Genomic DNA, 44,983 nt, shown 5'->3' on the forward strand with positions numbered 1-44,983 from the left:
TTGAGGGTCTTGGCGCCCAGGCCGCTGATCACGGTGATGCAGTCGCCGGGGCGGGCGGAGTAGGACCGCTCGTTGACGAAGATCCGGCCTTCCCTTCTGTGCTCCTCGTGGCCCCGGCCTTCCTCGCGCCGGCCTTCGTTGCCCTTGCCTTCGTTGCCCTTGCCCTGGCTTTCATTGTTGTTGTTGTTGCTGTTGTTGTTGCCCTGCCCGGAGTTGCCGCCGAAGGGTGCCTGTGGGGCGGTGGCCGGGGCGACGGCGGCCGGGGCCGCCTGGGGCGCCGGCGAGGAGGCCGCCGAGGCGTAGGTGATGCCGGTGACGGCGAGTGCCGCGGCAGCTCCGGCAGAGGCGGTCACCATGGTGGAACGAGCGAGCTTCATGTCGCTTCTCCCGTCTTGTATCTCGGAGATGTCGGCTCGTCAGCCGACTGCGATCAAACGTACTCACAGCTGTCATATCGGTCATATCGAAAATCCGAGACGGGGAGCCGATCGGGGTATATGTGGCGCCGTCCGTCTCTCGGTCGGGATGTGAAGTACCCAGAGAAGAAAGGGCGATTAAATGACAATTAGGCCGTCCGGATGATCTACTGACGCCCGCTCACCCCATGGCCACCGCGTGTCGCTGCGAAATCCCCGCGCCGATCCGTGTTAGAGGATTGGCTGTTCCGAAGGCGGGCTGGCGGGGGATCGCACAGTGGCGGTGAGTCAGGTGTCCCGGGGGCCGGTGCCGCCGCAGTGAATCCCTGCAGTGCCACACGCCCTGACCTGGGTCTTTTCCGGTCGGCTGGACGGAAGCGCGATCGGTGTCGTTCAGCCGACCGGTGGTGGCGGCGTGCCGATGAGGTGGGCGGCGCGCGGTGCTTCGCGGCGTACGGGCGGAAGCGCGCCGGTGTCCGGTGCTGAGGTTTCGGCAGGTCGGTGTTTCCCCGCAGCATTCACTGTCCGGCGAATCGGGATCCGCCTGCCCGGGTTACGGGCGCCGCCGGCCCGTGCAGGACGGATGAGCAATAGTCCCCGAGTTCCGCGTTCGTCTCCCGGTTCCCGGCACGGATGAAGGTGCCTGGACCTGGGGCTATTTACCTCGTCCGGATGGCCACAGGCTGTTCTGAGCCATCCTCGTCCGTAGTGCGTAACCCCCATCTCTGTCGGGATTCCTTCAGTCTGGGTGAAGTCGTGGAGGCGTGGGTTGGCTCTGGCCGTAGTGCGCGATCTGCGCGAGCACCGGGCGCCGGTGAGCGCGGAGGAGCTCGCCGAGTTCGGGACCGATGTGCTGGCGGGGTTCGTGCTCGCGCTGGCCTTGGCCGGTCTGGTCGACAGCACGATCCGCAACGAGACCAACCACCTGGAGCTGATCCGGGACTGGCTTGGCCGTCCGCCGTGGGAGATGGAGCCGGCCGACGCAGACGTCTATTTCGGCAGGGTGCTTCGCGACGCGAAGCCGTCGACGCGGACTGGGCGGGCGGGTGTGCCGGCGGTGTTCTTCCAGTTCCTTGAGTGCCAGTTCCTTGAGCTGCGGCACAAGGTCGAGCTGCACAACCTGACCGGCCGTGTGGTGGAGTGCCGGCTGGATGAGATGAACCGGCCGCGGGCCTCGGCGGAACCACAACTGCGGATCCCGGCCGGCGAAGCGGAGATCAAGGTGCTGTTCGCCGGATGACGTGAGGAGCTGGTGACCTGCCGCAAGTTCGGCCCAGCCGCCCGCAATTACGCGGTGGCCCGGCTGGCGGCGGATCTGGGGCAGCTGATCAACGAGGCCCGGATGCTCGACTTGGACGACGTCCGGTGGGAGCTGGGCCAGTTCGGCAAGCTCAATGTCCGGCACGGCAAGGGATCCCGGCGGCGCGGGCCGAAGCCGCGGCTGGTGCCGCTGATCAACATCGCCGACCGCAACCTGCGGTGGTTCATCGAGGATGTGTGGGGCCACTTCGACGGCTACCACACCCGGCCCGGTGCCTTGCTGTTCCCCTCCGAGCGCAAGAACCGGGACGGCAGCTTGAAGGCGTCCTGCACCAACCACTACCGGCGCGGGCTGATCAAGCTGTTGGACGTGCTGGAGTTCCGCTCGTCCAACCACACCCACCGGCCGGTGATCGAGGCGTTGGCGCTGGTGGCCCGGTACGCGGCGGCGGGCAACACCACGGACTACCCGCTGGGCGAGACCGTGCCGGTGCACAAGGCGATGGCCGGGGACTGGGCCGAGGTCGTCCACCGCACGGACAAGCGCGGCCGGCGCCGGGTGGTGCGGATGGTCTACGAGGTCGTCGCCTTCCAGGCCCTCCGCGACCAGCTCAAGTGCAAGGAGATCTGGGTGGTCGGCGCAGTCAAATGGCGCAACCTCGATGAGGATCTGCCCCAGGACTTCGCCGAGCGGCGCGAGGGGAACTACCGCGAGCTGCGCAAGCCGCTGGACGCGGCCGACTTCGTCGACGAGCTGCGGGAGCAGATGACCACCGAGCTGACGCTGTTGAACGATGGGATGCCGCGCTTGAGCTGGCCGGACGTCGCCGAGCGGAAGTCCGGGGCGATCCGGCTGAGGCCCAGCCCGAGCCGAAGAACCTGCGCAGGATCAAGGGCGAGGAGAAGCGCCGGTGGTGCATCGTGCCGCTCATCGACATGCTCAAAGAAGCCGATCGCCCGCGGCACCGAGCTGTAGGGCCAGGGCTCGACCGCGGTCGCCTCCGACTCCACGCACGTGCGCGCCTACGACCAGAACCTGTTCACCGAGTGGCACTCCCGCTACGGCTGCCTCGGGGTGCTCATCTACTGGCACGTGGAGAAGAAGTCGCTCGCCATGCACTCCCAGCTGATCAACTGCACCGTCTCCGAGGCCGCCGCGATGGTCGAGGGCGCCACGCGGCACGGCACCACCATGGACGTGGAGGCCAACTACACCGATGCGTATGGCCAGTCGGAAATCGACTTCGGCCATCCCGAGGCTGCTGAACTTCGACCTGCTGCCCAGGATCAAGCGGATCAACAAGGTGAAGCTGTACCGGCCGTCGGCCGTCGCCCCGGAGGCCTACCGCGCCTCGCTGCGGCGCTGACCCGTCCGATCCGCTGGGAACTCATCACCCAGCAGTACGACCAGATGATCAAGTATGCGACCGCGATCCGTACGCGTACCGCGTCGACCGAGGCGATCCTGCCGCGCTTCACCCGCAACGCCTCCCATCCCACCTACACGGCGATGCTGGAGGTCGGCCGCGCGCAGAAGACCATGTTTGTGGCCCGTTACCTGCGGCTGCGGGATTTTCAGCGGGAGATCGAGGACGGCCTGCACGTGATGGAGTCCTCCAACGGCGCCAACTCCGTGATCGCCTACGGCAAGGGCGGGGAGGTCGCCTTGAACCGGCGCGACGAGCAGGAGATGTTCGTCCTGTGCCCGCGCATCCTGCAATCCGCCCTGGTCTACGTGAACACCCTGATACTCCAGGACATCCTCGGCGAACTGGAACGGGCGGACCTCCTCACCCCGCCGACAGGCGCGGCCTGACCCCGCTGTTCTGGTCCCACGTCCGGCCTTACGGTGACGCGAACCTCGACATGGACACCCGTCTCAACCCCACCGCGGCGACCGTTCCGCGGCCCCGCGCCGCGGACAGCGAGCCCGCCCGATCCGCCGCGGAGAACGCATGAACCTGCTCCGATACATGCCCGGTCCGGGCCCCGCCGACATCTGGCCCGGCGTGACTCCGACACGTGGCTGCCCCAGGCCCTCGCCTGGACAACGGTCCTGGTCCTCGATCCCCGGAGGGGTGTCGGAAGTCTGTCGGCGCTGGCCGTGATCTGTAGGCGGTGTGTCGGTGGAGCTTGCGACCGTGGTCGGGATGGTGCTCCCCACGAGCACACGTTCCCTCAGAGCAAGGAGCCTGCCCTCATGCTTCCCGCATCCCAGAGCCGACCGTGGGACGTTCACCGGCTGCCGTCTGCCGAGGGCAGGACCGTTTTGGTGACCGGAGGTAACGCCGGGATCGGCTACTTCGTCGCGGAGCAGCTCGCCGCCACCGGAGCCGTCATCGTCCTCGGCAGCCGGGACGCCGCGAAGGCCGACACCGCCATGGCCTCTATCCATGCGCGTGTCCCCGGTGCTCGCGTACGGCACCTTCAACTGGACCTCGCCGACCTGTCGTCCCTGCAGACCGCCGTGGATGCGCTGGATCTCGACCATCTCGACGCGGTGGTCCACAACGCCGGGGTCGCGCTCGACGATCCGCCGCGTCGAGAGACCGGGGACGGCCACGAGCTGATGTTCGGCACGAACCACCTCGGCCACTTCGCGCTCACCCGGTGGCTGGCCCCCCTGCTGTCCGCGGCGCCGGAAGGTCGCATCGTGACGGTGGGAAGCTTCGCCGCACGGTCCGAGCGACTGGACTTGGGTGATCTGCAGTCGAGACAGGACTACCGGCCCAAGCGCACCTACGGCCGGTCGAAGCTGGCGCAGATGTGCTTCGGTTTCGAGCTCGATCGCCGCCTGCGCGCCGCCGGCAGCACGGTACTCAGTGTGGTGGCCCACCCCGGCGGCGCACTGGACGCCCTCACCCCGTCGTGCCCGCCGGTACACGTGACAACCCTCGCGAAGCGACTGCGGGCCATGCCTGCGGGGCTCGTGGTGCAGGGCAAGGACGCTGGAGCATGGCCCGCAGTCCGTGCCGTCCTCGACTCGGAGGTGGCAGGAGGACAGTTGTGGGGACCGAGGGTCTTCGGCCTGCGTGGCTCACCACGGCGAGAGCCCGTCCCCTCCCATATGGCCGACCGGGCCGTCGCGGCCCGCCTGTGGGACGCCAGCTGTGAGCTGGCCGACACCGATCCGCACCTCGGCTTCCGCCTCCGGTAGACGCGGAACGGCACTGGCCGGGTCGCCCGGGAGAATCTCACCCCCGGGCGACCCGACCAGCCAGCAGTTCTGCTCCGCAGCGGGTCTGCCGGGGCACGGCCCGCGGCTCCGGCAGAAGCACCGCTGCGGTGCCGCGAACTCCCCGCGGCGCCCGGCCATCCGTGACTGCCTTTCATGCCTGGCCCGTTGAACTCTTCCAGGTCAAGCCACCGGCCGACGCGCCCCTCCACCCGGCCGACCTCGGGGTCCTCAGCCCCTACCGGGCCGAGAACGTGCTCCGCTTCGGCGAGTACACCAACGACACCCTCCACATAGCCCCACCCGCCTGCAACCCAGCCCTGCACACCGGCGCGGAGCGGTGAGCAGAGGGAGGGCCGCCACTGAGCCGTAGAATCACGCTGGCCCGTCGCGGTCAGGTGCTTGGCCGAGGAGGGAAACATGACAGTGGTGGTCACGTCCGCGGGAAAGATCCGCGGGACGAGCCGGGACCAGATCACGTGCTTCCAGGGGATCCCGTTCGCCGCCCCGCCCGAGGGCCCGCTGAGGTTCCAGCCCCCCGCGCCGCCCTCACGGTGGGACGGTGTCCGTGACGCCATCGCGTTCGGGGCCGCGCCCCCGCAACTCGCCCCGGCGCCCGGGGCACCGGCGATGTGGCGGCCCGGGGACGGGCTGGACTGCCTGACCGTGAACGTGTGGACCCCCGACCCCGGTGCAGCCGGCTTGCCGGTCATGGTGTGGATCTACGGAGGCATGTGGAAGTACGGCTCGGCGAGCATGCCGCAGTACGACGCCTCCGCGCTCGCGGGTTCGGGTGTCGTCGTGGTGACCTTCAACTACCGGGTCGGCTTCGAGGGCTTCGGCCACCTGCCGGGCGTCGCGGACAACCGCGGGCTGCGCGACCAGATTGCCGCCCTTCAGTGGGTCCAGGACAACATCGCCGCGTTCGGCGGTGACAGCGCGAATGTGACCGTGTTCGGCCAGTCGGCCGGAGCCGCGTCCGCCGTCCTGCTGTCTTCCGCCCCCGCGGCGCGTGGCCTGCTCCGGCGCGCGATCGCCCAGAGCATCCCGGCAGGGGCCCGCACCCGCACCGAGGCCCATGCGGTCACCGCGGCGATCGCGCAAGCCGCGGACGTCCCCGCGACCCAGGACGCGCTGGCCTCACTGCCGCCCGAGGCGCTCCTGGCGGTCCAGGACGCGCCACTGCGCAGCCCAGAGGACGGCTTCACCGCGTTCGGCCCCGTCGTCGACGACGACCTGGTGACCGGACAGCCCTGGACCGCCTTCGAGGCGGGCGCGGTCAGTGACGTCGACCTGGTCTGCGGGTTCACCCACGAGGAATACCGAGGCCAGGGCCCGGTCCCCGCGGCGAAGGACATAGACCTGCGGCAGGTCACCGAAGCCGTCGGCCTCGGCAAAGACGCAGCCGCCGCCTACCGCGAGAACTACCCGGGGCTCCCCGACAACGCCCTGTTCACAGTGGTGCTGTCCGACGCGCTGGTGCGGATGCCGACCACCCGCGTCGCCCAGGCCCACGCACGCGCCGGCGGCCGGACCTGGCTCTACGACTTCACCTGGCAAGGCCCCTCCCTCGGGGCGGCCCACGGCGTCGACGTCCCGTTCACCTTCGGCAACCCCAACAGCCGTTACGCGGCACGGTTCCTGGGCTCACCACCGTCCGCCGACTTCGCCGACCTGTCCGAGCGCCTGCGCACGGCCTGGACCTCCTTCGCACGGACCGGCGACCCCGGCTGGCCGCGCTTCACCCCCGACCAGCCCACCACAAGGCTCTGGAACCTCCCGCCCGCCGACATCGCCTACCCGCTCGAAGCATCCCGCCAGATCTGGGAACGCACCGACCCCGCATAACAACCCCGGCCGCACGACACCGGCCCGCCGTCGCCAGCCGTTCCGCCGGCCAAGAAGCATCACTCTTCGTAATCGCCTAACGGGCAGGCCTCCGCCCCGAACAGGTCCCTGGCCTTGGGAAGGCATGGTTCGGCGGGCCGTTGCGTCAGTGCGCTGCGGCGGTCAGCCCGGCGCGGTGGATATGGGTGTGCTCGGCCACGCGCCGGCCGAGGTGGCGGGCGGTGTTCAGGTCCGCGTCGTGGACGGCGGGGGTGTCGTTGAAGCTCTGCGCACCGGCGCCGAGGTAGAAGCCGAGGCGGTTGTCGTCCTGGGGGCTGGACGCGGTGGTGTTCCAGCCGGGCAGGAGGCCCAGGCTCACCCAGAGCATTCCGTGCTGGGCCGCCAGCAGCGCCAGGTACTGCAGGGTGTGCATCTTGTCGCCGCTCATGGAGCCGGAGTTGGTGAATCCCGCCGCGAGCTTGTCGCTCCAGGCGCGGGTGCTCCACCGCTTGCTGGTGGCCTCGGCGAAGGCGTGGAAGGCCCCCGATGCGGAGCCCATGTAGGTGGGGGTACCGAAGATGATGGCGTCCGCGGCATCCATCAGCTCCCAGTCGGCGCCGCTGAGGGAGGCGACGTCCAACCGCTGGACGTGCGTTGCGGCGATGGAGCGCGCGCCGTCGGCCACGGCCGCGGCGATCTGAGCGGTGTGGCCGTAGCCGGAATGCGACGCGATGACGATCGAGATGTCGGACACGGGTGTTCCTTTTCTGCCGCGGTGGCGGCGTGTTCAGTGGTGGCGCCGGCAGGCGATGAGCTGCCCGCTGCGGCGACAGGTCGTGCTGATCCAGGCGTCGGGTGCCGGGGGACCGGGAACGGTGCGGCACATGCCCGGGTGTCGCGGGCAGGCGCCGGCCGCCCTCCGCTTGGATCGGTGTTCCGGTTTTGAGCGTAACACCGATAGGGCGGTGATACGCAATATGAGATATCGTTGTTCCATGAACGAGGAACGACGCGCCGCTCGACGCCACGTGCTGCAAGTGGCCGCCAAGCTGTTGGAGGAGGATGGCAGCGAAGCGGTCTCCACGCGCGCCGTCGCCGCAGCCGCGGGCACAACGGCCCCCGCGCTCTACCGGATGTTCGACGACAAGGACGGACTCCTGGCCGAGTTGGCCGCCTACGGATTCGAGATGTACCTGGCCGAGAAACGGGAGGCCTTGGCGCTGACCCCCGACGACCCGGTGGCCGATCTCTACCGCGGCTGGGACCTGCACGTCGACTTCGGAGTACAGCACCCCGCGTTCTACATGCTCATGTACGGCACGGTGCGGCCCGGGCTGCGGCCCCCGGCCGCGGACGAGGCCCACGCCCTGCTGGTGAGGCTGCTGGGCCGGGTGGCCGAGGCCGGACGCCTCCGGATTCCGGTGGAGCAGGCAACCCGCGTCATCCACGCGGCGACGACGGGGGCCACGCTGGCGCTGATCGGCGAAGAGCCCGCGCAGCGGGACATGACCACTTCGGCACGACTGCGAGACACCGTCATCGCCTCAGTCACCACGGACTCGCCCGCCCCATCCGGCTCGGACCTGGCCTCGCGCGCACTCGCCCTTGATGCCGCACTCGAAACCGCGCTGACCGCCGAGCCCCCGGCCGCCGGATCTGGGGTGTTGCTGCGCGACACGGAGACGGCTCTGCTGCGTGAATGGCTGCGGCAGTTGGCCGGCTGAACCGGCCGCCCGCCCCGCAGGTTCGCGGACCGGCTGACCGCCATCGTCTAGGTCGTGCAGGAGGCGCTGCGCTTCCCCCGTGCCTTCGACGGGCCGCGCCACTTCCTGCAGGCGACGGCCACGATGGCGGCCTGCACACCCTCATAGCCGGCGACACGCACATCAACCCGCTCGGCAACATCCCTCACGCACTGGACAGCGCCCAGTCCCGAGTCAAGATGCCGCCCCCTGCCCTCCAACACTCCGCACATTCAGCCGGTCCCTCCGGCGATTCCTCCCGACCCGCGGTTCCCCCAGCTCACGCCCAGCCAGGGGCAGAACTTCCAGACCTTGCTCGACTCGCTACGCAAGGGCGACGTCTCCGTCGGCAGACCTCCCGCACGCCCGCCGACCCGAAGGAGTACCTGCTGTGGCCGCCACCTCGCCCCTCGCCATGGTGTGTGCCACGCCAGGTTTGCCGGATCTCAGGCTGGAGTCGGCCCCGGTCCGGAGTAACGAGTCCTGTCGTGCGTGCCCGCGTTCGGACTTGACGTGGTGGGTGGTCATCCCGTCCATCCGGTGTGGTGGAGCCAGTCCTCGAAGGTCATCAAGTCGGGGTGCAGGCGGCGCAGGAGGTTGATGTCCCGGTCTCGGGTGTAGAGATCACGGTCGGCGAAGAACTGGAACATCGCTGCGTAGTCGTGGCTGAAGTCGGGGACGGTGGCGCGCAGGTCGTCATGCGGCATCGGGATGTAGGTGCTGGGGGTGCCCGTGACCTGAGCGAAGGTGGCGGCGATCTCGTCGCCGGTGAGGCTGTCGCCGATCACCGCGAGGTCACGGGCACCCCAGGACTGCCAGTTGTCGAACATGTGGCAGGCGAACCAGGCGATGTCGTCGAGGGCGACGAGCGGGTAGTGGGCGGCGCCGAGGGGGAGCCTGAAGGTCAGGCCGCCTCGGCCGTCCGGTCGGGGGGTGAGTCGGTCCCGCAGGTTTTCGAAGTACGGCGCCGTGGTCAGCACCGAGACGTGGTCCGTGTACCAGCCGTCGGTCTCCTTTCGGAGCATTTCCTCCGACCGCATCAGATCGATGTGGGCGGCGACGGCGGCTTTGCTGTCGAAGTGCGGGACGGGACGGCCGGTCAGGGACACCGCGCTGTCCAACGAGGACCAGATGAAACGCTCCACGCCGGCCCGCTCCGCGGCGGCCAGCAAGTGCAGCCCTTGCCGATACTCACCCACGGCGCTGCCCGTCGCGAAGAAGTCGGTGTTGGCGAACACGCGGTCGGCCTGCCCGATCAGGACCTCGAGGGCCGCCGAGTCGGAGCGGACCAGTCGCACGCGGTGGGGTGCGGTGGCGGCGAGTTCGGTGGCGTGGGCGGACTCCGGGTGGCGCGTGGGGACGGTGATGGTGGCGTCGGTGGTGGTCAGTAGGTGTTGGATCACGTGGCTGCCCATGGCTCCGGTGCCGCCGACGACGAGGACGTGGGTCATGGAGTTCTTCCTTGCTGTGTCAGAACGTGTTCGGCCACCTGGGCGTGGGTGGCGACCCAGACATCGCCGGACTCACGGATGTGGTCGAGGATCTGGCCGACCATGCCCGCGAGGAGCGGTCGGCCTGCGACGTGGGCGTGGATGGTCAGGCGGAAGACGCCTGGACCGGGGGCGGCGAGCATCTGGTTCAGTAGCTCATGGTGCAGGTCGCGGTAGGCGTACGGGTCGGCCGCGGCGTCGCGGACGTCGGAGTGGTCGCTGTGCATGAGGGAGACCAGAGGACCGTGTGCGGTGGACAGGACCTGCGGGAGGTCGTGGTCGCCGTGGTCGCCGGTCCAGCGGTAGCCGGCCTCGGCGAGCAGATCGACAGTGTGCCTCGAACCGGTGGCGCGTGGGCTCATCCACCCCGTCGGTCGAACGCCGGTGACTCGGCGAAGGATGTCGGTGCAGCGACGGATATTGGTCCGCTCGGCATCGACATCGAGCAGGGCGGGGACCACGTCCTGGGCCCAGGAGTGTGCGGCGATCTCGTGACCCGCCTCGTGCACGGCCTTGACGGTCTCGGGGTGCCGCTCGGCCACCAGTCCGTTGACGCCGACGGTGGCGGGCAGGTCACCGAGGACGTCGAGCAGCCGCCAGATGCCGGTGGTGACGCCGTAGTCCGCCCAGGAGGTGCTGTGCGTGTCGTCGATGCCGGACAGCGGCCACGCCGCGGCCATCGGCGCGTAGGCGGGCCAGTACCCGGGTGACCACAGCTCCAACGCGACGGTGACCAGCGCGACGATCTTCCGCCCGCCCGGCCATTCGGTCTCTGCTCTCACTCGGTTCCCCTGTTCGATAGCTTCTGCCGTGGACGCTAGTGAGGCGGTAGGTACCTCCAGGTTCCTGGCAGCGGGCTACCGTCGGGGCATGCGTGAGTACTCCGGCAGTGTCTTCCTCGCCGACTGCCCGGCTCGGCTGGCGATCGAGATCATCGCCGACAAGTGGGCGGTGGCCGTGCTGTTCGCGTTGAGTCGGGAATCGTGCAGACACGGCGAGCTGGTCGACCTGATCGGCGGAATATCGCGGAAAGTGCTGACCCAGACGCTGCGGCGGTTGCAGGGGTACGGCCTGGTCGACCGCCACGCCGAGGCCGGGAAGGTCGAGTACGTACTGACCGACTTGGGCCGGACGCTAGTGAAGCCGATCGCCGTGCTGACTGAGTGGGCTCACGAGCACGGCGCGGCCGTGGTGGGATTCCAAGAGTCCAAAACGGACTAAGCGTACGCGGCATCCCCTTCACGTCCGCCGCCGCCGTTCGAGCGCAGACGGTGCTTGGGGTGGGATGCGGGCGACGAGCTGTCCCGGTCCCGGCCCGCAGGCACCGGCACGGCGAGCACCGAGGCGTTCACCAAGCTGAAGACCGACAACGCTCGGCTCGGTCGCGAGAAACGCGACCTCGTCCACCAACTCGCCCGCGCCATCGCCGCCATCCAACGCCTCAGCGCCGACAACGACCACCTGCGCACGGCCTTGCGCGACGCCCGATCCGTCATCGCCATCCCCCCGGCGCCACGCTGAGCCCCCGTCTCGGCCAGTCACTTGAGCCGCACGGCCGACCCGCACCCAAGTCGGCGGAACTCCCCCGGCCGACCAGTGGGACGTCCCGGACACAGAAGTCGTCGCGAACACGATGCGGCCGGACGGGGTGGTGCCACCATCCCGCACTGTCGCGGGTAACACCAGCATCGACCTCCATCACCACCTCCAGACCGACACAACCGGTCATAAGCGGATGAGAGCCGGACCGGCTGAGCCGTAACACCGTGGTCCACGGGGCGCCATTGGGTGGGGAGGATCGCCCAGCCCGAGCTCGGCCGGCCAGGACCCGTACGTGTCGTCCGGGTTGTCGGCCAAGCTCGATCCTCATCTCACGGCCGTCCGGCGCTTTCCGCGGCTGAAGGCACGGTGGGTGCCTGTCGCGATCACTGATTCCTGTTCGCGCGTCAGGGGTGCTTCCCGGTGCGTCGTCGAGGATCCTTGCGGACCAGGCCGCCGGAGACCGGCGTGGTACCGAGGTCGCTGTCGCCGTCCTCGTGGCGCAGGACCCAGTCGTCGAGGTCGAGGGCCACTTCCAGCGGTTCTCTGGCCATGTAGGCGCGCAACCTACTCGCCTCATCGGCGGCTTCGACCCCTTCGGAGGAGAGCAGTTCCCGGAAGGTTTCTTCAGCCATCGCGAAGCGCGCCAGGGCGGTACGTGGAGGCACCTCCAGGACGTCGCCGATGAGCTGCCAGTCGGCACCACCCATCCGCTCCAGCACGGCAGCGGCCTCGAAGAACCGCTCTGCGGCTGAGAGCACCCGGGCGGCGGCAAGCACGTTTCCTGGCGAACGGTTGGTGCCGTCGGGGTTCAGCTCGTGCTTGCCGATCGGGACGGCTGCACGCGCAAGGTCGGCCAGTTCGCATGCCTCGTAGGCCATCACCAGTCTCGCTCGCGCCGCATCCGTGTACGGTCCAGTGGCTCCCGTGTCGTCTTCGCTCATGCCAGTCAGCCTTGGCTCTCGATGATGGGGATGATCAAGCGCGGCTTCGCTGCATGGTCAGCCGCGCAGGAAATACAGGACGGTCGTGGTCGCGGCGGTGGTCAGGATGACGCTTCGCAGCAGCCAGGCGGGGAGACGGCGGGCGAGATGAGCGCCCGCGAAGCCGCCGGCCACTGCGCCGATCAGCATGGCCGTGAGGAGGAGTGGAGCGCTCAGTGCGTCCGAGGCGACCAGGAACAGTGCGGTCGCGCTGAGATAGACGGCCGCGAACTGCGCGATCCGCATCGGGTTGCTGACCGCTGCGTCGAGGCCGAGGCCGATGGTCCACAGGGCCAGCATCATGATGCCTACGGCTCCGCCGAAGTATCCGCCGTACACGGCGAGGAAGAACTGTCCGATCAGGATGGTTCGGGAACTCATGCGGATCGAGCGTCCCAGCGCACTGCTCAGCAGCTGGGAGAGACGGCGTCCGCAGGCGAGGAGCACTGTGGCGAAGGCGAGCAGCCACGGCGCCGCGGCGTCGAACGACGATGCCGGCAGTGCCAGCAGGAGGCCGGCGCCGACTCCGCCGCCGATCGCACTGATCACGGTCAGCGCCTTTGTGGACGCCGCCCCGACCGGGGTGAGTTCGCGTCGGTACACCCACGCGCTGGTTACGGCGCCGGGCACGAGGGCGACCCGCGACAATGCGTTCGCCGTCACCGGCGACAGGCCGAACGCGACGAGTGCGGGCAGCGCCACGAACGTGCCCCCACCGCCCATGGCGTTCAGTACTCCGGCGGCGACACCGGCCAGCAGGACAAGCAGCAGATCGGACACACGCCGAGCATCGCCTCGTGACCGACGGGTTCACAATGTGTAATCGGCACACCCAGTCTAAGTCTGAGACATAGGCTGGCAAGGTGCGCTATGACTTGGACGACCTCCGGCTCTTTCTCCATATCGTGACGGAGGGGTCGATCACAGCAGGCGCCCACCGGATGCACCTGAGCCTGCCCTCGGCCAGCGCCAGGGTGCGCTCGCTGGAGCACCACGCCGGCGTGACGCTGCTGATCCGCGGTCGGCGGGGCGTGCGGCCCACGCCGGCGGGGACGACCCTGGCCCGCCACGCGCGCGACGTGCTCGACCGGACCGCGCGGCTCGAGAGCGCCGTCGCCAGCTACACCCGGTCCCCGACCGCTCCGCTGACCCTGCTGGGCGGCGGCTCCGCGATGCACCGCCTTGTGCCACAGGCCCTGGTCTCGTTCCTCCGGGCGCACCCGGACGTCGACGTCACGGTGTCCGAGAGCCGCACCCCTCAGACCGTGCGGATGCTCGCCGACGGCGAGGCGGACTTGGGAGTCGTCCTCGACGACGAGGCCCGCGACTGCGGCCTGCGCATGGAGCCGCTCGGCGACGACTCCCTCGTCGTGATCGGCCAGAGCGGAGGGATCCTCGCCGGACGGACCGCGCTGACCTACGGCGAAGCCTCCGAGCACCCTCTCGTCGGACTCAACGCCGGCTCCTCGCTGCGCCGCTGGATCGAGAAGCACCTCGGTCCACATGCTCCGGTGGTGCGTTACCGCACCACCGTCGCCAACCTCAACACCCTCCTCGCCCTCGTTGCCGCCGGCGTCGGGCTCGCCGTCGTACCGCGTCGCGCTGTCGACACCCACCAGGGGCTCGACGTGTGCGAACTGCAGGACCCCTGGGCCCGCCGCCACCATCTGCTGGCCTGGGGCGTCAAGAACCGCGCCTCGCCGGCCGTCGCGGCGCTCGCCGAGCACCTCCGCCATGCAGCACTGCCCGAACCCTTCCCCCGCACGGCACACCACGACCCCGCCGGTTTGCGGCCCTTCCACGACGGCTGACCGAACACCGGACACGCACCGGGGCACCGAGCACCCGGACCCGTGTGCCGAACCGGCGCGGCACATCAGCCCCGCTCGGGAACACCTCTGGAGGATCGGTCCATGTATCTGGACAAGGATGTCGCTGCGTTCCGGGTCTGCGGATCGCACGGAGGCGTTGGCGATACCGGCTCGGGTTGGTTCCACCTTAAGTGTTAGATCCAAGGGGCCGACGGCACCGCACGCTGCACATCAGGAACGATACTGGCCGCGCAAGATCGTCGGCGCCTGACGCTTGGGGAAAGAGTTCTCAACGCCCAGAGTCTCGCTCGGCGAACACGGGATATGGCGAACACGAGATATACGGAGGCACCCATGAAGGCGATCATCGTGATGGATCAGGCCGCGGAAGCAGCCGGGATCACGCTCGCGGAGCGGCCTGAGCCGACGCCGGCGATCAACGACGTCGTCGTTGAAGTCCACGCGTCGGGCTTCGTCCCCGCTGAGTGGGAGTGGCCCTCGACATGGGTCGATCGCTCCGGTCACGATCGCGCCCAGGCGATCATCGGCCACGAGTTCGCCGGAGTGGTCTCCTCCCTCGGTTACGGCACGACGGGACTCTCGCCGGGACAGCGGGTGTTCGGGATCACGGACTGGCACCGCGATGGAACGCTGGCCGAGTACGTGGCCGTGGAGGCACGCAACCTTGCGCCGCTGCCGGGGAACGTCGACTTCACGGTGGGTGCGAGTCTGCCGATCTCCGGCCTGACCGCGTGGCAGGGCCTGTTCCAGCACGGTCGTCTGCAGGCAGGGCAGAGCGTCCTCGCACACGGCGCCGCCGGCGCGGTCGGATCTGTGGTGACACAGCTCGCCCGGGAGTTCGGCGCCTATGTCATCGGTACCGGTCGGGCGGCGGACCGCCAGGCGGCGCTCGACTTCGGCGCTAACGAGTTCCTCGACCTCGAGCACGAGGATCTCAGCGACATCGGCGGGGTCGACCTGGTCTTCGATGTCATCGGCGGTGACGTCCAAAGGCGCTCGGCGAGCATCATCCGCTCTGGTGGGACGCTGGTGTCGGTGGTCGGACCTGTTGAGGCTCGTCCTGTCGACGGATTGGCCGTCGACTTCGTCGTCGAGTCCGTTCCGGGTCAGTTGGTGGAGATCGTCGACCGGGTAAGGGACGGGCGCCTTCGCACGCACATTGCAACAGTGGTGCCCCTCGACGACGCCGTCCCCGCGCTCAACCCGACCGAGCGGCGCAGGGGCAAGACCGTCATTCGCGTACGCCCCTGAGCGATCCGGAACAAGCCAACAGCGCCGTCATACTGACATCCCACTGGCGAGATGGACACCCGAACCGACGCCGACGACGTCAGTGGGATCGCTCAGTGCGCACCACAGCGACTTGGTCGCGCTTCCCGAGGCCGAACGGCGATCGCCTTGTATGAGGACATGACGTTGGTTACGCCTGCGCGTAGTCGCCGGGCTGGCGGTTGGCCTCCAACTGCACCGTGAGGCCGGTGGTAGTTGTAGCGGATGTTCCAGACGTCAAGGGCATCTCGGCGCTGATCCTCCGAGGCCCAGCGACGGGCGTAGGGGAACTCTTCGGCGATGATTCGGTTGTAGCGCTCCACCTTGCCGTTGTGGCGAGGCGTGTACGGCGTGATGCGCTGGTGTCGCGCCCCGAGCATGGCCCGGGCGAATGTGCCGGCGCGGTAGCAGGCGCCGTTGTCCGTGACGATGCGTTCGATACGGACGATGCCGTGGGCTGCGAACCAGGCCCTGGCGCGGTGCAGAAACGCGATGGCGGTGACGGCCTCCTCGTCGGGCAGCGCTTCGGTGTAGGCAAGCTGATTGGAGCCGTCGACGGCGGAGTGCAGGTAGACGTAGCCGCCGCGTGCGCCGTTGTTCTTGCGCCGCTCGACAGTCTTGGCCTGACGGCTTCCGCGCCCGTGGACCCGCCAGCCACCGCCATCTGGGATCCGGCCGACCTTCTTCACGTCGATGTGGACCATGTGTCCCGGACGGCGAGCGGTGATCTTCCGCGGTTCCCGGTTGAGGTCGCCGCTGGGATCGATGGACCGGCGCCGGTTCAGGCCGAGGGCGAGCAGATGCCGCGACACGGTGCGGCGACTGAGTGAGATCCCTTCGGTCTGGAGCTCGAATGCGATCCGGAAGGCGGACCACTTCTCGGCACGGCGGAGTGCCTCGATCCTGGCGACGACATCAGAGCTCGTGGCCGTTGGCTGGCGCCGAGGTGTGGAGGAGCGGTCTAGCAGCCCGAGTTCACTGTGCTGACGGTAGTGGTTGACCCATTTCGACGCGCAGGCACGGGAGATCCCCGTCTCGGCTGCCACGTGGGCGATCGGGCGGTGCTGACAACGCTGCACGAGCCGAAGTCGTCCCTCGGGGGACGGCGGAGCATTGCGGTGAAGCACAGGCGTTCCTAGCGCCAGGGATCGAGGGCCAGCTTGCCCCGGGTCTGGCCCGCTTCGAGTTGCTGAAGCACTGCCGGTCCTTCGGCCAGGGGATGCACGTGGGGGGTGCCGGGCGGGTAGACGCCGTGGGCGATGAGAGCCTCGATCTCGACGAGCAACGACTGGTACAGGGATGGGGCCACGACCGCCAGCGCGCCGATGTGCAGGCCCTTGATCTGAACCTGGTGGGTGAAGACCAGGTCGTGCGTGGTCAGAGTGGCGTCACCGGAAGCGGCTCCGAACACGACGATGCGTCCGGTGAAGGGCTTGGTAACCGACAGGCTGGCCTCGAACGTGGCCTGGCCCACCGATTCCAGGACCAGGTCGACCCCGCCTGTCAGGCGGGTGACCTCCTCAGCCAGATCGGGGCGTCGACTGTCCAGCACCTCGTCGGCGCCGAGGGCTTTGACGGTGCCGTGCTTCTCCGGCGAGGCCGTCGCAATCACCCGCGCACCGTAGTGGCGGGCGAGGCGAACAGCAGCCTGCCCGACCCCGCCGGCCGCGGCATGAACGAGCACCGCCTCACCCGTCGTGATCTCGCCCAACGGCTTCAGTGCCGCCAACGCGGTGGCCCAGTTCAGCACCAGACCGAGAGCCTGGGCATCGTTCCAGCCGGAAGGCACGGGAAGTACCCCCGCGGCCGGCATCGTCATGTACTGCGCGAAGGCGCCCGGGCCGGCTCCGACGACATGGGTGCCGAGCGGCAGCGGCTTCTCGACGTCCGCGCCGACCCCCACGATCTCACCGGCCGCCTCAAAGCCCGCCACGTAGGGTGCCTGCGGGCCTCCTCCGTAGGTGCCGTGGGTCTGCATGACATCGGCGAAGTTGACCCCAGCAGCGCCGACGCGGATCAGGTACTCACCGGGCCCCGGGGCAGGGCAGTGGTGATCCGTCGCAAGACTCAGGTCCTTCGGCCCACGGTGTGACCGCTGGACCAGTGCTCGAACGGTCTGCTTGGCGGCGTTCTGCTGCTCGTTGATCTCCATGAACCAAACGTAGGAACCTCACACTTACGTCAAGGTCAAGCGGCCGTCAGAGATCAGTAGGGCGGGCCTCTCTCAGGTAGGCGTCCAGTGCCGCCTGCTGATCGCTGAGAACGGCAATGCGAGCAGCGAGCCGATCGCGATAGCCCTGCACCTCGTGCAGGAACTCCGCGCACACCACCTCGGTGCTGGCATCGGATCCGTCAGTGAGGCTGGGCAGGACTTCCCTGATCAACCTCACGGGCAACCCGGACTCCAACAGCGACCGGATGACGCGCACCCGATCGATCGTGGACTGGCAGTAGTCACGGAACCCATTGCTGAAACGCCCAGGGACGATCAAGCCCTCGTCCTCGTAGTGCCGCAACGACCGCGCACTCACACCGCTGACTCTGGAAGCCTCGCTGATCTTCATACCTGCAGCCAACGTCCAGCCGCACCGCAATCTTCCGGCACTCGCTGCGACGAGTTGAAGACCTGCTTGATCATCAACACATGACCACCACGACGACGCGTTCAACCTCGTAGGCCCGACGATCGGGATGGGGCGACACGCCTGATAATCGCGCAAAAATATGCACTAAACATGGAATGTGGTGCAATGTTGCATATTTGATCTCTCCGTAGGAGGAAATGCCATGGCGGGCAAGCCCAGCATTGTCTTCGCCCACGGACTCTGGGCGGATGGGTCGTGCTTCAACAAGCTCATCCCCACGCTCCAGGCTGAAGGGCACGAGGTTTTCGCCTCACAGCACGGCCTCGACTCGCTCAAAAGCGATGTCGCGTGCGTCAACTTCACGCTCAACCACGTCCCCGGCCCGATCGTGCTAGTCGGTCACTCCTACGGTGGGACCCTGATCACCAAAGCGGGCACCCACGACCGCGTCGGCGCTCTGGTGTATATCGCCGCGCTCGCCCCAGACGAGGACGAGACGTCGCAGGAACAGCTGGACAAATTCCCCGGCACGCCCATCTTCGAGCACGTGGACGTTGCCGACGGCCGCGTGTGGCTCAAGCCCTCGGGTGTCCCGCACTTCTGCGGCGACCTCCCGGAAGCGGAGCAGAAGCTCGTCCTGGCGACGGGCGCTGTGCCAGCGGCGGACCTGTTCAACCAGCAGGTTCCCGGTACCGCCTGGCGGACGAAGCCAAGCTGGTTCATCGTCGCCAACAACGACCATACCGTGCACCCCGACCTGGAGCGGTCCGTTGCCGAGCGCATGGGCGCCAACGTCCGTCCCGTGGACAGCAGCCACGTTCCCATGCTCTCGCATCCCGACTTCGTCCTCGATGTGATCCGTGAGGCCGCGAAGTCCCTCGATGCCTAGGCCAAGCCGACAACGACCGGCCGCAGCGCAACACGCAAGGAGGCGCCCCCGGACCGACTGGGCCGCCTCCTTGCAGCGACATCACGCTTTCAAGCTCAGTAGTTGCCTCCTGCGCGAGGCGTTGCCCTCTGGTGAGAAAGGCGTGCGCTTCCCGCCGGAGATCCTCGGGGAGCCAGGCTGTCAGGCTGTGGGCCCGTTCGTCAGCGATGGGGTCGCCGGCGGTGGGCTCGTGTGCGAACAGCAGCAGACACAGGGCAGCCGCCGGTTCAATGGGCGCCAGTCCGTATTGTGTGCCATTGGTGGAGGATCTGGCCGGGATGGCGATTCCTTCGGCCTCCAGGTCGCCGTAGTAGACGATGCGATGGACCCTGGATCTTCCCGTGCTGGGGTGGTGCTGGAAGACCTGACCCCTCGGCACCCTCCATCACCCCTGTTCATCCCTACCGTGCCGGGATCGAGCCGGGATGGGATGAGCACTCCCGTGCCGGGCCGTGCACCGTCCGGTGCCCGGCAGCGGGGAGTTTGGGGGGCGAGCGGCGCCTCCTCGCGCTACCTTCACGGCTCCGAGGCTGCATGCGGAAGCCAATCTGCACCGGCCCGACGCTGTCGATCTACTAGCCGCGGAGGGGAAGGTGTCGGGCCTGGAGCTGCGAGACACCATCTCCGCCGCCAGTTAGAGCTCCTAACAGAGGCGTTGGACGTGTTTGTAGGTGATCAGGCAGGGGGCGAGGCCGAGGAAGGCTTCGTGGATGTCGTCTCGTCGCTCGCAGCGGATGCGTAAGCGGCGGAAGCCGTGGAGCCAGGAGGTGGTCCGCTCCACGACCCAGCGGGAGATGTCCAGGTCGGTGCCGCGTGGCCGGCCTCGTTCGGTGATCGCGGGGCGGATGCCGCGCTGCCGCAGCAGGCGACGGTACTTGTCGTGGTCGTAGCCGCGGTCCGCCAGGAGCATGTCGGGCCGGCGTCTGGGCCTGCCGACGACACCGGCGGCCGGGGGCACCTTGTTGGGCAGGGGCGGGAGTTGGGTGACGTCGTTGCGGTTCCCGCCGGTCAGTGAGACCGCGAGCGGGATGCCCTGCCCGTCGACAAGGACGTGGTGCTTGCTGCCCGGCCGTGCGCGGCCGACCGGGCTGGGACCGCTTTTGGGCCCCGGCGGGCAGCCTGCACGTGGGAAGAGTCGATCACCGCCCTCGACCAGTCCAGCTTCTTCGCCGACCGCAGCTTCCTCAGCAGCACCAGGTGCAGTTGGTCCCACACGCCGGCTTCGTTCCACTCGGCCAGGCGCCGCCAGCAGATCATCCCCGAACCGAAGCCCAGTTCCTGGGGCAGGTACTCCCACTGGATCCCGGTGTGCAGCACGCACAGGATCCCGCACAACGCCTGCCGGTCCGGCACTCGCGGTCGGCCCGAGACCAGCTTCGGCCCCGGCTTGGGCAGCAACGGCTCGATGACCAACCACAGTTCATCGGACACAATCCATGGCCGCGACTGACGCTTCCCCACGATCCGACCAACGAGCAGACAAGCCAATGGTTACTTGATCAACAACCTCTATTAGGGCCTCTTAGAAAGCCACCAGCAGCACCCGGTCGGCAAGCGGCAGACACCATGGCCGCCCCATGCGCGGCCCACCGCCACCCCGCTCCCGCACCACCTTCAACAACCGCTTGAACTGCCTATCCGCAGCCCCGTGAACGTCTCCACCCACAACGGATCAGTCCTCAACACCCCACGCATGCAAGGGAAATGCCCTGATCGCGGCCTTCTGTAGCACGCTTCAACGAAACAGGCCCTCGGGTCAGTTCATCGACGCATATTGACAATTACTCGCCCAACAGCTCGGTTTCGACAAGCACCGCCTCAACCTGCTGGCCAAGAAGTGGGGCATCGAGACCCGCCCGAACAGCGCCACCAGCAACCCCTTCGCGCTCCTGCCGGACGCGCCGGTCCTGTCCGAGTCGATGGCGGCCATCAGCAACGTCCGCAACTGCGTCGAACGCCATAGCTGCCTGGTCCGGCTGTCCGGCCAACGCAACCTCTGCGCAGCCGCCAGGAACCTCGGAACGCTACCGGCGACGCTCACACATCAGCTGCATGCCCTGGAAAGGGCCGCAGGCGTTCAGCTGATCGAACGGACCAGCCCCCTCTCAGTCACCCCCGCGGGCACCGCCCTCATCCACGAAGCAGAGCACCTGCGCAGCCTCGTGGACGCAGTGCAATCCTCCGTCACCTGACCGGCGGCCCGACCAGCATCACGACACGGTCCGCCTCGACGTCGAACCCGAGGACCGGACGGTGATGAAGGCCTTTGAAGGCAACCACAGCTGCTTGGCTCGGTCCCCAGCCCTGCTCATGTTCCCCACTCGGCAAGGTGGCTGGTGCCGGATAGTTGCTCCGCCTCTCCTCTCAGTGGTCCGCGGCATGGGACACGCCGTTGCGAGGGGGTGTTACCGGCGCCGGGCGGAAGCTGTCGTGCCGGGAGTGAGTCCCAGTTCGGCCTTGGCCTGTCGGGTGCGTTCGTCGGCGAGGACTTCCGTCCGGCCCGTCTCGACGGCAGCGAAAGCCTGCTCGGCAATCGCTTCCGGAGTGTTCTTGGGACCGGTGACATGGGCGGCCATGTCCGTGTCGATGTAGCCGCAGTGCACGCCGACAACGAGGACGCCGGTGTCGTGGAGTTCACCGCGGATCCCGTTGGTCAGGGCCCAAGCCGCGGCCTTGGAAGCGCTGTAAGAACCCATCGCTGGGTTGGTGAACCAGCTTGCGATGGACAGTACGTTGACGATGGCGCCAGGCGAGTTGTCTATGAGCAGCGGGGCGAAGGCACGGCACATGGCGAGCGTGCCGAAGTAGTTGACCTCCATCTCCGCGCGGGCGGCGTCCGGGGCGGGCGCGGCCAGCAGGGGGCTGTCGGTAAGGACACCGGCGTTGTTGACCAGCAAGGTCACGTCGGAGCACGTCTCGGCTGCCGCGGCCACCTGGGTGGGATCGGTGATGTCGAGGCGGACCGGGATCACGCCGGGCTCGAGAACTGAACGCGGGTCGCGGGCCCCGCCGTAGACGCGCTGTGCGCCGCGTTGCAGGAGCAGCCGGGCCATCACCTGTCCGAGCCCGCGGTTGGCGCCGGTCACCAGTGCCATTGCCCCCTGGATCTGCATGGTTTCCCCGTCTCAGCCAGCCGATTGGTCGACAGATTCCCGATCACGTAGTGGACCATTTGAGATGAACGGCGGTCTCGTGGAACCCCAGAGCGCGATAGAAGTCGGCCGCCCTCCGGGTCGGCACGGTCACCTCGACGTCCTTCGCCTCTCGGGCCTTTGCCTGCGCGGCCCGGATCAGCGCGGAACCCGTACCGCGGCCGCGCATGGGCTGGGCCACGGTGAGTTCGAGCAGTTCGAGGACCGTTCCCCCGGCGAACAGTGTGGGCATACGCACCGCGAGCAGGTACCCGACCACGCACGAGTCTTGCTCGGCGACCAGGAACTCGGCGCTGCCATCCGAGGCGGCCTCGATGATCCGGGGGAACGTGGCGTCGTCGAAGACCATTCGGTCGGGCCGATAGCTCGTCACGAACCCGCTCAGCAGACGGTAGATGTCATCGGCGTCCGAGGGCGTGGCGTCGCGGATAGTCGTCATGTCGGCTCGTCCGCCGGGAGGTCGGCGATCGACGCCGTCGTGGCCCCCGGGACGGCTGCCGTGAGTTCTGCCGCCTCGATCTCGATACTGCTGTCGGGCCGACCGCTGCCGCAGTGCACACGTCCCAGGTTGCTGACCGTCCCGTCGAACACCACCACCGCAGCCTGATCCGCGGACACGGGACACACCCCGCCCGGCTGCATCCCCGCCCGCGCCAGCCGCCCGGCATCGGCGGGAGACAGGTCGCCTCGGCGGATCCCGGCTGCGCGGGCGAGGGCGCCGTACCGTAGCCGTGCATGGCCGGGCAACGCTGCCAGCAGGAGACGGTCCTCGGGGGTGACGAATGCCAAGGTCTTGACGGTCTGGTCCAGCGGAACGCCCAGCGCGGCGCAGACCTCCACCGGGCTGGTCACGTCAGGGTGCTCGTGCAGCCGGAAGGACACGCCGAGCGAAGCGAGGATCTCCGGTGGACCAATGGGCGCGGTAGCGTTCACCTCGCCTAGATTACCGTGCACAGTACGGGAGTTGATCGCCGTTAGTGGAGAAGAAGTCGGCCACACCGCTCAACCGGGACCTACCCGCGGTTGAAAGCGCAACCCACGATTGCTAAAGATCAGCCGATCGGCCCACTGCTAACGCAACATGGAATCCGGAGTTTCAGCAGGACCCGCTGCTAGCGGAGCGACTCAACCTGCACATGCGCGTCCACGAATGGGGCGCGAGCGAGACCCGCACCTGCGGGACCGGCGCTTGCGCGGCTGTGGCTGCGGATCTGCTCCGCCAGGGGACCGATCCCACCGAACCAAGACGCACCGAACGCTACGCCGTCGGCGTGCCGGGCGGACGGCTCCACGTCGCCCTCCAGCCCGATGGCGACTTCGAACTCAGCGGGTCTGCACGGATCACAGCCACGGGTATGGCGCGTCTCCACGACGCTCCGTGAGAGCGACGAGTGACAGGCCGTCCGCTTTAGCGATCAGGACTTCAGGTCCCGGTCGGACCGGTGGGCCAGCTACAGATGCCGAAGCCGGGCGCAGCGGGCAGTGACCTGGGCACGCCAGCGCTCCTGGACGGTGTGTTCGTCGTCGAGCCACTGTATGGCGGGTCCGTCGGGTCGAGGGCGGTCGCCTATGGCGGCCGCGATGACGACGTAGTAGGCGAAGTCCCCGTTCATGGTCGCCTCGCGCAGGCCGGCGACCGTGACGGCGAGATCGTCGTGTTCGCCGCGTACGGCATGGTGGAAACTGAGGGCGGTCTCCAGGAGCGGGAAAAGCCAGGTCAGGCCGGAGACGTCGATCTGTGTGCGCAGCATAGAGGCACGGTTGGTGATGTCGCGATCGGTGCCGGCATCGCGTACAAGGCTGGCGACCTGGGCAATCGGAACGGCGGCCTCCGTGACCAGCCGTGCGGGATCCAGACCGTGCGTGGGCGCGCGCTACGTCCTCGCATGAGACGGCCACAGGTTCTGCCCTTCTCGTCGTCGTTTCTACGGAGCGGACCCGCGATGGCTTGCTTTGGCCGCGGCCGAGGGACGGCACGGCAGCCGAAACCCCCGGTCGTCTTCAATGACATGATGCGCATCTCGCTCGCCGCCGCAGCGACGCTGCCCGAGCTGTCCGCCGTCCCAGCGCGCCTCGTGAGCGCCCCATACGTCAGCGTCGCGCAGTTGGCCAACCCCCGACGACCTGAACACCGTGCTGACCGCCGACCAGCCCGAGACGCACCCTGATGTCGTCGCCGGTACGGCCACCCGACCGACGCCGCCGACGCTGCGGTGCTGTCCGGCGAACCCGCCGTCGTGCGCGTGGACGACGAGGGCGCCGCCGAGCTGGCCGCCGCCCCATGATGGGAGCATCCTGCCGACTCCTTGGCGGCGGCCGACGTTGAGGCCATCCGCCGCTCCGCCAAGGCCCTGGGCAAGGAGGCCGGCCCCCAGGATGTGCGGTGCTGGGCCGTGGCCGACCGCGACCGCGCCGAGGCCCTGACTCTCCGTCTGATGACCAATGGCAAAGCGAAAGCGGCAGGCGTACCCCGAAGCCGTCACCCAGGCCCACGCCGACTTCGCCGAACCCAGCACCGCTGAAGAACCGCAGCGGGCTCACCGCCAACCGCTGCCTGATTGATCCCCCGACGCCGGAGGCGGTGACCGGCAAGCCGGGCACTCTGAACCCGTCTTTGAACTTCTGACGATGTCGGTCTTGCGCCTCGTTGCTGGGCCCGCTGCGCATCACGCCCACCAGGCAGTGGCGTCTCAGTCTCAGCGGTGTGGCAGGTGGCCCTGCGGAGAGCTTTCCGGTGCCCCACGCGCGGTAGTGGCGCGTCTTTCGGGTGTGGGATGGCGGGCGGATTCTGCCCAGTACCGGGCGGGCCGGCGTTCCCCTTATCTCACACTTGCCGCATGAACCTCTGTGCCCACATTCCGGGGGACGCCTCACCGCCTGGGCGCGAGAACGCCCGGGCAGTTCGCTATTCCTGCTGGTCAGTGGCGTGTTCGTGAGTGTACTGGGCTGATGTGCCGTCAGGTGCGAGCGGCCGCCTTCGCCCGTGCCTGACGACGGCGCCGTGCCGCGGACCGCTGCCCCTCCTCCTCCTCTGAGCCGCCCGCACCGGGTGCGGCCTGCGGCACATCACCCGCAGGACCGGTCCCTGCTCCAGCAGCGGAACCCCCTTTTCCTCGGTCAGGGCCTGTTCGAGAGCGTCCAGGGTCTCCCCGGCGATCGCCAGGCCCGCCGATTCGTGATGAGCCCGCACGATCGTCGAATCCACACTGACCAGTTCCAGTCCGACCCGCCCACGTGCCGCTGCCTCGGCGATCAGGCCCTCCATGAGCGCCTGGAACACGCCAGCCTTCGACCAGGCGTTGAACCGCGAGTAGACCGTGGACCAGGGCCCGTAGCGCTCCGGAACATCACGCCAGCCACTGCCGGTGCGAAACCTCCACAGCACCCCGTTGAACTGGTCCCGCACCCGCCGGGGCAGCGGACCCGTCGCCGCCACCGGCAGACGGCCCTCGATCAACTCCCACTCGGCATCCGTCACATCAAAACGCGCCACACGCGAGTTTTAGCAGCCCCGACCGGCGCACGACCCAGCCTCAACAAGAACCGAACCCCGAACAGCCTCTAGTGCAGATCGTCGTTCTCGCCGATCTGGTGAGGCGTCCCCTGTGGTACTCCGGGGACGCCTCAGGCTGACGGGCGCTCCGTGCGGGCGACACATGAACGAAGGAGCTTGCCGCCGCAGATCCTGCACGTGTCCAGATTGACGCTGCACACCCGTTTCCCCTGGTGGGCGGCGGACGCTGGTTCATGGAGTCGCCTGAATCGTGGTCAGCGCACTGATCCGCGGGTGGTCGTGGTCAGGTCCAGTTCCAGTTCTGGGGCGCGTCCCCGTGTCGTCCGTCCGGGAGGGTCGGGGAGTAGTAGTCCCAGACCAGCACGGGGTCCCCGTTCTGTGACGGGTCGGTGCCGCCGTAGTTCTTGGCGTCCATGAAGTCGAAGCTGCCGCCGGAGTCGGCGCCGCTCTGCAGCCGCGCCCACCCGTCGTAGTCACCGAGGAGCTGGTACCAGACCTGGTTCGCTTCAGGCTGTCCGTTGTTGGTGATGCAGTGCCACAGCTGGACCAGGTGCCCCTTGTAGTCGTTGGGGATGTTGTCGTAGGTACCACCGCTGATGTCCATGTCCAGACACAGGCCGCTGCGCTGGTTGGTGATGGTGAACGCGGGTACGCCACTGGGGGTACTGACAGGGTGGAAGATCCACCCCTGCTGCGCCTGGCCGTTGCAGACCCACATCTGCACCTTGTCACCGTCTTTCGACGGATCCTGGTGCGGGTCGCCGGGCGCGTACGCGGCGTCCAGGCACATGTTGCTCGCGAAGGGTGTGTGAAGCTGCCAGTTCCCCGGGCTCGCGTGGGCCGTCCCCATGCCCACGTCGACCATGACCAGCGCTGCCATCGCCGCTACGGCACTGAGCTTGACGGTCTTCTTCATGGTTTCCCCCTGTATCGGACAGAGTACGGCGAGTGGTCGTTCGCCTGTGCCCGCATGCGGTGCTACGCGCGGTACTTCCGGCCGGATCGCCCCTGCGGTGCCCGGCCCGGCGTCGGACGGGCACGGCAGAACCTACGGTGAATGAAGGCGGTGCGAAGGACGCCGTTGCACAGTGAGGCGGTCCCTCCGGTGCCAGACCGCACAGCGAGCCCCTTTGTCCGCCTGTGGGAGCCCCGGATACGCTCCGCCCGAACGGATTCGGCAGTCTCTCGGGGGAGTGACATGCACGGTCATGATCCGCGAACGGACACGGCGGCAGCTGGACGGGCTCGGCGGGCCGACGACGTGCTGGACATGCAGCGCGCAGCCCGGAAGGGTGGCACCACGCTGCTGCTCCGCTGGCTGGCGGGCCGTACCGGGGCCGCCGTCCTCCTGGTCAACCGCTCGGGCGCTGCCGCCTCCCCGCCCCCTCTGCCCTTCGGCAGGGCCGAGCACGATCTCGTACTGCACGGGGTCCGGGAGGCCACCGCGCGAGGGCTCAGGTCCATGACCATCGACGAGCAGGACCTTACCTGCGTCGTCCTTCCCCTCGACGGCCCGCCAGGCGTCCGCGCGCCCTTTCTCGCGGCCGTGGTGCCACGGCCGGTGCCACCCGGCCTGCCGCTCCTGCTCGCGGATGCCGCATCCGGACTGAGCCTGTGCTGGCAGCTGGAGCACACCCGGCAGCAGCAACGCCGGCTCCGGGACGCAGACGCGCGGCTCCGGGAAGCCGTCGTGCACCTTCTGATGAACGGTCAGGTGACCACCGCACGCCAGGTCGCGGGGGCACTGCGGCCCGCGCTGCCCGACGTGATGCGGATGTACGTCATCGAGGGACCGCACACGCTACGCAGGGCGGTCGCGGACGGGTTGGCCAAGACGGTCGGCAACGCGTGGATTGTGCAGTGCCCCGTGTACGCCAACCACCTGATAATGCTCGCGCCGGCCGACTACGAGAGCCACGCCGGCACGCCTGCCGAGCCGGCCTGGCCCCGCTCCGTGGCGGAGACCTGCTGCATCGGAGTGAGTGACCCGGTGCCCTTACGCGACACCGCCAGCAGCTACGCCCAGGCCTTCCACGCCCTGGCCGCGGCACGTCACTGTGCTGAGCGACGCGCCTCGTTCGCGGCCCACCCCGACCTGACACTCACCATCGGGCCGGCCGCGGAGGCCTGGGCCGCGTCCTTCCTCGCGCCGCTGCGCGCCCACTGCGCACGGCGTCCGCAGGACCCGGACAGCGGGGAACTGCTGGCCACCGCCGCGTCATGGCTGAGTTTCTCCTCCCATGCGGCGACCCATCTGAAGATCCACCGCAACACCCTGACGGCGCGTCTCACACTCATACAGAAGCTGCTGGGCCTCGACCTGGACCGGCTCGCCGATCAGGCTGCACTGGCTCTCGCACTACGCGTGAACGCCGCAGGCATCCCGCCCCGCCCGGAGCATCGCACGTCGGACGCCGGGGGGACGGCACCCTCCTTGGACGAACTCCTCGCGTCGCCCCACGTCGTGGCGTGGGCACAACGACAGTTCCATCCTGTACGGACGCCGGGCGTCCCGGTCTCCATCGCGCAAACGCTCGCCACCTGGCTTAGTTTCGATGGACGTATCGGTCCGACGGCAGCTGCGCTGTCCGTCTCGGCATCCGCGGTACGCAAACGCCTGGCACGGAGCGAGGCACTGCTCCAGCGCTCCCTGCTGCGTTCCCCGAGCGCCGTCCACGACCAGTGGCTCGCACAACGCGCCCTCGACTTGGCCGAGCGGAGCACAGCCCCACGTACCGCTTTGCCGGCCTCTCCCGGCACATAACCCGGCCGGGGTCTCCAGGTGGAGAACAACTTCGCTCTCCGATGGCCTGTAAAGCTTCCTCGGCAGGTGGCGACGTGCTGATGCTCGACTTCCGCATCACGAGAAGCGACGCGACTTGCACCTGATCCACCGCTTCTGCCGGCGGAGGCCGTGCGGCCCGGTGGGCGCCGACGAACAGTTGCTCGCCCGGCAGCTGCTCTTCGTCCGCGCGCCTACGTGTCGAGGAGGGCGGCGACGAAGATGTCCTCGCTGGTGAGCCGCCGTCCTGAGAGGCCTTGTTCGTGGTGGTAACGCAGGAACGTGTCGACGGCCTTGCGGTTGGCGCCCCTGTCGTAGGGCCACCAGTCCTCGCCGAGCAGGCGGCGGTTGTCTTCGAACAGTTTACTGAACCAGGGCGTGACGACGCTCATGTGCTGTTTGGCGGCGTCGTCCAGGTACCTGCGCTCGGCCAGCTTTCTGGTTTCACGGAACGCGCGGTAGACCGCGCGAAGCAGATCGGTCCGGTGTGCATGGTGGCGGCGGACCGCGATGATGTGCATAGGGGGATGATCCTGGTACGCCGGTAGTGGTCGCTCTCCACAGTCCCGTAGTCGGGAAAGGGCCGGGCAATCGACGATGCCCCGTTCACTACGGTCTGGGGGACGTCGACCGAGATGACGAGGCATTGTCAAATCCTGTGGACTGACCGGGCGCCAAATGACCGGTTGATCAAGCCAGCGGCTTGCGGTAACGGACGTACTCGTTCTGCCGCCGGAACCCCACGCTTTCGTAAAGATCGTAGGACCGGTGAGGATTTGCCGTGCCCGTGAACAGCCGCGCAGTCGTTGCACCCTGCTCGCGAAGACTTCGCAGCCCGTCCAGCAGCAAGACCCGGCCGATTCCGAGGCGTCGCTGGTCGGTCCGGACACTCAGCTCTTCGACCTCGCCCACAGTGTGGTGGTGACGGCGGATGGAGCAGAGGGCGACGCCGACCATGTCCTGCCCGTTCCACGCAGCTCTCCAGCATGCCGGGTCAGCGGTATGGACGAAGTCCTGGAAAGCCCATTTCTGAGTGAAACCGGTGTCCGCATACGAATCGACGACCGTTCTCCAGGCTGCACGGTAGTGGCTTGTCCCGATCGGCCCCGTCCGTATCCCGGCCGGCAGTTCGCTGCCCGGCTCGGGCAACTGCTGGAGATCGCCCAGCTTCAGCTCGACCAGGCTGAAGACACGTCGGTAGCCGGCTGCGAGCAGTAGCGCCGTGGCGTCCTGTGCGGAGGCCGCGGCGTTCGCGCCAAGCACTGCCGTCCGGGCTGTTCCATGCTGTTTGACGAGCTGGCGGACCCGCTCTTCGGCCCAGCTCAGCATGGCTGAACCGATGCCCTGACGGCGATGTTCGGGCAAGAGGTAGCCGCGGTGCAGATACAGCCACGTATCGTCCCGCTCTTGCCGCCACCGGATCGTCGAGTAGCCGACGACGCTCCCGTCGTGCACCACCAGGATCTGGTTCTTGGACGGCTCCTCCAGCTCGGCTGAGGATTCGGCGATCTCGGCCGCTGTCGGGAGCCCTTCCACAACCGAATGGGCGTCGGTCCGGTCCCGTTCAGCACAGCCCAGCCGCACCGCGGCCATGGGGCCGTGGTCTTCATCGCCGCGATACGGCCGGAACACGAAGCCGACCGGAAGGACCTGTCCTGGCGCGTCATCCGACATGACCGGATGATCTCGAACTTCGAGGCAGGTCCGCCACCCTGTTCGCCGCAGTCGTCTGCGGGCCGTTCGATGGCTTCGTCGGTGTAACGCGAGAACGGTTGATGCCGAGTTCGGGCAACAGATGTTGATGAAGCGGGTCCAGAATGTTGTCGAGTTCCGAGAACGGGGCGCCGAGGAGCGGCGTTGTCGGTGGGTTCTGCTGCCGTACTACCGGAGGACGAACCCGGCGATGGCGCACAATGCCCGACACGTGATCCGGACGGTGCTGCAAGAGGGCTGAGGCCAGAACGTGTTGGGACCGTACTGATCACAGCCGCACAGGCGCCTGATGCTGTTGGCCACCAGGATCGTCCCCGTCAGCAAACGCCGGCTTCACCGTCGCGCCCGGCGTCGTTGCCTCCGTGGCCCGCCGGCGGATGCGGTGCAGCGGTGCCGGGCATGCCCCGGAACCGCGCGAAGGGCGCTTGTGCCCCGGCCGCGTCGCGGTCGGATGATCCAGCCACTCCGTCGGGCCGCCAGGCGGAGATGTTCGTGTAGTGCTGGACCAGCGTTGCCCGGGTCCATGCGCCGTTGGCGTAGCGCATGGTGTGGAAGAGCGTGCCGCGGTCATCGACGGAGGCGAAAACGAGCTGGAGGTCTCCTGCCACGTTGACGGCGGTGACTTCCTGCAGCACGGTGCCGTTGAAGCCCGCGCGGTTGAAATCCACCCGCGCGTTGATGTCGTCCCAGGTGCTCCAGCGCCCGTTCGGGCTGCGGATGGTGTGGTACTGCGCGACCTGGCCGTTGGTCAGCACGACCATCTGCAGGCTGCTGCCGAATCCGGCCATGGCCACCCGGATCGGCATGCCCCAGTGGTGGGGAGTGCCGGTCCAGGACAGCAGGTTGCTCCACGGCGTCCACCTGCCGTTCGCGCCGAGCGCGGTGTGCAGAACGGTGCGGTGGATCTGGTCCACCGCGGCCACCTGCAGCCCTCCGCCGACTGAGGCGGCCGACAGGCTCTCGAACCAGTCGTTGCGGTAGGCGCCGCCCGGTGCCACCTGGCCGGGCACGGTCCAGGAGCCGTCGGACTGCTCCATGGTGTGCATCAGGCGGCCGTTGGTGTCGATGTACACCAGGCGCACGTGGGTTCCCACGGCGGCTGCCGCGAAGTAGTTCCGTGTCGGCTTGGAGGCCACCCGCACCGGCGCCAGGCCGTGCATCGGGGTGGGGGCGGCCCAGCTGTGGCGAGCCCGGAGTTCGCCACGCTGTGGGCCGCCCAGGATGTCGCCCTGCTGGTGACCAGAGAGTTCCGGGTGTACGGAAACCCGGCGGTGGGCCAGATCGTGTACTGGTGCACCACGCTCGCCGTCACCGCCACACCGGAGACCTACATCAACGTCTACACCCCGGCCGACGACATCAGCCGCGAGCGCGTCGAGTGGCTGCTCGCGCACCCCGAAGCGATACCGGCGCCGGCTCACACACTGACCGGCAGGTGGCCGCGCCGTGCGTCAGCACCCCGAAGGACTCGCGCGCTCGCCCCCTTCCGCCACAGGCCATGAACGAGCACCACGGCGGCCCATGCGCACGCCTCCTCGGGCCTGTGTCAGACGAGTGATCCAGGACTGGTCAGCCGTATCGTTGCAGCAGTCCGTCCACGTAATCCTCCAGCCGTTCTTCCAGCACCTCGGACGTCAGATCGTCCCGTCCCAGGTCACGCCACGGCCCGGCCAGCTTCGCCGCGTCGGGGCAGTAGTGCAGGGCGTCAAGCAGCCGCCAGTACAGATGGCCGGGGTCGTCGGCGAGGTCACGGCCGCCGTGTGCCTCGTACCGCTCGCGGAAGTCCAGCCCGTGCGCCGGCCCGTGCAGCAGCGCGAGCGCGGTCGAGCAGTGCGCCACGTCCAGGTCGGCAGGCCCCCACGAGGTCTCCACCCAGTCCACGACACCGGTGATCCGCAGCCCCGGCCCGTCTCCCGTGAACAGCACGTTCCCGGGGTGGAAGTCGCGGTGGAGAAAGCAGCCTTCGTACGGCGGCGGGTCGCGGCGGATCACGTCCAGGGCCCGGTCCCACAGGGGGCCGTCCGGGGTGCGCACGTGCTCCGGGGACGTCCACGCCTGGTACGTGCGCGGTCTCTCGGCCGGTACGACGCCGTGGACGCGGACGAGCTGGGCCGCGAGCAGGTCCAGGCGCCGGTCGAGGTCGTCCTCGTCCACGCGGACGCGGCCCGGCAGCGCGGACATCAACAGGGTCGGGTGATCGCAGTGTTCGGCCGTGGCGTCCACAGCGACGAACCCGGGAGCCGGGATGTCCTCCTGCCTGGCGAGCAGCGCCAGGACGGAGGCCTCGCGGGTCAGCAGCCCGGGCCCGTGGTGGCGGAAGAACGGCTTCACGAAGGTACGTTGCACCAGTTCCGTGCTGTCGTCGAGCGTGAGCCGGCGCATCTGGGAGCTCCAACCGCCGCACAGCAGGCGGGAGTCGGCGACGGAACGGCTGTTGCCGAGCTGCTTGGCCACCCACGCACGCGTGGCCGCCCAGCCACGGTCGTCGAGGCCGGTCAGCACCGCCTCCACGAACTTCCGCCGGTCCTCGCCGTGATCGCGGAACCACATCCCCAGCTGGTGCTGCGCGTCCGGAAGGTCGAACCGCGTGTACTGGGCGCGCGCGGCCAGCGCGTCCTGTACGGCCTCGGTCACCGCCGACGGGATCACCGCGTCCATGCCCGGCACTGCGAGCACCGCCCGGCCTTCGTACGCCCGCAGCACCTCAAGCGATGGCGCCTCCCGCCAACTGTCCGGCCGCCGGATAATGCCGCTGAACCGGCCGTTCCCGTCCCCGAAGGGCACGTCCCACGCCCTGGCGGTGTACAAGGCGGGTGCGCACAGCCCCAGCGCCGTCACTCGATCTCCGTAGTGCGCGACGAGATCGGCCACGGTTTGCCCGCTCATGCTGAATCCCACCAGGACCAGCGGCCCGTCCGTCCCCGCGTACGCGTCGATCACCGCGACGGCCTGCTCGAACCGCCGCCGCAGGCTCAACTCGCTCAGTTTGCCGGTGCTTTCGCCGTGCCCGGAGAAATCGAAGGCGACCCCTCGGCAGCCGTGGGCCACGAACTCCCGCACCAGGGGGAGCAGTCGCTCTGTGCTGCTGCTGCCTGCGCCGTGCAGCACGACGGCGGTGGCCCCGGACGGATCACCGCCGTACACACCGCTGAGCCGTTCGCCGTCGTGGTCGTGCGTGAAGTCGAAGAGCATGCCCCAATTCACTCACGCCGTGGTCTCCGTCTTTCGGGAGTGGCACCGTCAGTTTCCGACCCTGGTCGTCATCTGTCCTTCGAACTCGCCGAGCCACTGCTCCTCCTCGGCCTTCCATTCCTGGTACCCAAGTTGGTCCCGACCGTGGTCAGGGCAACAGCTGGCGTGTCGCGATCCAAGGCAGCAGCCAATCGCGCGCCAGGCCGGGCTGCAGATACTCGATGAGCCTCTCCAGGTGCGATGCCAGAGGGCGTTTAAAGTAGGCAGATTACCCTTGATGCCCTAGTGTGCTCGTCGCCAGGTGGGGGTGGTCTCGTCCGTTATGCGCCTGGTGAGGTTGTCGACCGAGGCGATGTGGATCATGGCTTCGGAGCTGGCGGTGAGTGTCTCGTAGTCGCGGGCCAGACGGCGGTGCATCATGATCTAACCGATACTCCGCTCGGCCACCCAGCGTGGATGACTTGCCCCGTTAAGTGAGCTTTAAGGGCGCCAGTTTTGGGATGTGCGCTCCCAGCACCCGCCTTCCAGTCCGCCGAGCCGACGAATTGGCCGCCCATTTACTCCGCTTCTTGAGCGTGAAGTCCGTCTGGTTTGAAGATCGGGCAGAAACGCCCAGCGGCAGCGGAACGGCATCGTCCGCCGCATTCACGATCACGCTACGGCGTGAGCCGGCGGAAGCCGTACCCCAGCGACCTGTCCGACGCCCGATGGGCCTTAATTAAGCCGACAGTGACGGCCTGGAGAGAAGCTCGGCTCGACCGCAGGCCCACCGGGCAGCCGGCCAAGGTCGACCTGCGCGACGTATTCAACGCACTCCTTTACGCAAACCGCACCGGAGCCCCCTGGAAATGCCTCCCGCACGACTTCCCCAACCACGGTACTGTCTACGCCTACTACGCCGCCTGGCGTCACGAGGGAATCCTCACCCAGCTCAACTCCGACCTGACCGGCCTGGCCCGCGTGAAGGAAGGACGCAAGCCCGAACCGACCGCTTGCGTGATCGACACCCAGAGCGTGAAGACCTCCACCAATGTGCCTCTGACCAGCCAGGGAACCGACGCTGGCCGCCAAGGAGATCGTCGGCGGGAAACGGGGCATCCTCACGGACGCGATCGGACTCATCCTCGCCGTGATTGTCACCGCCGTGAGCCTGTCCGAGAACGCCGTCGGAATGCAGCTCCTCGACCGGGCCAAGAAGACCTGCCCGACCATCTCCAAGAGCTGGGTCGACACAGTCTTCAAGAACGCCGTCGTCGAGCACGGCGCAGCCTCGGAATCGACGTCGAAGTCATCAACAGAAACCCGGGAGTTCGCGGATTCCACGTCGTCGAAAGGCGCTGGGTTGTCGAACGCAGTATTGGTTGGATCATGCTGCACCGGTGCCTCGCCCGAGACTACGAGACTCTGCCCGCCAGCTCCGAGGCCATGATCCACGTCGCCTCGATCGACAACCTCACCAAGCGCATAACGGACGAGACGACACCCACCCGGGGAGGAACTTACTAGGAGATAAAGGGCAATCCACCTAGATTAAATGCCCTCTTGGCAACGAAGGTGGTTCGTTAGCGGTGGATCAGTAAATCCATGATCCCGTTGATAGCGACTGCGTTCAGCAGCGATCCGTGTCGGGTCTTTTTGATCTTCAATCTCGGCACAACCGTCATGCCCGGCAGAAGTCAGCAAAGCACCCGCTCTGCCACCTCCCGGATCGTGTCGGCCAGCACCTCAGGGGCTGTGAGATGAGCAGCATGTCCCTGGCCCGCGAGTGTACGGACCTGCGCCCTCGGCAGGGTGACCGCCAGGTCGGCCAGTCGCTCCCGCAGGTGGGCCGGGCTCATGTCGCCCTCGACCAGGGTGGTCGGCACATCGAGCCGCCTGAAGCGGTCGACGCCGACTCCGAGCGCGTCGAGCGCGTCGGTGTCGGCCACCTGCCCTGCTGCCTTCGAAACGAACGCAGCCAGCGCCTTCGGATCCGCAACCAGTGCTTCGACCAATTCCGCCGGTAGTTGGACGATGTCACGCAGGTGGATCCGCATCACCTCATCCGGATCTCCTGCGGCGAGGGCCTCGCGGGCGCGCTGGGCCGCCTCCGCTCCGACCAGCGACCTGGTGGGCATCGGCGGCTCGTAGAGGAACAAGCCCGCGAACATCTCGGGCGCCAGCAAGGCGGCTTCCAGAGCGGCGACCGCACCCGAGGAGTGCCCGACCAGGAGCACGGGCCGGTCGAGGAGTCCGGCGATCGCCAGAACGTCCGCAGCCTCGACAGCCATTGAGTGCGTCGGCGGGATACTCGCTCCTGGGACATAGACGCGACGGGTCACCCTGACGACCCGGAAGTCGTCGGTCAGCGACCGTATGACGCCGTCCCAGGACGTGGCGTCCCCACCGCCCCCGTGAACGAGGAGCAGCGTCGGCCCTCTGCCGTTGTCGAGAGCAGTGATGGGCATGCCATCAGTGGAGGTTGTGACAAGCTCAGCCATGCGCGCAATTCTGCGCCGCTCGGCCTACGGCGCACCGACATTCCACCGACAGCGAAGGCCGGCGGGCGCAATGCCACCGCCCCGCACAGAACTGCTTCCGCGCCGCCGCAGGTGGCTCGGGTCTTCGGACCCCCGCCTGCCGACCCGCTCCGGGCGACGGCCCTGATGACTCTGACCTTGACTATCCTCGACGACCCGAACGCACATTCCGCCCTAGCGCGGCTCCTGTCCGGCCTGCCTTCGACCAGCACAGTGCACATCCGCATCCGGCAGCACGCCCCACACTGCTCACCCACCATGGCCGCGGTCATCCGCAGGAGCGTCCGACGCGACCGGCCCGTCGGCCAGCCTGCCCTCTTTCACACTGCGGCCGACTCGACCCCCATACCATCCCCGCCGTCCCGCCCGAACATCGGGCCGTCCTGCTGAACGATCTCAGCGCACCTAGACGGCAGCTGCAGCTCAAGACACGATTTCTGACTGGAGTACTAGGAGGCACCGCCCGCGGCGCCCACCGCTGTTCGCGCCGCCGCCACGAACGCCGCGATCGCCGGGTGCCTGCCGCCGCCCGCGCGGAAGGCGACCTTCGAGCGACGGAAGAGGGGTAGCCGGGTCAGGGCCACGCCCTCGGGGGTGTGTGCGGTGGCCATCTCCGGTACAAATCCGGCACCTTGCCCGATTGCGGCCAGAGCCAGGACCGTACGGAAGTCGTTGACCTGATGGCGGATGCGCGGCTGGAAACCGGCCGCCTGGCAGGCGCGCACGGCCATCGCGTGACCCGTCGTACCGTCCCGGGCCGTGATCCATGGGGACGCGGCCCACGGTCCGAGCAGCTCCGCCAGTGTGTCGCCGCGGGCGGCAGGACCGGTGGCGGGAGCGCCGCCCGTGGCCAGGTACATCGGCTCCTCCAACAGGGGCACCCGATCGACCGTGGTGTCCGGTGACGCGGGAACGAAGTCGTAGTCGTGGACGAGGGCCACGTCGAGTTCGCCGGCGCGCAGGCCGTCGGAGACTCGCGCCGAGTCGATCTCCTGCACCATCGGTTCCAGCGCGGGATGCCGCAGGGCTAGTTCGGCCAGCGTGGCGGGCACGATCGCGGGGCCGCCAGAGGGAAACGTCCCGATCCGCAGCGGCCCGCCGATGCCCTCGCGTGCCCCGGCCAGCTCGGAGACCGCCAGTTCGAGGCGTTCGAGAACGGCGTCGGCGTGGGTGACGAGAGTGCGGCCCGCAGGTGTGAGAACCACCCGTCTGCCACTTCGTTCCAGCAGGGGCACGCCGGCTTCGCGCTCAAGCACGCCCAGCTGCTGGGAGACGGCCGAGGCAGTGAAGGTCAGGGCCTCGGCCACGGCCGCGATGGTGCCGCGTCGGTCCAGTTCGCGCAGCAGGTGAAGACGTCGGACATCGAGCATAAGTTGATCTTATGCATAAGTGAAGAAACATGAACTGGATCTACTGGGTTTGTGTCGGTCAGGCTGGGTGCATGAAGCCCGAAGCGAACCTCACCGGCCTGTTTGTCCCCTTGGTGACTCCGTTCACCGACGACCTGCACCTCGCCCAGGACGCGCTCGCCTGCCTCGCCGACGAGGCGCTGTCGGCCGGCGGCGCCCGCGGACTCGTTGCCCTGGGCACCACCGCGGAGGCGGCCACGCTGACCACCGAGGAGAAGCGGGCCGTGGTCCGCACCTGCTCGGCCGCCTGCCGGGCACACGGAGCTCCCCTGATCGTCGGCGTGGGTACCAACGACACCGCCGCCGCCATCAGGACACTGCGGGAGCTCGCTCAGAGCGGTGACGTCAACGCGGCGCTGGTTCCCACGCCCCCCTACACCCGGCCAGGTGAGGCAGGAACGCTGGCGCACTTCACGGCACTCGCCAAACACGGGGGCCTGCCACTGGTCGTCTACGACATCCCGTACCGCACCGGTCAGCCCCTCAGCACCAGCACCCTGAACGCGCTCGGGCACCTACCGGAGGTCGTCGGGGTCAAGTACGCGACCGGCGCGATCGACGCAGCCGCCATGGAACTGCTCGGCTCGTCGGCACCGGGCCTCGCGGTGCTCGGCGGTGATGACGCCGTCATCGGGCCGCTGCTCGCGGCGGGTGCCCGCGGCGGCATCCTGGCGTCGGCCAATGTCCGCACCGCTGACTTTGCCGAGCTGATCTCGTTGTGGCAGCGCGACGCTGCCGGACCGGCCCGCAGGCTGGGAGCCGAGCTGGCCCGGCTGTCCGCCGCGCTCTTCGCCGAGCCGAACCCGACCGTGATCAAGGGAGTGTTGCACGCCCAGGGCCGCATCCCCAGCCCGGCCGTCCGGCTGCCGCTGCTGGCCGCCTCCGCCGATTCGGTCCGGCGGGCTGCGGACCTGGCCGCCACCCGGACCCACCACCAAGCCCACCAAGAGGCCGCGGCCTGACACGGGCACATGATCCCCGGGGATCCCCGTGGAATTCGATGTAAGCCGATTTAGAGCACCCAACAGAAAGCCTGGTCGTAGCCATATCCCCTTCCTGGCTGAGTCGGCGGTGCTGCGGGAGGCGCTCGGGCCCGAGCTGCACGAGGCCGTAGTGGCCGTCCGCCGCGCGGAGGCGGGGCTGTTCGCGATGTTCACCGACGCGGACGTCATCAAGGCCGTCCGCTGGCGGTATTGACTGGCTACTCCTCGGGCTCCCAGGCGATCAGCTGCTCGAACACCTGCTGGTCGCCCTCAATCTTCAGGTCGCTCAGCGTGAGGCGGCCCCAGACGAAGAGGAGCAGCTGCTCGGCCGTGCCCGTGGCCGAAGCGGAGGCGGGCGCGGCGTCGTCTGTGAGGGGTGCGGGCCAGGCGCCGGTGCCGTCCAACGCGAGGAGCCAGGAGCGGCCCTCGGAGGCGTGGTAGTGGATGATGGCGGCCTCATGCGGCCAGGCCGCCGGGGTGGAGTTGCAGGTGTCGAGAAACTCGGCCACGCCGTCGATCGCGACGTCCGCCGGCACCGGCTGCACGGCGCCTGTGGCGAGCTGGGCGTCGTAGGTGTGCACCAGCACCTCGTGCACCCGGCGCCGGGCAACACCCCAGGCATTCGCCGGCGACACGCCGGCGCCCCACCACGCCCAGCACTTGCGCTCCGGGCCAGCCTCGCGCAGCGCATTCAGCAGCAGCTCGTTCGACTCGGCGTACCAGGCCAGCAGCGCCTCGAGCTCGCGCGGCACCTCCGCGGCATCCTTGGCCGGCGGAGCCTCGGCCGGGCCTGCGGCGACGATCGCGGCCCACCAGCGCTGGCCCCTACCCAAGTGCTGCACCAGATCGAACAACGTCCACTCGGGGCAGGACGGCACCGGTGCGTCAAGGCTGCGCGCGGCGGCAACCGCACGACGGAACGCGGCCGACCGCTCGTCGATCAGTTGCAGCAGGGTGGAAAACTCAAGACTCTCTGTCACATCGCTTACCTACCACCCCAGCTCAGCCGACCGCACCCTATTTTCCAGGCCGTCAGCTGCGGGAGTTAGAGCACGTGATAGAAAGCCTGGTCGTAGCCATATCCCCTTCCTGTCTGGCTCGTTGAACGAGTCATGGGGAAGGGGAACGGTCCTCCGCGGATGGTGCCGGATGACCTGTGGGGGCGGATCGAGCCGTTGCTGCCGGTCAGGCAGCGGCGTCCGCGCCATCTCGGCCGGCTGCCACTGGACGACCGTGGTTGCCTGCAGGGCATCCTGTTCGTGCTGCACACCGGGATCCAGTGGGAGTGGCTGCCGCAGGAGCTCGGCTTCGGGTCCGGGATGACGTGCTGGCGACGGCTGCGGGACTGGCACGAGGACGGGGTGTGGGACCGGCTGCACCAGGTGCTGCTGACCGAGATGCACCGTGCCGGGAAGCTGGACTGGTCCCGGGCGGTGATCGACGGCTCCCACCACCAGGCCCGTCGGTGCGGCCCAAAACCGGGCCGAGCCCGGTCGAGCGTGCCCGGCCCGGCTCGAAGCACCACGTCATCACCGACCCAGGCGGCACCCCGCTCGCCATCCCCCTGACCGGTGGCAACCGTCACGACATCACCCAGCTGCTGCCCCTGCTCGACGCGATCCCGCGGATCCGCGGAGTGACCGGTCGCCCCCGTCACCGGCCGCGGCAGTTGTTCGCCGACCGGGGCTACGACTTCGACAAGTACCGTCGCCTCCTGTGCATGCGCGGCATCAAGCCGGTCATCGCCCGACGCGGAGTTCTGCACGGCTCCGGCCTGGGCTCGGTCCGCTGGGTAGTCGAGCGGACGAACGCGTGGATCCACGGCTTCCGACGGCTACGGATCCGCTGGGAGATCCGCGACGCCATCCACGGGGCGTTCCTGAAGCTCGCCTGCTGTGTGATGACCTACAGGCGAGTCCAGGCAGTGTGTTAGCTCCTCTTACGCCCGTCCGCTCCCGTGCCACCACTCGCCCCACGTGGGCGAGTTCCCCAGGCGGCCGAGGCGGGCGGGCCCGGTCCATGCAGCGTTGCTATCACGGGGCTCGGCCTTGCTCGAGCGTGCCCATCTTGCGCGGCGCCTGGATGGCGAGCCGTCAGGCTGGCTCGGCCCATCGGTGTGCCGTTCGACGGACAGGCGCCACAGGGAACTGTTGGCCGATCGGATCACGCGAGGATTCGCTGCCCCTACGGGGCCAAGCAACGGCCGCGGGGCAGATTTGTGCCCTCTTGACGTGGGCTGCCAAGACAGCGTTGCGCAGCCATGTGCCGTCCACCAACCATTGCGTCCTGTCCTTGCTGCGCCCAGCCGGATGCGGTGGCGACAGCTTGTCTTGGCACCGGGCTCTGTCGACTCGCGCCCTGAGAGGCGTGGCTCAGAGGGGCTCCGGACATTTTCCAGGCGTAATCCGGCCAGTGCAGAAGCTGACCTGATCGTACTCGAACAAATCTTTTGTAATTGACGGCAACTCCAAGTCGCGGGCAGCCTCGCAGTGGAAAAGGCGGCATATGGGAGAGGTGGAGAGTGGTAGACGAAAATGGGAAATCCGCCGACGAGCCTTACGTAATCCGCGGCCGAGGCAAGGACAAGGCCCCCTCGGGCACCTTCGCGCTTTTCGCCGACGTCAACTACAACGTGGGCGGACCACGGGACAAGATCCTCGTCATCCCGGCCAAGGGCACGGCAAACAACTTCAGCGATTACGGATTCGATCAGAGCGATGACGGCGTAAGCTCCGTCGTCAACAACACCAACAACGACAACATCCTCTTCACACGCACCAATCAGGGCGGCAGCCAGTTGCCCGTCAAGGCCGGCACGTCGATCGACGACATGACGAAGATCCCCCTGGCGGGCAGCCCGACCAGCACGTGGAACGACCAGGCGCAGTCCGCCCTCGCCTTCGCCCAGCCAGTGCCGCTCCCTGTCTTCACCGCTCCTGCGGCCGGCGCGCAGACTGAAGACCGCCGCCAGCCCGTCCAGGGCACAGCTGCCCCCGACGTGCAGCAGGTGCTGCTCTACGAGGATGCCAAGCAGTTGGGCACCCTCCCGGTCAAGGACAGCAAGTGGGAGTACACCCCGGACGCCGACTGGCCGCTCGGGCAGCACAACCTCGCCGCCATGGCCGTGCGCGACGACGTGACCTCGGGCAAGGCGTATCTGCGCTTCTACGCTACGCTCCCGAGCCCCGTCGTGGACGTCACGTCACCCAAGAGTGGCGCGGAAGTCGACACCGGAGTCTCGATCGACGGCGTCGCCTTCAACGCCGATTCGGTGAACCTCACCGAGGGCAGCACCAAGCTCGGCAGCGCCAAGGTGAACGGCCAGAACTGGTCCTTCCTCCACGAAGGCGGGTGGAGCCTGGGCAGCCACACGGTGACGGCGAAGGCCGTGCGCGGCAGTCAGGAATCGGAACCCGACACGGTCACCTTCACCGCGGCGAAGAAGAATCTCACCGTGGACTACAAATTCAACTCCAGCTGGCAGGACTGGGAGACCCAGAAGTACATCTACTCCTACGACATCACCATGTACGCCGGTGAATCCGACGTGAGGCACTGGAATGTCGGGTTCGGCCAGCTTCCGGTCGGGTCGGTGCTCTACAAGGAGTTCACCAACGCCTTCTGGGGAATGATCATCGAAGACGGCTCCAACGGCGACGTCCTCCTCGGCTCGCCCCCCGAGGGCATCCACGTCGTCCCGAAGGGTGGCAAGCTGGATATCCGCGTCCTCGTGCTCTACCCGACGCAGGACGAGGCGTACAAGCACCTCTACGCCCTCTTCGCCAAGTCCCTGTCCGAGTAGCGGCGACCGCCGCCTGGCCCGGCGACGCCCTGTGGGCGCCGCCGGGCCTCTCCGCACGCCCCATTGTTCCGACCGATCCACCCGCACACGCGAGGCAAGACCATCGGTGGACCCGGCATCACCGACGAAGCCACGCTTCTCATATCCTCCCCATGCGAGCTGGTAACAAGATCTTGGAGGTAGTCGTCGAGGAATGGGGCGTGTACGGGACTTTGGGCAAGTCCTGGACTTTCACTTGGTGTTGAGCCGGTCCTCGAAGAAGAGTGAGAACTGGTTCAGTGATTCTTCCAGTGCGCCGCGACGTGGTTGATATCGCGCGCCCTGGGGTGATCTGTTCGCAACGGCGAGGTAGAGCACCTTCACAACAGCGCAATGGCCCCGGCGTCTCGACGAGCAGGTCGCCGCGTTCCGTAACCGGCCCCTGGACCAGGGCCCTTACGCCCCTTACGCGTTCTTCTGGGTGGACGCACTGACCCAGAAGGTCCGCGAGGGCGGCCGGATCATCAACGTCCACGCGCCGATCGCGGTTGGTGTCAACGCCGACGGCCACCGCGAGATCCTCGGCATCGACGTCGTCACCGCTGAGGGCGGCGCCGGCTGGATCGCCTTCATACGCTGCCTGGTCGCCAGCGGTCTGTCCGGCGTCCAGCTGGTCGTCTCCGACGCCCACGTTGGTCTGGCCGACGCGATCTGCGCCGTGTGACCGGCGTCCCGTGGCAGCGCTGTCGCACCCAGTACGCTCGCGCGTTGTTGAGCCAGGTGCCCAAGTCGGCCCAGCTGTGGGTGGCCATGCCGCTGCGGGCCGCCTTCGAACAACCCGACACCGACACCGACGCCGTCCAGGCCAAGATGCGGCACGCCTTGGATGCCCTGGAGGCCAAGTTCCCCAAGGTCGCCATCCACTTGGACACCGCTCAGCACGAGCTCCTGGCGTTCACCGGCTTCCCGCGCGAGCTCTGGCGGCAGATCTGGTCGAACAATCCCCAGGTACGGTTCAACAAGGAGATCCGCCGTCGCACTGACGTCGTCGACATCTTTTCCGGCCGCACCGTCCTGATCCGCCTGGCCGGCGCAAGCCTGGCCGAACAGTACGACGAATGGACCGAGGCCCACCGCTACATGGGGCTCGACCTGCTGGCCAAGGCCCGCCTCCACCCGATCGAGTCAGAAACCGACGAGACCGACCTGACTACCGAACTCACCGCATAGCCCCGGAAGACGTCTCCAGGACGACGCAGACGTGCTGACCTCATGGGGCCGGTGCTGCGCCTCCGCACGTCCGCCCTGTCCAGCTATGTGGCGAGGTCAGGAGAGCACCGGACGGGGTCTGACGGTGCGCGGGCTGAACGCGGCGTGATTCTGACGCACTCCCCGCCCGCCGGTCAGGGCCGGAGGCCCAGCGTCATGTCGTACGACGTCTCCTTGCCGCCCCGCAGCCAGGTGATGCGGAGCCGCAGGCTGCTCGCGTCCGGACACAGGGAGGGCTGGGCGGTGAGGCTGCCGTCGGTGTGCGTGCCGTCCGGATGGGTGCCGTAGGCGCCACCGCGGTCGTCGTACTCGTTGCCGAGGTCGTCCAGGGCCTCGATGAGCGGGAGTACGGGGGTCCCGGTCCCGGTCTCGGTCTCGGGGAGCGGTGGTGTGACCCGGTAGTGCAGGGTGAAGGAGTCGTCCCCGTGTTTCAGCCGGGTGATCGTCAGCTCGTGGCTGCCTTCCAGTATCGGCAGGACGAGGAGTGGCGGCTTCCTGGACACGGGGATCTCCTTCTTGTCGCGGTCGACCCTAGGCGTTGAGCCGGTCGTGTGCCACGGGGCTCCCGATGGCGTAGTGGACGTATTCGCGGACCAGCCGGAAGCCGGCGTGCCAGGCGAGGAGCCGGCTGGCACGGTTGTGGTGGGAGCAGTTCCAGCTGGGCGTGCGGCCGCGGGCCGTGATGTCCGCGCACAGGGCGGTGACGCAGGCGAGGGCGAGATGGTGGCGGCGGTCGGGGACGGTGTAGACGGCCACATCCTCGTAGCCGGTGCCGCGGAAGTAGGTGCAGGCCACCGCGAGGATGCGGTCGGCGCGGTGCACGGCGGCCCAGGCGTGGCCCGAGGCGGCCAGACCGAGTGGTCCGCCCCAACTTTCCGAGATCCAGGACGCGTCGGGGCCGAGGGCGTGTACAGCCTCGGTGTCCGCGGGTTCCAGGTGTCGTAGGGTCACGCCGTGTGGGACGGTGGCGCGCTGTGGGGTGGTCTGGAGCGTCCAGACCATGCGTTCCCACGGGGTGAGCCGGTCGAAGGCGGCGCCGAGCGCGGGCAGGAACCGGGCCGGGGCCTCGACCCGGTTGTCGGCCAGCGGGGCGAGGAGGCCGGGCGCGAGGTCCTCGGGGCTGCCGCGCAGCACGACGTGGCCGGCGCAGGCGACGGCGACCGTGCGCGGCCGGAGTGGCTGGTCGGCCCACCACCGGCCGATGCCGGTGGCCAGCACGTGCTCGCCGATCGTGGCGGGGCCGGGGGAGTGGGTGGGAAACCAGCGCGCGAGCACCCGTGCGTCCGGTGGCGAGACCTCGATCATCCTTGCCTCTGGGAGTGGGGGAGCGGGATAGCGGACCGGGCGGGCGACCAGGGTTTGCCACCCCGTCGCCCGCCCTGGGGTGGACGGCGAACGCCGCCCACTTCCTCGTCAGCCCTGGCCGGCCTTGCTCCCGTGATTGGCCTTCTTCTTGCGGCGGTTCTTCTTCTTGCGGGCGCGCTTCGACATGTACGTCCACTCCTTTGTTGTTGGTGAAGGTTCTTCAGGCGGTGCGGCCGACCAGCAGGTCCGCCAGCTTGTTCAGGCGGCGGACCGTGCGGTCCTCCGTCGCGGCCGGTGCCGGGGCGACCCGCTCGTCGC

The 44,983-nt window shown here is 68.3% G+C and carries 44 protein-coding genes and 7 pseudogenes; 22 read left to right on the forward strand and 29 right to left on the reverse strand.

Going from position 1 to position 44,983, the window contains the following annotated elements:
• Positions 1-377, reverse strand: a pseudogene (locus tag ADK64_RS31470) (hypothetical protein); the annotation flags it as partial.
• Positions 378-1,185: 808 nt separating this feature from the next.
• Here ADK64_RS31470 and ADK64_RS47720 point away from each other — a divergent pair.
• The 6 genes from ADK64_RS47720 to ADK64_RS31495 all read left to right on the forward strand — a co-directional run bounded on the left by ADK64_RS47720 (position 1,186) and on the right by ADK64_RS31495 (position 6,699).
• Positions 1,186-1,656 carry a hypothetical protein gene (locus ADK64_RS47720; RefSeq protein ID WP_234384770.1) on the forward strand — a complete coding sequence of 157 codons (471 nt, stop codon included), beginning with the start codon at positions 1,186-1,188 and terminating at the stop codon, positions 1,654-1,656.
• Positions 1,657-1,668: 12 nt separating this feature from the next.
• Positions 1,669-2,652 carry a hypothetical protein gene (locus ADK64_RS47725; protein ID WP_234384771.1) on the forward strand — a complete coding sequence of 328 codons (984 nt, stop codon included), beginning with the start codon at positions 1,669-1,671 and terminating at the stop codon, positions 2,650-2,652.
• 39 nt (positions 2,653-2,691) lie between these two features.
• On the forward strand, positions 2,692-3,492 hold the full coding sequence (locus ADK64_RS31480; RefSeq protein ID WP_053664608.1) for a Tn3 family transposase: 801 nt from the start codon (positions 2,692-2,694) through the stop codon (positions 3,490-3,492).
• A 384-nt stretch (positions 3,493-3,876) separates the two neighbouring features.
• Positions 3,877-4,833: an SDR family NAD(P)-dependent oxidoreductase gene (locus ADK64_RS31485; RefSeq protein WP_053664610.1), complete on the forward strand. Its 957-nt coding sequence runs from the start codon at positions 3,877-3,879 to the stop codon at positions 4,831-4,833.
• A 161-nt stretch (positions 4,834-4,994) separates the two neighbouring features.
• Positions 4,995-5,195, forward strand: a complete 201-nt coding sequence (locus ADK64_RS31490; protein ID WP_053664612.1) for a hypothetical protein — start codon at positions 4,995-4,997, stop codon at positions 5,193-5,195.
• A 76-nt stretch (positions 5,196-5,271) separates the two neighbouring features.
• Entirely contained in the window at positions 5,272-6,699 is a 1,428-nt protein-coding gene (locus ADK64_RS31495) for a carboxylesterase/lipase family protein (protein WP_053664614.1), read from the forward strand.
• A 145-nt stretch (positions 6,700-6,844) separates the two neighbouring features.
• On the opposite strand, the gene ADK64_RS31500 is transcribed toward ADK64_RS31495, so the two are convergent.
• Positions 6,845-7,432 carry a flavodoxin family protein gene (locus ADK64_RS31500; protein ID WP_053664616.1) on the reverse strand — a complete coding sequence of 196 codons (588 nt, stop codon included), beginning with the start codon at positions 7,430-7,432 and terminating at the stop codon, positions 6,845-6,847.
• Between the two features lie 241 nt (positions 7,433-7,673).
• Here ADK64_RS31500 and ADK64_RS31505 point away from each other — a divergent pair, with 241 nt between their 5' ends.
• Positions 7,674-8,402, forward strand: a complete 729-nt coding sequence (locus ADK64_RS31505; protein ID WP_053664618.1) for a TetR/AcrR family transcriptional regulator — start codon at positions 7,674-7,676, stop codon at positions 8,400-8,402.
• Between the two features lie 542 nt (positions 8,403-8,944).
• Here the strand turns inward: ADK64_RS31505 and ADK64_RS31515 are convergent.
• Positions 8,945-9,871, reverse strand: coding sequence for an NmrA family NAD(P)-binding protein (locus ADK64_RS31515; RefSeq protein WP_053664622.1), 927 nt, complete (start codon positions 9,869-9,871; stop codon positions 8,945-8,947).
• Positions 9,868-10,692 carry a polysaccharide deacetylase family protein gene (locus ADK64_RS31520; protein WP_078992951.1) on the reverse strand — a complete coding sequence of 275 codons (825 nt, stop codon included), beginning with the start codon at positions 10,690-10,692 and terminating at the stop codon, positions 9,868-9,870. The genes ADK64_RS31515 and ADK64_RS31520 overlap by 4 nt, the downstream gene beginning before the upstream one ends.
• Before the next feature lie 88 nt (positions 10,693-10,780).
• Here ADK64_RS31520 and ADK64_RS31525 point away from each other — a divergent pair, with 88 nt between their 5' ends.
• Both ADK64_RS31525 and ADK64_RS31530 read left to right on the forward strand, forming a co-directional pair.
• Entirely contained in the window at positions 10,781-11,131 is a 351-nt protein-coding gene (locus ADK64_RS31525; RefSeq protein WP_053664626.1) for a winged helix-turn-helix transcriptional regulator, read from the forward strand.
• Positions 11,132-11,185: 54 nt separating this feature from the next.
• Complete coding sequence (locus ADK64_RS31530) at positions 11,186-11,431, forward strand: hypothetical protein (RefSeq protein WP_053664628.1); 246 nt, start codon at positions 11,186-11,188, stop codon at positions 11,429-11,431.
• 425 nt (positions 11,432-11,856) lie between these two features.
• On the opposite strand, the gene ADK64_RS31535 is transcribed toward ADK64_RS31530, so the two are convergent.
• A complete protein-coding gene (locus ADK64_RS31535; protein ID WP_234384774.1) occupies positions 11,857-12,330 on the reverse strand; it encodes a hypothetical protein in 474 nt (157 codons plus the stop codon).
• 120 nt (positions 12,331-12,450) lie between these two features.
• Positions 12,451-13,212 carry a sulfite exporter TauE/SafE family protein gene (locus tag ADK64_RS31540; protein WP_053664632.1) on the reverse strand — a complete coding sequence of 254 codons (762 nt, stop codon included), beginning with the start codon at positions 13,210-13,212 and terminating at the stop codon, positions 12,451-12,453.
• A gap of 83 nt (positions 13,213-13,295) precedes the next feature.
• Between ADK64_RS31540 and ADK64_RS31545 the strand changes: the two genes are divergently transcribed.
• Entirely contained in the window at positions 13,296-14,243 is a 948-nt protein-coding gene (locus tag ADK64_RS31545) for a LysR family transcriptional regulator (RefSeq protein WP_053664634.1), read from the forward strand.
• Between the two features lie 354 nt (positions 14,244-14,597).
• Positions 14,598-15,515 carry an NADP-dependent oxidoreductase gene (locus ADK64_RS31550; RefSeq protein ID WP_053664636.1) on the forward strand — a complete coding sequence of 306 codons (918 nt, stop codon included), beginning with the start codon at positions 14,598-14,600 and terminating at the stop codon, positions 15,513-15,515.
• Positions 15,516-15,607: 92 nt separating this feature from the next.
• Here ADK64_RS31550 and ADK64_RS31555 read toward each other — a convergent pair whose 3' ends face one another.
• Genes ADK64_RS31555 through ADK64_RS31565 form a run of 3 tightly spaced genes read right to left on the reverse strand, consistent with a single transcriptional unit; the run spans position 15,608 to position 18,097 of the window.
• Positions 15,608-16,660, reverse strand: a complete 1,053-nt coding sequence (locus ADK64_RS31555) for an IS481 family transposase (RefSeq protein ID WP_053664638.1) — start codon at positions 16,658-16,660, stop codon at positions 15,608-15,610.
• An 8-nt stretch (positions 16,661-16,668) separates the two neighbouring features.
• Positions 16,669-17,685, reverse strand: coding sequence for an NADPH:quinone oxidoreductase family protein (locus ADK64_RS31560; RefSeq protein ID WP_053664640.1), 1,017 nt, complete (start codon positions 17,683-17,685; stop codon positions 16,669-16,671).
• Between the two features lie 46 nt (positions 17,686-17,731).
• On the reverse strand, positions 17,732-18,097 hold the full coding sequence (locus ADK64_RS31565) for a MerR family transcriptional regulator (RefSeq protein ID WP_053664642.1): 366 nt from the start codon (positions 18,095-18,097) through the stop codon (positions 17,732-17,734).
• Between the two features lie 223 nt (positions 18,098-18,320).
• Here ADK64_RS31565 and ADK64_RS31570 point away from each other — a divergent pair, with 223 nt between their 5' ends.
• A complete protein-coding gene (locus ADK64_RS31570) occupies positions 18,321-19,007 on the forward strand; it encodes an alpha/beta hydrolase (protein ID WP_053664644.1) in 687 nt (228 codons plus the stop codon).
• Between the two features lie 682 nt (positions 19,008-19,689).
• Here the strand turns inward: ADK64_RS31570 and ADK64_RS43740 are convergent.
• Positions 19,690-20,507, reverse strand: a protein-coding gene (locus tag ADK64_RS43740; protein ID WP_420713066.1) for an IS5 family transposase whose coding sequence is annotated in 2 segments (ribosomal slippage) — positions 19,690-20,175 and positions 20,178-20,507 — 816 coding nt in all. Because the reading frame shifts where the segments join, the coding sequence is not laid out codon by codon here.
• A gap of 67 nt (positions 20,508-20,574) precedes the next feature.
• Positions 20,575-20,741, reverse strand: a pseudogene (locus ADK64_RS47730) (IS5/IS1182 family transposase); the annotation flags it as partial.
• A 224-nt stretch (positions 20,742-20,965) separates the two neighbouring features.
• On the opposite strand from ADK64_RS47730, the gene ADK64_RS49205 reads away from it, so the two are divergent.
• Complete coding sequence (locus ADK64_RS49205; protein ID WP_078992953.1) at positions 20,966-21,238, forward strand: helix-turn-helix domain-containing protein; 273 nt, start codon at positions 20,966-20,968, stop codon at positions 21,236-21,238.
• 213 nt (positions 21,239-21,451) lie between these two features.
• On the opposite strand, the gene ADK64_RS31590 is transcribed toward ADK64_RS49205, so the two are convergent.
• The 3 genes from ADK64_RS31590 to ADK64_RS31600 are packed head-to-tail and all read right to left on the reverse strand — an operon-like array spanning position 21,452 to position 23,131.
• A complete protein-coding gene (locus ADK64_RS31590) occupies positions 21,452-22,159 on the reverse strand; it encodes an SDR family oxidoreductase (protein ID WP_053664648.1) in 708 nt (235 codons plus the stop codon).
• Between the two features lie 43 nt (positions 22,160-22,202).
• Positions 22,203-22,637 (reverse strand): GNAT family N-acetyltransferase, encoded by a 435-nt coding sequence (locus ADK64_RS31595; protein ID WP_053664650.1) that lies wholly within the window; start codon positions 22,635-22,637, stop codon positions 22,203-22,205.
• Positions 22,634-23,131, reverse strand: a complete 498-nt coding sequence (locus ADK64_RS31600; protein WP_159046377.1) for an aminoacyl-tRNA deacylase — start codon at positions 23,129-23,131, stop codon at positions 22,634-22,636. The genes ADK64_RS31595 and ADK64_RS31600 overlap by 4 nt, the downstream gene beginning before the upstream one ends.
• Positions 23,132-23,307: 176 nt before the next feature.
• Here ADK64_RS31600 and ADK64_RS49210 point away from each other — a divergent pair, with 176 nt between their 5' ends.
• The gene (locus ADK64_RS49210) at positions 23,308-23,580 is read left to right on the forward strand and encodes a hypothetical protein (RefSeq protein ID WP_420713068.1); all 273 of its coding nucleotides are present in this window, start codon (positions 23,308-23,310) and stop codon (positions 23,578-23,580) included.
• Between the two features lie 69 nt (positions 23,581-23,649).
• Here the strand turns inward: ADK64_RS49210 and ADK64_RS31605 are convergent, their stop codons facing one another.
• The 3 genes from ADK64_RS31605 to ADK64_RS31615 form a co-directional block, all read right to left on the reverse strand.
• A complete protein-coding gene (locus ADK64_RS31605) occupies positions 23,650-23,949 on the reverse strand; it encodes a hypothetical protein (protein ID WP_053664655.1) in 300 nt (99 codons plus the stop codon).
• A gap of 1,154 nt (positions 23,950-25,103) precedes the next feature.
• Positions 25,104-25,691, reverse strand: a complete 588-nt coding sequence (locus tag ADK64_RS31610) for a transposase (RefSeq protein ID WP_107093143.1) — start codon at positions 25,689-25,691, stop codon at positions 25,104-25,106.
• Between the two features lie 304 nt (positions 25,692-25,995).
• Positions 25,996-26,628: an RICIN domain-containing protein gene (locus tag ADK64_RS31615; protein ID WP_053664657.1), complete on the reverse strand. Its 633-nt coding sequence runs from the start codon at positions 26,626-26,628 to the stop codon at positions 25,996-25,998.
• A gap of 354 nt (positions 26,629-26,982) precedes the next feature.
• Here ADK64_RS31615 and ADK64_RS31620 point away from each other — a divergent pair, with 354 nt between their 5' ends.
• On the forward strand, positions 26,983-28,476 hold the full coding sequence (locus tag ADK64_RS31620; protein ID WP_063789985.1) for a helix-turn-helix domain-containing protein: 1,494 nt from the start codon (positions 26,983-26,985) through the stop codon (positions 28,474-28,476).
• Positions 28,477-28,688: 212 nt separating this feature from the next.
• On the opposite strand, the gene ADK64_RS31625 is transcribed toward ADK64_RS31620, so the two are convergent.
• The 3 genes from ADK64_RS31625 to ADK64_RS31635 all read right to left on the reverse strand — a co-directional run bounded on the left by ADK64_RS31625 (position 28,689) and on the right by ADK64_RS31635 (position 31,367).
• Positions 28,689-29,015 (reverse strand): hypothetical protein, encoded by a 327-nt coding sequence (locus ADK64_RS31625; RefSeq protein ID WP_053664659.1) that lies wholly within the window; start codon positions 29,013-29,015, stop codon positions 28,689-28,691.
• Between the two features lie 169 nt (positions 29,016-29,184).
• Positions 29,185-30,168, reverse strand: coding sequence for a GNAT family N-acetyltransferase (locus ADK64_RS31630; protein ID WP_053664661.1), 984 nt, complete (start codon positions 30,166-30,168; stop codon positions 29,185-29,187).
• Between the two features lie 356 nt (positions 30,169-30,524).
• Complete coding sequence (locus ADK64_RS31635; RefSeq protein WP_053664663.1) at positions 30,525-31,367, reverse strand: hypothetical protein; 843 nt, start codon at positions 31,365-31,367, stop codon at positions 30,525-30,527.
• A 21-nt stretch (positions 31,368-31,388) separates the two neighbouring features.
• Here ADK64_RS31635 and ADK64_RS31640 point away from each other — a divergent pair, with 21 nt between their 5' ends.
• Entirely contained in the window at positions 31,389-31,709 is a 321-nt protein-coding gene (locus tag ADK64_RS31640; protein ID WP_053664665.1) for a hypothetical protein, read from the forward strand.
• A gap of 67 nt (positions 31,710-31,776) precedes the next feature.
• Here ADK64_RS31640 and ADK64_RS31645 read toward each other — a convergent pair whose 3' ends face one another.
• Both ADK64_RS31645 and ADK64_RS31650 read right to left on the reverse strand, forming a co-directional pair.
• Positions 31,777-33,399 carry an alpha/beta fold hydrolase gene (locus ADK64_RS31645; RefSeq protein WP_053664667.1) on the reverse strand — a complete coding sequence of 541 codons (1,623 nt, stop codon included), beginning with the start codon at positions 33,397-33,399 and terminating at the stop codon, positions 31,777-31,779.
• Between the two features lie 282 nt (positions 33,400-33,681).
• Positions 33,682-33,852 (reverse strand): annotated as a pseudogene (locus ADK64_RS31650) (IS5/IS1182 family transposase); the annotation flags it as partial.
• A gap of 210 nt (positions 33,853-34,062) precedes the next feature.
• Between ADK64_RS31650 and ADK64_RS31655 the strand changes: the two are divergent.
• A pseudogene (locus ADK64_RS31655) lies at positions 34,063-34,905 on the forward strand (IS5 family transposase).
• A gap of 170 nt (positions 34,906-35,075) precedes the next feature.
• Here the strand turns inward: ADK64_RS31655 and ADK64_RS31660 are convergent.
• Positions 35,076-35,879, reverse strand: coding sequence for an alpha/beta fold hydrolase (locus ADK64_RS31660; RefSeq protein WP_063789983.1), 804 nt, complete (start codon positions 35,877-35,879; stop codon positions 35,076-35,078).
• Between the two features lie 488 nt (positions 35,880-36,367).
• Positions 36,368-37,288, reverse strand: a complete 921-nt coding sequence (locus ADK64_RS31665; protein WP_053664671.1) for a LysR family transcriptional regulator — start codon at positions 37,286-37,288, stop codon at positions 36,368-36,370.
• A 71-nt stretch (positions 37,289-37,359) separates the two neighbouring features.
• Between ADK64_RS31665 and ADK64_RS31670 the strand changes: the two genes are divergently transcribed.
• Positions 37,360-38,289, forward strand: a complete 930-nt coding sequence (locus ADK64_RS31670; protein ID WP_053664673.1) for a dihydrodipicolinate synthase family protein — start codon at positions 37,360-37,362, stop codon at positions 38,287-38,289.
• 109 nt (positions 38,290-38,398) lie between these two features.
• A complete protein-coding gene (locus tag ADK64_RS48520; protein WP_267888581.1) occupies positions 38,399-38,524 on the forward strand; it encodes a hypothetical protein in 126 nt (41 codons plus the stop codon).
• Between the two features lie 4 nt (positions 38,525-38,528).
• On the opposite strand, the gene ADK64_RS31675 is transcribed toward ADK64_RS48520, so the two are convergent.
• The gene (locus ADK64_RS31675) at positions 38,529-39,290 is read right to left on the reverse strand and encodes a maleylpyruvate isomerase family mycothiol-dependent enzyme (RefSeq protein WP_053664675.1); all 762 of its coding nucleotides are present in this window, start codon (positions 39,288-39,290) and stop codon (positions 38,529-38,531) included.
• A 159-nt stretch (positions 39,291-39,449) separates the two neighbouring features.
• Here ADK64_RS31675 and ADK64_RS43760 point away from each other — a divergent pair.
• Positions 39,450-40,243, forward strand: a protein-coding gene (locus ADK64_RS43760) for an IS5 family transposase (RefSeq protein ID WP_199829758.1) whose coding sequence is annotated in 2 segments (ribosomal slippage) — positions 39,450-39,786 and positions 39,786-40,243 — 795 coding nt in all. Because the reading frame shifts where the segments join, the coding sequence is not laid out codon by codon here.
• Positions 40,244-40,831: 588 nt separating this feature from the next.
• A complete protein-coding gene (locus ADK64_RS31690; protein ID WP_053664677.1) occupies positions 40,832-42,112 on the forward strand; it encodes a hypothetical protein in 1,281 nt (426 codons plus the stop codon).
• 231 nt (positions 42,113-42,343) lie between these two features.
• Here the strand turns inward: ADK64_RS31690 and ADK64_RS49215 are convergent.
• Positions 42,344-42,529 (reverse strand): annotated as a pseudogene (locus ADK64_RS49215) (IS256 family transposase); the annotation flags it as partial.
• On the opposite strand from ADK64_RS49215, the pseudogene ADK64_RS31695 reads away from it, so the two are divergent.
• Positions 42,492-43,321, forward strand: a pseudogene (locus tag ADK64_RS31695) (IS256 family transposase); the annotation flags it as partial. The pseudogenes ADK64_RS49215 and ADK64_RS31695 sit on opposite strands and share 38 nt — an antisense overlap.
• 173 nt (positions 43,322-43,494) lie before the next feature.
• Here the strand turns inward: ADK64_RS31695 and ADK64_RS31700 are convergent.
• From ADK64_RS31700 to ADK64_RS45400, 3 genes and pseudogenes are all read right to left on the reverse strand, one after another.
• Positions 43,495-43,863: a hypothetical protein gene (locus tag ADK64_RS31700; RefSeq protein WP_234384773.1), complete on the reverse strand. Its 369-nt coding sequence runs from the start codon at positions 43,861-43,863 to the stop codon at positions 43,495-43,497.
• Between the two features lie 28 nt (positions 43,864-43,891).
• On the reverse strand, positions 43,892-44,665 hold the full coding sequence (locus ADK64_RS31705; RefSeq protein WP_053664679.1) for a GNAT family N-acetyltransferase: 774 nt from the start codon (positions 44,663-44,665) through the stop codon (positions 43,892-43,894).
• Between the two features lie 220 nt (positions 44,666-44,885).
• Positions 44,886-44,983: pseudogene (locus tag ADK64_RS45400) on the reverse strand (short-chain dehydrogenase); the annotation flags it as partial.

Origin of the sequence: Streptomyces sp. MMG1121, from assembly GCF_001280015.1 — a bacterium.
In the GTDB taxonomy this organism is placed as follows: Bacteria; Actinomycetota; Actinomycetes; order Streptomycetales; family Streptomycetaceae; genus Streptomyces.

Bases quoted from the DNA above. Each gene is read 5' to 3' on its own strand.
- ADK64_RS31485 (WP_053664610.1), top strand. From the start codon at position 3,877: ATGCTTCCCGCATCCCAGAGCCGACCGTGGGACGTTCACCGGCTGCCG.
- ADK64_RS31495 (WP_053664614.1), top strand. From the start codon at position 5,272: ATGACAGTGGTGGTCACGTCCGCGGGAAAGATCCGCGGGACGAGCCGG.
- ADK64_RS31505 (WP_053664618.1), top strand. From the start codon at position 7,674: ATGAACGAGGAACGACGCGCCGCTCGACGCCACGTGCTGCAAGTGGCC.
- ADK64_RS31515 (WP_053664622.1), bottom strand. From the start codon at position 9,871: ATGACCCACGTCCTCGTCGTCGGCGGCACCGGAGCCATGGGCAGCCAC.
- ADK64_RS31525 (WP_053664626.1), top strand. From the start codon at position 10,781: ATGCGTGAGTACTCCGGCAGTGTCTTCCTCGCCGACTGCCCGGCTCGG.
- ADK64_RS31535 (WP_234384774.1), bottom strand. From the start codon at position 12,330: ATGGCCTACGAGGCATGCGAACTGGCCGACCTTGCGCGTGCAGCCGTC.
- ADK64_RS31550 (WP_053664636.1), top strand. From the start codon at position 14,598: ATGAAGGCGATCATCGTGATGGATCAGGCCGCGGAAGCAGCCGGGATC.
- ADK64_RS31560 (WP_053664640.1), bottom strand. From the start codon at position 17,685: ATGGAGATCAACGAGCAGCAGAACGCCGCCAAGCAGACCGTTCGAGCA.
- ADK64_RS31565 (WP_053664642.1), bottom strand. From the start codon at position 18,097: ATGAAGATCAGCGAGGCTTCCAGAGTCAGCGGTGTGAGTGCGCGGTCG.
- ADK64_RS31570 (WP_053664644.1), top strand. From the start codon at position 18,321: ATGGCGGGCAAGCCCAGCATTGTCTTCGCCCACGGACTCTGGGCGGAT.
- ADK64_RS49205 (WP_078992953.1), top strand. From the start codon at position 20,966: ATGGCGGCCATCAGCAACGTCCGCAACTGCGTCGAACGCCATAGCTGC.
- ADK64_RS31590 (WP_053664648.1), bottom strand. From the start codon at position 22,159: ATGCAGATCCAGGGGGCAATGGCACTGGTGACCGGCGCCAACCGCGGG.
- ADK64_RS31595 (WP_053664650.1), bottom strand. From the start codon at position 22,637: ATGACGACTATCCGCGACGCCACGCCCTCGGACGCCGATGACATCTAC.
- ADK64_RS31605 (WP_053664655.1), bottom strand. From the start codon at position 23,949: ATGCTGCGCACACAGATCGACGTCTCCGGCCTGACCTGGCTTTTCCCG.
- ADK64_RS31615 (WP_053664657.1), bottom strand. From the start codon at position 26,628: ATGAAGAAGACCGTCAAGCTCAGTGCCGTAGCGGCGATGGCAGCGCTG.
- ADK64_RS31620 (WP_063789985.1), top strand. From the start codon at position 26,983: ATGCAGCGCGCAGCCCGGAAGGGTGGCACCACGCTGCTGCTCCGCTGG.
- ADK64_RS31625 (WP_053664659.1), bottom strand. From the start codon at position 29,015: ATGCACATCATCGCGGTCCGCCGCCACCATGCACACCGGACCGATCTG.
- ADK64_RS31630 (WP_053664661.1), bottom strand. From the start codon at position 30,168: ATGTCGGATGACGCGCCAGGACAGGTCCTTCCGGTCGGCTTCGTGTTC.
- ADK64_RS31635 (WP_053664663.1), bottom strand. From the start codon at position 31,367: ATGCACGGCCTGGCGCCGGTGCGGGTGGCCTCCAAGCCGACACGGAAC.
- ADK64_RS31645 (WP_053664667.1), bottom strand. From the start codon at position 33,399: ATGCTCTTCGACTTCACGCACGACCACGACGGCGAACGGCTCAGCGGT.
- ADK64_RS31660 (WP_063789983.1), bottom strand. From the start codon at position 35,879: ATGGCTGAGCTTGTCACAACCTCCACTGATGGCATGCCCATCACTGCT.
- ADK64_RS31665 (WP_053664671.1), bottom strand. From the start codon at position 37,288: ATGCTCGATGTCCGACGTCTTCACCTGCTGCGCGAACTGGACCGACGC.
- ADK64_RS31670 (WP_053664673.1), top strand. From the start codon at position 37,360: ATGAAGCCCGAAGCGAACCTCACCGGCCTGTTTGTCCCCTTGGTGACT.
- ADK64_RS31705 (WP_053664679.1), bottom strand. From the start codon at position 44,665: ATGATCGAGGTCTCGCCACCGGACGCACGGGTGCTCGCGCGCTGGTTT.